This is a genomic window from Desulfomonile tiedjei (assembly GCA_016212925.1).
In the GTDB taxonomy this organism is placed as follows: Bacteria; Desulfobacterota; Desulfomonilia; order Desulfomonilales; family Desulfomonilaceae; genus JACRDF01.
In genome coordinates, this window is sequence record JACRDF010000052.1 from 1 (window position 1) to 57,671 (window position 57,671).

Here is a 57,671-nt window from a genome sequence, read left to right on the forward strand (position 1 = left end):
AGCGTGCCGGACCCGTCCAGCAAATGCTTCTGTGACACCTGCCAGTGCGGAAGCGAGCGGTCCTGAAGAGCCCGGTGCGGGAATACCGCACGCCGGGATCTGTGAGGGGGCTGTCGGGAAACCGGCAGTCCTACCTCGATTCAATCGCCCAAGGGAGATTGCTTTCCCGCGAAACGCCCGGTCAGCTCTTCTCTTCTTGGAAAGGCATGATGCGAGCAAAGAGTGGGTTTACAGCGGTGTACAGATCTCGGTAAAGGCCGTAGAGCCTCTCATAGGTTTCAGCGTTGCCCGGGTCCGGCCTGCGTATTGCTCCAATAGGAATCAGGTTCTCAATGTCGTCAAGGCGAGAGAGGGTTTCCGTGCCCCTCATTGCCCAAAGTGCCGCGCCCAGGCTCGAAGTCTCTCCCCACGCGGGTACGACCAATTCTCTGTTGAGCACGTCGGCCATGGTTTGGAGCCAGAAGGGTGAACGGGTAAACCCGCCCGAGGCCCGTATCTGTCGCAGATCCCCTGCGATCTCCACAAGCACGTCGTATACGCTCCTGAATCGAAAAGATATGCCTTCGATTACCGCGCGTGCCACATGTTCGACGTTGTGATGCAAGGCAAGGCCGAAAAAAGCGGCCCTCGCGTGCAAGTTCCAGTTCGGGCTGCGTTCACCGGCAAAAAAGGGGAGGCAGATTATTCCGCCGGCTCCTATCCCAGCCTGACTCGCGAGGGAGGTAAGGTCTTCAAACGATATTTGCATCTCTCGCGGCAGATTTGGGACAGCGCCCCGCAGGAGATCCAGCAGCCATGAAAGAGCGATGCCGCCGTTGTTGATCGCTCCTCCTACCAGCCAGTGCTTAGGGTCAATTGCGTAACACCAGCTTCGAGAGCCTTCGTCCAACACAGGTTGGGGAGAAAAGATCCTGAGGGCCCCGCTCGTCCCGATCATGCACGTAGCCTGCCACGGCAATACCCCACCGGCGCCAAGGCTGGAATTAACCGCATCAGATGATCCCAGTACCACAGGTGTGTCTACGGGCAGGCCCATCCGGCTTGCCAGTTCCCGGTTGGAAACACGGAAAACCTCACCGGGGTCCCCAAGGGGTGATAGTTGGGACGCGGTAATTCCTGCCAGTTCCAGGCAAGGATCGTTCCACTTCAAGTCATGGATGTTCAGGAATCCCGAGCCCGCTGCCAGGCAATGGTCGACAACGAACTGCCCCGTCAATTGCTGAAACACGTATTCTTTTGCAGAGATAAATCGGGCGGCCTTCCTGAAAATCTCCTCGTGTTCCTGGCGAAGCCACAGCACCTTGTACAAAGGATACATGCCGTGGATCGGGCACCCTGTCTGCCGATACAGGTCTTGGGCCCCGGAAGTGCTACGAATCGCCTCGGCCTGATGAACGGCCCTGCCTGTTGCCCATGTCATGACGCCGGTTAGGGGGTCGCCGCGGCCGTCCAAAGCCATGAGGCTGTGAAGCGCGCCGCCGATGCTTATCCCGGAGAAGTTGGCCGGCGGTTCACCGGCTCGTTGGATTGCGGCTCTCACAGAGCCGACCATGCCGTTCAGCACACTGCGAGGATCTTGTTCCTGCCACTTCTCATGCAAGGTGGAACCGGCATAATCGCTTGACCCAAAACCAAGCACCCGGGCCTTTTCGTTGACTATGACGGTCTTGCAGCTCCCTGTGCCGAGGTCGATGCCTAGGAACCAGGAACGGGTCTTACGATCTGCCATCATCCTCTCCGTGGCAGCCTCGTTCCAATACCTGCGGATTGACGATGTGTAACGGCTGTTTGCCTTCAAGTGCTGCCAGGCAGTTTTTGACGGCTGTCCATCCCATCCGATTCACTGCCTCATCGGTGTGGGCCGCGGTATGAGGAGTGACAATGACTTGCGGAAGCTTTAAAAGAGGGCTCCCCTTGTCCGGCGGCTCCTGGCTGAAGCAATCCAGGGCCGCACCTCGCAGATGCCCGGTTTCCAGAGAACGCACCAGGGCTCTCTCATCAATCAGGTCTCCCCGGGCGGTATTGATCAGGAATGCCCCTTTCTTCATACGTTCAAGAAATTTCTCGTCGATCATGCCTCTAGTCGAGTCCGTAGCCGGCGCGTGAAGGGAAACAAAGTCGGCATTGAGGAGAAGGTCTTCTAGGCTAACGAGTTCAATGCCATACTCCTCAGCGATTTCAGGCCCTATTAGGGGGTCGAAAGCGAGAACACGGCACTCGAAAGCGTTAAGACGTCGGGAGACTTCACGGCCCACCGAACCGAAACCGATGAGCCCTACCGTCTTCCCTCGGATACCAATGCCGCCCAGTACGGGCCATTCCCCGCGTCGGACGGCCTCATTGGCTGCTATGAGATTGCGTGCCAGCGCCAAAATCAAGGCTATGGTAAGTTCGGCAACAGCGGCTGAATTTGCACCCGGCGTGTTGGTGATCATAATGCCGCGGGTTGTCGCTTCCGCAATATCTATCCCGTCAGTGCCGACCCCATAGCGGGCAATGACCTTCAGGCGGTTGGCAACCGCGAGCACCGACGCATCCACCTCGTCCAGACCTGCTATGAAGCCGTCAACATCCCTCACGAGGGGGCGTAGCTCGGGGGCGGTCAAAGGCCTGCCGAAGGGGTTGTAAATCACCTCCTGTACCGCCGCTTCCAGTGTAGAGTTCAGGGATGGGTCACTCCTTCCGAACGTGGTGGACGTGCACAGAACCCTGCATTCATTAAGTGGCCTCGAATCTTTCATCCTACTCTTGTTGTTCCTCCATCCATCTATCGCTCCATAACTAAGGCTCCAAGATCACCTTGGCAGCCTGAAGGTTTTCCAGAAGATGAAACGCCTCCTCCCACTTTTCAAGGGGCAATCTATGAGTAATAAGCTTTTCCGCGGGGAGCAATCCCTTTGAGATAAGGCCGATCGTCGTTTCCCACGCGGTCCAACTGCTCGAGAAGCAGAAATCGTAACGCAGGGCTTTGAATATTCCCCTGTCGTAGGGGATTGGGACTTCCTGCTTGCCCGAAATCCCTATGGCGCAGATCCTTCCCAGCCTCCTGACCATCTCGAAGGCCTGGAAGATGGCCCGAGAGCCCCCCGAGGTCTCGATAATCATGTCCGCGCCCAGACCCTTTGTCATTTCCAACACTTTACCGACAGGGTCCTGCTTATCCACGTTGATCGTAAGATCCACCCCAAGCTCTTTCGCCTTTTCAAACCTTATCCCTTCATCCGAGTCACGACCGGTGATCAAAATGCTTTTCGCTCCGGCAGCCTTTGCAACTGCCAGAGAGATAAGACCGATGGGACCGGGGCCGGTAATGACCACTGACTCTCCAGCCCGAAGGCCACATCTTTCAAGAATCGCGGTCACACAGACGGCTATGGGTTCAATCGTTGCGGCCGCGTCAAACGGTATATTGTCGGGGAGTCGATGGAGCAACTTGGCCGGGCCTGCCACGTATTTCGCGTACGCTCCGTTGATCCCTATTCCGTAGGCCCTTTTTTGTTCACAGACCTGGGGAAAGCCGCTTTGACAGGTGTAGCAGACCTCGCAAGCGCCGGTCCGTGTCTCGCTCACCACCCTGTCCCCGACCTTCCACCCTTTCACGGATTCCCCAACCTTTGCGAGCACGCCGGAGAACTCATGGCCTAGTATAACAGGTGGCCAATATGGGTGGCTGTCATGAAAGATGTGGAGGTCACTCCCGCACACCGCGACAGCCTTCACCTCGATCAGGACTTCATGAGCCGCGATCTTGGGCTCGGGGACCTCCCGCATTTCGATCAACCCTTTTCCTTTGCCGTATTTCACCACCGCTTTCATCTGCTCTCCTTCAAGAAGGCGGTTCGCTATTCATTGCCTGTTTGAACAACGGGGAGTATTTCACTACCTCGCTGCAAAATGGCGACTTTTGCGTCGGGGCCGCACAACGATAGGGCCTTTTCAAGCGCACCTTGAGGGTCATTCGCGCAGAAAAATCCCAGCCTCTCACATTCATCTGCGGATATCCCCCGAGTGACGAGGATCCCTTGCGCCTTTTCTTTTATTACCCGCCCGACGTGAACCAGATGGGCCGCGACCGTCAGCTTCTTTATCATACCGTTTTGGACTAACCGGTCGATCTGCTGGAACTCGTGGTAGCCAGTTTCAAGGACTTCGGGGTGGCTGACGGAAACCCCCGAAAGACAAGGACTTACCAGCACTACCACGCCTCCCTGCTTCACGGCCAATTCAGACGCATATATGCCTTTGGATGCCACCCAAAGGTCAGAGTCGAACGGGTGCGAATCAGCAATGACAATATCAGCTTCGCATGGCATTGAGCAGCGGTAGACCTCGTGCGAACGGGCAGCGCCGACTCGATACGCTTGAACCGGATCGCCCGCGACGGCATGAACCAGTTTCCCGGAACCGTCCTGTATGGCATTGAAGATCCATTTGAGCCCGGTTTTCACCGCGACGCTTTCAATTTCGCTTTTGACCGGGTTCTCTATTTTCCCCAGGATCTCGCGGCCGGTAAACTGAGCTGAAAGCCAGTGGGTCTTGCCGGTCGTTATCTCTCCGCATATTCCCGGTTGCACAATATTGCCGCCGCCGCTGAACCCGGACACCCTATGGGGCACGATCTGGCCGATACCGATGATGAAATCGGCTTCTTCAACCAACCTGTTAACAACAATGGGAGTGCCTTTCTCCGTTTCACCCAAAGAAGAGAGCTGGGACTTGTCCGAGTAAATATGGTTTAGGACGGGATACTGCTCATAGATGTCCCTGCCGAGCTTCTTTGCCAGCTCTTCCACGGTCATGGGCCGGTGTGTGCCAAGGGCAATAAGAATGGTCACGCCCTCTTTTTTGATCCCGCCTGCGGCCAATTCCTCCATCAATGGAGGAAGGACCTTCCGGACAGGTGTGCTGCGAGTATGATCATCAACAACAATGAGGACCTTTCTGCACCTCCGAACTCTTTTTTGCAGCGGGTCCGAGTCGATGGGATGGAGAAAAGCCTCTTCAATCAGCTCTTCTTCGCTCTTGCCGCCCGCGACTGTGGTAGGAGAAAAGATCCCGAGAAGGTTCCTGTTCTGAACCTCCAAGCTTTTCATGTCAGAATAAGGGAAGGTAATCCGCGTCATGATGCCCTTGCCTCCCGGGTTGCCCTCAGAAAAGCGCGAGTTCTTTCAGTGATGATATGAAAAGCCTTCTCTTTGACCGCTTTTTTGTCGACGAGGTTCCCGCCCGCGGCGACCACAGCCGCTCCGGCCCGGATGAGGATGCCGGCGTTTTCTAACGTGACTCCGCCGGAAGCCATGATAAGAACTTGAGGAAGCGGTTCCTTCACAGCCTTGATATAGTCCGGTCCCTGCAATTGACCGACCGGGAAAACCTTTACCAGGTCGGCTCCTGCGGACCACGCTGTGAGAATCTCGGTGGGAGTCATAGCACCTGGAACGACCGCAACGCTGTACCGGTGTGTGAGAGAAATGAGGTCAAAATTGAGCACGGGGCTCACGATGAATTGCGCTCCCGCCAGGATGCATGCCCTTGCGGTTTCAGGGTCCAGGACGGTCCCCGCCCCTATGATGAATTCGTCCTTGTATTTCAGGCTCAGCTCTTTGATCACGTCGATTGCGCCAGGCACAGTCATCGTTATTTCAAGGAAGCTCGCACCGCCATCCTTGATTGCAGCAGCCACGTCAAACGCCTCCGAGGCAGAGGCTGTTCTGATCAGCGGAACTACGCCGTCCGCTGTCATCCGGTCGAGGATCTCTCGCTTGTCCATGTTAACTCCTATGTCTCTCCGCCGACCTCAACCTATGTCAAACCCCTTTTCTTTCAACATCAGGGTCAAGAGGCCCGTCTGCTCCTGCGTTAAGGCATGTTTCGCAGCCAGACTCTCAAGTTCGGCGGCAGAGATGATTCGCTGTGTCGGCTCTGCTGCGAGTTGCTTGAAGATCTCTTCAAAGGTCTTCAGGTGGGCAAATTCCGGGACATCTTTCATTGCCAGTTCGCCACCTCTGCCCGCAAGTCCCCACAGGTAGAGAAGTTCCGAGACAGGCGAGGCGACCACAGGGTGGCACCCTCCCGGAATGGCAAAAGCGCTTTTGTCTCCTATGACATAGGCTTTGTTCAGGCCCTTTCCGTCCATGAGCAACTGAACCCCGTACGCCGCGAATTGATCGTTCATCCCCTGGTTCCAACCGAAGCGGTGGTAGTAGACCTCCTCGTGATCCGATTCCCCGAATGCCGGCTGATCCCTGTCGTGCCTGTGAATGGGGGTGCCGGACCAGAAGCCCGGCGGGTTGTAGGTCTCGCCGACGATGAGGTTGGAACTCGCGTTATTTGGGGAAATCAAGCTTATTACGTCTCTCCGCCAGATCCACTCACCCCGGGAGACCACCGTGACTTCTTCAGGAGACAAATAAAGCGCAGGTAGTTCGCGAAGGGCAGGGGCTTCAAAAAACGCCATTTCTCCTTTGCCCCGAATCCCTAATCTGGTGTTACAGGGGATGTAGAGCGCGGATGCATTGGATTTCCCCGGCCTTGCAGCAAAAGGGCCGCCTGACCGTGCTCCACCGAACCTCTTCCCATTGATCTCTACCTCAAATTCACCTTCCTGGGGTACAAGGACCATTTCTTTTTCAAGGGTTTCTGTTGTCACTAACTCCGGACCCAGCCGATACACGCCGAACCCTAAGACTTCGAGAGGGACCCCCTCCTGCCGCGGATCGAATATAAGTCCGCTTGCATGTCCGTCGTACCAAACATGGGGGTTAACCTCGTTTCGTTCAATCTTGCCAGCATACTTGTTCAACGTGCTTTCCATGACACCCCCGGATGTCCACTTTGCGAATGCGTTCTAGGTCCCGATTTCTATGCGCCTTCCTTCTTCCGCCGATACGTATGCAGCGTAAATCACTTCTACCGTGTCCGTTGCCAGATCCAGGCCCGAAGCCGGTACTCTATCGAGTCGGACGTCATCAATGAAATCGTCCATCTCCTGGGCGTAGCCCCGCATCCAGTTGTCGTCGGGGTTGGGGAAGTTCCAGCCGGCTTTTGTCTCGAGCCGCTCGGCGATGAACTCATCCTCGAAGACCTGAGCATCTGGCGCATAAATTTCTATCGCATTATTCGGATTGATGTTCACATGGACCACCGAGTTGGAGAGATACACGTTTATGGTGTTTCTAACGCCCCCTAAGACGCCGTCAGACGAGAACACGGTGGCATTTGATCCGTCTTCGAACGCTATTACCATGACGCCCCAGTCCTCCACGTCTTCCCAGTTCGAGACAACATATTTCTTCGTCTCCTGCTGAAACGCCTCAATCTTGGAATGAAATCCCACCTCTGCGGTAACCGATTTGGCACGGATCGGCCTGCCGCTCTTCAGCAAGCCTTCGTAATGCTTCAGGTGCAATACCGCGCCGACAGGATGTGCGCCGAGCCGCATGAGAGAGCCGCCACCCGAGGTTTTCCATTGTCTCGAATATGGCGCTTGCGATCCCGAGTGGCTGAGTTCGGACCGCATGTCGAGGATTGTCCCTTGGCTTGCCCGCATAAGGTTCTTGAGCTTGACGAAGGGAGGAGCGTAGACCCAGTTTTCAGCGTACATGAATTTCACCCTGTTGCGTTCCACTTCTTCCGCTACCCGACGGCATCCTTCCATCGTCTCACGCAACATCAAGGACTTGCTCACGGTGAAACCAATCTGTTCTTCCGATTGGTCTTTTCCGAAATATCCTGTGAGGGGTTTCTCGCATATGATGTGCTTTCCCGCCCGCGCTGCCTCGGTGCAGAACTCCTCGTGCAGGTCCGTCGGGATACAGAGGTCCACGACATCGATGTCGTCACGCTCCAGGAGTCGCTTATAATCGTCGTAATGGTCCGGGATCCCATAAGCCGCCGCAAAGTCACGATCCGGATTCCTTGAGGCATAGGCAACCACGTCGGCCTTGAGCCCCCGCAATCCGGCTATGCTGTCCAGATGAAGGCGCGCGGCAAACCCTTTTCCGACCAGTCCGATTCTTACTTTATCCATACGCGGCCAACTCCTTTCTCCGCCTCTAAACCTAATCCTTCTGGAGGAAATCGGGCCTGGCGAATACAACGCCTTCCGCCTCCACGGAAAGTGTTGGATAGATCATCGGTTTTGTGATCATTTCCGTTCCGTTTGAGGTCGCCACTATGGTGTCTTCCGACTTTGTCCCCGTGATCGACGGATTCCATGTGAAGGCCTGAGTTTCCTGCACAATATCGGGTGTGTCAAAGCTCGTCCTGTAGTCCCGGCCCGTATACCCGATGGAGCCGCCCTGGTGGTGGAGCTTCCACTCCTCTCCGTAACCCATCTTCTCGTACGCTTGAATGCCTTTGCGGAGAACGTCCTTGGCGGGCACCCCCGGGCGGGTCGCTGCCATGAAGGCACAGTCAATGAAGACGTTGGCGTGGTACTTGTCTTTAAGGTCTTTGGATGGTTTACCAAAGTGGACGAAGCGGGTGAGCGAGACTATAAGACCCCACTTTCTAGCATTGACAGAGACCATGAGATAACTCTCGACCGTTTTCTCCGTAGGGATAGGGTGGCGAAAACGGGAGACCCGATCATCGGCCGCGGACATCAGCGTGATGGGATCGATGCGATCCTTCCATAATTCTTTGCAGAGCCTTCCCACAACTTCCGATTCCTTCTCTCCCCTCCGGGTCTCCATTAATGTACTCTCGAGGGCCAGAGAAACCTTTTCCCCCAGCCAACGGTATCTTTCATGTTCCTCGGGAGTGAGAGAATAGCGAAGGCGTGCAATCTCCTCGACCTGGACAGAAGCATTTGGAAACGGGACATCGGAACCCAACGGCCCATCTCTGACCAATTCTTTGACTATGGAGATCTCGTGGTCTTCGTGCCACGGAAATGGCTTTGCAGTGAACCCCTGTGCTTCCAACCGCTCTTCTTCCATAATCCTCGGGGCTTCTATGTTATTGCAAATCACGAACTTCGCGTCTCTCGTGATCAGGAGAGAAGCAGCCCCTACCTCAGTCGTAATGCCCACCAGGTTGAGGCCGCCCGCGGTCATCCACGAAAAATTGGCCTGCCGTTTGAGCAGCAGTCCGCCCAGTCCCTTCTGCTCCAAAAAAACACGTACCCTCCGCTCCTTTTCCTTGATCTCCTCAAGCAGGGCCATGATCCATCCTTCCTTGATTGTCTGCTAATACGAATTGAGATTGAGCCTTTGCAATACGGGCTTCAGTCTCATGGTCGTTAAAATAGCAAACCTCTCCGAATTTGTGAGCCCCAGGGGGGCTCAATGATAGTAGCCCGGCAATTCATTGCCGGGTGACCGATGAGCAATAATTCAGTTCTGCGTTCCCGGGGGGCTCCCGAAGGATTAATCCTTCGGGAGCCCCCCGGGAACGCAGAAGATGCGGAAAGTTCTCTTGGCCGTCAATTCCCGGCGATAAATCGCCGGGCTACTATCGGGATGTCCCTCCGGGACAACAGCCTATCTTTACGTCTATGGGCTTGAATTCCTCTGTCCCAACCCTGTCCCGATCAGGGGAGAGGGTCTTAAAACCTCTGCCCTCGACAGGAGGGGGAACGGGGAGGGCGGTTTGGGCCGATTTCAATACGCTTCAATGTCGTTGTTGCATTATTGGGCCAGCACCTCCACCCAGGTCGTCACGGGCCATTCCTTTTTGAAGAGTTCCTCAACCGCGGGTTTTCCTTTGGCTCTGAACGATTCTGCATCCGGAATGACTACCGTCATTCCTTTCCTCTGAAGGTCAACGAGAAGCAGATTTTCCCCTGATTTGATCTTTGAATTGGCCCATTCGGTGGCTTCGTTCGCCGCCTTCACGACCAGGTCCTGCTCAGGTTTCGACAGCTTGTCGAGGAACGGCTTGTTGATTAGTATTCCGCCTGTCTGGACCAGGTGGTTGGTGATGGTGAGATAATTCTGAACCTCATTCAACTTGAACGAAGCGATCTGTGGGAGATCGCCCTCGGAAGCCTCCGCCTTGCCGTCCTTCAGCGAGCTGTACAGTTCGGGCAAGGTGATCGGGACAGGGTCCACCCCTATCTCCTTCCAGACGGCTATCCACGTCTTGACGGTGGGAAGCCTGAGCTTGAGCGCATGGACATCTGCCGGAGTGTAGAGTGGCTTCTTGGAAGTAGTCTGTCGCAGTCCTCTGTAGACGATACCCAGGTATTTTTGACTGCCGTTCTTTTCTACTTGCTCTCGTGCCTTCGATCCCAGCGGGCCATTCCATACCCTCATGAAGTGCTCGAAATCTTTCATCACGTACGGCGCATTAAAGAAGAAGTACTGGGGCGCAGAGATCTCAAGAGGTTGACCGCCCGTAGCCTGCATCTCCACTTTGCCCTGGCCGCACCACACGTTGATCTCCTCTTCAGTGCCCGCTCCAGGCTGGACCTCCACCTTTATTTTGCCCCCGCTTCCCTTTTCGCAGATTTCCTTGAACTTTTCACCGGCATCGACAAGGATGTGGCCGCTTTTGAAGGGGCTCGCAAGCCGTATCGTTTTGTCCGCGGCAATAGCAAACCCTGCTCCAAGGATCATGCCCGCTGCCGCAATACATGCAGCAATAAAGCAGATTCTTGACGATCTCATGGGAGCACTCCTTTCGTTTTTCTATTTCTTGACCTCTTTCACCAGTCCCGCATAAAAATCGTTTTCCGATGCCATCAGCTTTCCGAAGTCCTCCGGACCGAGATAATGTACGTTCACAGCCATGTCCGCCGCGCTCTTCTTGAACGCGGGGTCCTCCATGCCCTTTTTGAAGGCATCGTGAAGCTTCTTGATCACGTCAGGCGGTGTTCCTTTCGGAGCAGCCAGGCCGCGCCACATGCCCATGACGAAGTTGACACCGTCTTCGTTCACTGTGGGCACCTTGGGAAACATTTCCAGCCTCTTGTCCGCAAAGAGGGCCACAATCTTCAGTTTCCCGGCCTGCACCTGGGGAATGCCCTCGGGCGGGGACACGGAGACGGCATTGATGTGGCCCCCCAGTAGGGCGGTCACCGAAGGGCCGCCGCCGGAAAATGGGATATGGTTGAACTTCACACCGGCTGCCTTTTCAAAGGCCACCGCAACGAGATGGACCCCTCCTCCCGCGCCTGAATTTCCCACGGTAATCATGCCCGGGTTTTTCTTGGCATAATCAACGAATTCCTTCAGGTCTTTCCACGGCGCGTCCGGCCTCGCCAGGAACATTGACGGATCGCTCGAGACGTTGATTACCGGATCAAAGCTCTTGCACGTGAAGGCCGTCTTCACCTGATGGGGGAGAATGGTGAGCGGGGTGATTGCCGACACGAGGGTGTAGCCGTCCGGAGGAGCTTGGCTCGCCTCCGTATATCCTACGGCTCCTCCACCGCCGGGACGGTTTACCACGACCACTGCCTTGCCAAGATACTGCCCCGTGGATGCAGCCACTGCCCGGAAGATGAGGTCTGTGGCGCCTCCGGCAGCCCATGGAACTATGATCTGGACCTCCTTGGTGGGAAAATCAGCGGCTGAAAGAGGCAGGGCTCCCCCTAGAACGATTGCTGCTAGCAGAATCACAAAGAATCGGTGTTTCATACGAACCCTCCTTCCTGTTAGAGGTTGCCGAAGGACCCGCACTCGGGCGAATGCCCTTCGTCCTTCACTTTACCCGGTTGCCGACTCACTCCTTAACCCTCTGAAAACGGTTTTCACAAGCGGGATAAGGAGAAAAAGCAGGGTGGCTGCGAGAAACGCCAGGGAGATTGGCCGATTGATGAATACATCGAAGCTCCCGTGAGAAATCATGAGCGACTGTCGGAAAGCCACCTCAAGTTTTGGGCCGAGCACCAACGCCAACAGAAGCGGCGCCGCCTCGTACGCCCATTTTCTCAGCAGGAAGCCGACTGCTCCAAAGAGGATCATCATCCATACATCGAACATCGAGTTATTCACCGTGTACATGCCCGTCACACAGAACAGAGTCACAAGCGGAAGAAGGATCGTCTTGGGAATCCTCAGGATATTGGCAAAGAGCGGAACAAAAGGCAGATTGAGGAGCAGGAGGATAAAGTTGCCGATATACATGCTCGCAATCACGCCCCAGAAGAGCCCCGGATGTTCGCTGATCATCATGGGTCCTGGCGTGATGCCGTGGATCAGGAGTGCGCCCAGAAGAATGGCTGTGGGCGGCGCGAATGGAATCCCGATGGCAAAGAGAGGAATGAAGGCCGACTGGCAGGCTGCATTGTTGGCGGATTCCGGCCCGGCAACGCCCTTAATGGCCCCTTTCCCGAATTCTTCAGGGTGCCTGGAGACCTTTCTCTCCACCATATAGGATGCATAGGTGGCGATTACCGGTGCGGGTCCCGGAACCAGCCCCACGCCGAAACCGATGCCTGCCCCTCTCAGAATGGCAGAAATCGACTCCTTGAGATCGTGCAGGCTCGGGTAGAGTTCCCGCAGACGGGGAACAGTGACTTTCTGCTCGAGCAATTCAGCCGGCCGCGCCACATTCACGAGCACTTCCCCGATGCCGAACAGGCCTATGGCTACGGCCACAAACTCAATTCCGCCCAGCAGAGACGGGGAATCAAAGGCGAACCGGGCGTCCCCTGTAACCGGGTCAAGACCGATCGTGCCTATGATGAGCCCTACGACGGCCATCATGAGGGACTTGAGAAAAGACCCGCCTGTCACGTTGCTGAGGACGATGAAACCGAAGACCATCAATGAGAAGTACTCGGCCGGACCGAAGGCGAGGGCCGCCTCCGCAAGAGGAGGGGCGAGAAAAACGAGCCCGAATATTCCCAGAGTGCCCGCGATGAAAGAGGCTATGGCGCAGATTGCCAGTGCCTTGCCCGCCTCTCCTTTCTGCGCCATCTGGTAGCCGTCTATGCAGGTAATGACCGACGCCGTCTCGCCGGGCACATTGAGAAGGATGGAGGTGGTTGACCCGCCGTACATGGCGCCATAGTAAATACCTGCCAGCATGATAATCGCGGACGTGGGATTGAGGCCGAATGTGGCCGGAATCAAGAGAGCGATCCCCGCGATCGGCCCCAGACCAGGCAGGACGCCGACCATGGTCCCGACTATTGCCCCTGCGAGGCAGTAGAAGAGGTTCTGGAAGCTCATGGCGACTCCAAAACCTGTCGCTAGATGCTGGAGCGATTCGAGCATCAGTTTCCCCTCGCCCTCCTAGATCCCCAGAACACCCCTTGGAAGAGGTATCTTGAGCAGATAAACAAAGAGCATATGGGAAGCGGCCGCGGTCAAAAGAGATAGTGCCAGGTTCAATGGCCATCGTTTGGAGCCGAGTAGCCTCAAAAGCCCCACCATGAGCAGGAATGATACGGCCAGATAACCGAAAGGTTTCAGAAGCAGGGTAGTCCCGGCCATGATCGCGAGAAAAGCGATCACCGGCAACGGCAATCCCGGCTCTTCCGCTGCGTGGGCATCAGTTCCGGCATCCTTCTCTGCGGACAAAAGACCCTTTGCCACGAAGGCCGCTGACAGTGCCATAAGGAGCAGGCCAAGGCAGAGCGGGAACAGGCCCGACCCGGCGGCCCTGAAGGTGCCTATCGGCATCTGCGCGGACAAGACCACGGTGATTGCGCCGAAAAGGAAGATTACGCCGCCCCCGAGTATGTCACTTGGTTTCATGTGCGATCCTCTGCGGGTCGGGGCCTGCATAACCGAGCCTGCGAGAGATCTCCTCAGCAGTTTCGACGATCTCTTGTCTCAACGCGTCCCGAACTACCCTCTTGGTCAGCCGAAAGGCAGGACCGGACACGCTGACAGCGGCCACAGCCCTTCCTGACGCACCAAGAATAGGGGCGCCCACGCAGCGTATGCCATTTTCGTTCTCTTCGTCATCAATGGCGTATCCCTGGGTCCTGATCGTACGCAGTTCTTTCTTCAGGGCCGTTTCGTCGGTGATCGTGTTGGCTGTTCTCGCGGTGAGCCCTTTTTCGGAGATGAAGTCGCGCAGTTCATCCTCAGTCAAATAGGAAAGCAGTATTTTGCCTACTGCACAGCTGTGGGCGGGATTTCTGGAGCCCACCCTCGACGCCATTCTTAATCCTCCTACCATCTCTAAGGGAGGCTCCATCTTTTCGATATAGACCACCTCACCCCGATCCCAGACGACCATATGCACGGTCTCCCTGCTCTTATCCGCAAGCGCGTGAAGCAGTGGCTCCGCTATCTTCCGAAGGTCGAGTTGTGATTTCACGAGCCCCGCGAGGTCGAGAAGTTTTAAGCCCAGAAAGTAGTTCCTCGAAACAGCGTCTTGGCGGATATATCCAAAGTAGGTTAGAGAAGAGAGCAGTCGATGAACAGTGCCCTTTGGCAGGCCGAGTTGAGAAGAGATAGCCCGGATACTCGTCCCCTCGGGATTTTCGCCTACCAGATCAAGAATGGCGGAGATACGCTCAATGGTCTGAACGAGGTTGTTGGGCTTAATCATGGCGCGTCTCGTTCCGCAATACGGTACACAGTTTCGTATAAGAAAATTGTCACATGGGAACACCCCGTTGTCAAGATCCTTTCAACACCAATTAGAATTGGACTATTTCAACAGTAATGTCAGGCACAAGAAGATTATGGCGACGGCCGGGATTCTTGTCCGGTTTGCGGGCGCGGTATTCCCTCCCACCGGTTCGCTCTCAAGCGCTGAAGGCGACTTCGGATCAAAAACAGCACTGACCTGGTTACCAGGTCAGTGGCACCCGACAGCCAATCAATATCGGGCCAGGGATCTCAGGGCTTGGGGTTTGGCAGGTCCTGGCCTGAATCAGGGGATTGTTCATCGTTTGACATCGCATTCCCACGAAGAAACCCTACTTTTGAAAGAGGCGCAGCTTTTACATGGTGCCACGGATGTGCGAAGCTCATCCGTGCACGGACGAACCCCCGATGCGCGGGACACGTGGGTGGCACAATGTTTGGAAAAATCTTCATTATTCGCTGTGGCTCTCGGCATGAGAGTTGGTATCACGCCCTCGTAAGGGCACCACAGTGCGTTGTTCCTTTTTTTTCGATCTGGATTCCCGCGTCCGCGGGAATGACGGAAGGGGCAAACTCGAAACCAACTGCCTCTCAGGCTGGCTATAAAACCGTATTTGTGGTTGGCAGTTGGTACGTTTGCACTATCTATTTGAGAGATCTGCACCTAGTAACGCATCAATGCCACGGCGTTCTTGTTTGTAACCAGATCCATGATGCGGCCGTAAACCTGTTCAAAGGGTTCTCCGCTGTTCACGAAATAGTGGACCGGGCCTTTTATATGCGTGCGAACCAATCCCCCGACCATGTTGAGGAGTTCAAGGTGTACCAGGGCCTCAAGCCCCGCAAGGAAGTTGAATTTTTTCGGGTCCACGTACGTATCGAAGTAATTCTCCGAGGTTGCAACCTCCCACACGCAGCGCGGAGCCCGGCACTCCTCGAACGTGTGCCGCAGGCGGTTGCGATGATGCTCCTTGAGAAAGACGACTCGGGCCTTGAGGTCTGTGATCTCCGCTCCATGCGCGGGCAGCACGAGAGCCACATCGTCGTAATTCTCAAGGGCCTCCAGCGTTTGCAGATAGACCAGCAGGTCATCAGGGTGCGGGGTTATGGGATTGAGGAGCACATCCCCGCAGAGGAGCACTCTTCCCGAGCCGGGCTTACCCACCATTAATCCGATACTCCCCGGGCTGTGCCCGGGCAAATGCCGGACTTCTACGCCTTCAATGCGCGATCCCCTCCTATTTAGAGGGCCTTCGTTCATCACCGGCGAATCCACCTTGATATCAACACCCAGAGATTCCAGATTCACCCCTCGGACCATCGCTTCTCCCGCAAGCTCTTCGGGTCTGCGGGCCGCCGGCATGCCGGTGGCGGCCATCTGATCCTGCCTGGATACCCACATATTCAGCAAACCCCAGGGATTGCAGACCGCAGGAGTGTCGAGGATGTGTGCCGCCACAGCCGCGTCCGTGTCGTTCAGTATGGAACTGGCCATCATGAAATGATCCGGATGGCCGTGCGAGATTGCAAGCAAAGCTATGTCGCTTACCGAGTACCCGGCGAGTTCCAATCCCTGTCGGAGTTCGCGAGCGCTCTGATCGCCGGGCAGGGCCTCTACTTCCGGCGGAATGGGCTGATTGCGCCAATGGTAAAAGAACGCCTTTGCCAGGTGCGTTGGTATGCCGGCATCCAAAAGGGTCACGATGTCGCTTTCGATTACATACACGTTTACAGGGCCGGGACCGACTGTGTCCGGGCAGAAGGTACTGATCTGGGTGATGCTGGTCTTCCCGTCAGGGAGCAGAAAACGCCTCACTCGTCCGCTGCCCAGTTTATCAGCCGACTTGAGTTCCGTTGTTTCAATTGTCATTTGTGGTTTGCCTCATCATCATAATTATTCCGTAGGCTGCCGATTCCAGGAAGGAGAGAACCGGAGGCCGGCCCTTTGGACAGCCCCTCAGACAGGCTCCTAGGCTGGTGGGGAGGACCGAAATCTCCGCATCCCCGTTCCGTAAGAGCTCTTGGAGAAGCCATTGACCATACCGCGGCGATGATTAGCCAGTCAAGCACAACCTCGGGAACGGGCACCCAGTTACTTGTATGCAATTAGTATCAGGCAGGCAATTACCAATACTGACCAGATCGTGATCATCAAGCCTTTGACGCGCCTGGTCATCCGGGAGTTCAGGTAAAGAGCATAAAACCCTAGAGGGAAGAAGACAATCAGCAGAACTATTGCGAGGAAAGAGTTGTCGTGCCAACGGGGGTCGCTTCTGGTACCGTGAACCGGCTTTCGAGGTTTTTCATTGTTATTGTTGACCGGGAGAGCCTTTTTAGGGGTGTTGTCTTTTGCGGGCTGAACCGCTATTGAAGGTTCAGGAGGATCTTTCTTTTCGGCCCGAGAAGTAGCCTGTTCCTGCTCTAAATGCTTTAATATATAAGTGAGATTGAGCATTTCCTCACTGAGGGCCACCGTATGTTGTTCCAGCCCCAAAGCCCTGCGATCCAGGTCGGCCTGCGTTATCAGTCCGACTGTAACGAGCTTGTCCAAGAGGCTCTGTACCCCTCTAGAGGTGACGTGGTATTTTTCCATAAGCGCTTCATCATCCAGTCCTGACCGAACGTCTCTTGCCGCCTCCTGCGCGTTTATCCACAATCCTTTGGACTGCGTGCCCTCTCGTTTAGTCGACGGAACGTCGCCTATACTGACGGTCCCCAAGTAACCCGGCATCCGCCCTTGGATTTCGGCCACATCTATGTAACCGCTGGTTACGAGCTTGTCGAACAAGCTCTGAAGCCCATCGTGGGCGAGACCATATTTGCTCATGAGATTGGAATCATCCATGCCTGACCTAATGTCGGCTACGGCTTCTTTTGCGTTAATCTTTTTCTTTGACATAAGGAGATCCGTCGTTGATTGAGATCTGCTCAACTCCCGAGAGTGAGGGAATTGCCTCACAGAAGCCGTAAAAAGGTCTGCGAGCAATCGAATGAACACCAAGGACCTTTATTTTACCACGGAGAGTGTAGCACAGCCCCACAAATCATTCTTGAAAAAAAAGGAAATTTGACCCTTCCACTGGGAAAAAGATCGGTGGCTCCGACTGTGTAGTATTCCCCGACCTGTGGAATACCAACCCCGCCGGGTAAATCGCCATTGCCGAACGGTCAAGAATTGGGTACCTTGAGAGCGCAATGCCGCTCAATGGATTCTCTTTCGTGATCGCGGCGGGCCCTAAGAATTGAGGAGCAAAAACCGTGGTGGAAATCAACGATTTGTTCGATGCAATATTGAAGCGAGCTGAAGAGGCCAAGGCAAATGGCATAAAACCCAGGCTGTCCCGATCAACAACGGAATATTATATTACGATACCACAAGGGTACAAGACCCGGCTCTACAAAGTAATAATCATAAAAGGGAGTAAGGGCATTACCATTCAGACTTATGACCGTGGCAAAATGCAATTCAGTGAGAAATTGCCGGATGCAACGTTTGAGGATGTTATGAAGAAGCTGCCACTGGACTTTATAATAATCAGCGGAAAGGACGACCCGGAAGCGGAATCGGGTCCGCGACGCGGATCGGATTCCTGAGGGGAAAGAACCGATAGTCGATTATTTCTTGTACGCTCTCCGCCTCTCTGTTTCAGTAAGATACTGTTTGCGGAGCCTGACACTGTCCGGTGTTATTTCCAAGTATTCGTCTTCCGCCATTATTTCCAATCCTTTTTCAATACCAATTTCACATGGAGGAGTGAGTTGTATTGCATCGTCCGATCCGGAGGCACGCATATTCGTCAATTGTTTGCCTTTGATAGGATTGACCGCCATATCGCATCCTTTGGATGCATTGCCGATTATCATCCCTTCGTACACTTCCGTCCCCGGACCTATGTACAAAGCCCCGCGTTCCTGCAAACCATATAGAGAAAATCCCGAAGCCTTACCGGAAATCATGGAAATCATCGAGCCGACAGAATGTCTCTTTATTTCTCCGACGTGAGGTTTGTATCCAACAACTCTGGAGCAAATAACCCCTTCTCCTTTGGTATCGACAATGAATTCGTTTCGGTAGCCTAAAAGGCCGCGGGTGGGAATTTCGAAGGTCATTCTCTTCAACTTCCCGCGACTCTCCATATCAATCAAGATCCCTTTTCGTCTCCCGATTTTCTCAATTACGGTTCCCGAGAATTCTTCCGGCACCTCTGCGGTCATCTCCTCAAAGGGCTCCAGCTTTTTGCCGTTTGCTTCTTTAACTATTACCTGGGGTTGAGAAACTTGGATTTCGTACCCTTCGCGCCTCATATTTTCCAGTAATATTGCGATGTGAAGCTCACCTCTCCCGTAAACCTTGTAGAAATCATTCATAAAGTCGATTTTCAAACCGACGTTGACCTCAAGTTCCTTTTCCAACCTTTCACGAAGCTGTTTGTTGGTGACATATTTTCCTTCGCGTCCCGCAAAGGGAGAAGTGTTAACCAAGAAGTTCAGGCAGATGGTGGGTTCGTCCACGGTTATGGCGGGTAAAGCTTCCTGATCCGCGCCTTCACAAAGGGTTTCTCCGATATCAATATCCGAGAAACCCGACACCATGACAATGTCTCCGGAAAAGGCCTTTTGGACTTCTTCTCTTTCCAAACCCTTGAAAGTAAAAAGTTTTGTCACCCTGCCGGTTTTGGATTCCCCGTTCGACTTCTTGAGAGTGAGCGTGCTCCCGGTGTTAATAGTTCCTTCGTAAATTCTCCCGATAGCGCAACGTCCCAGGAAATTGTCATAGGCCAAACTAAAAGGCTGTAACCGCAACCGAATGTCATTCTCCGCCGACGCCGGACTAACCTCTGAAAGAATTGTGTCCAGAAGAGGGGTTAGGTCTTTTGATTCGTCAACCAAGCGCTCCTTGGCTATTCCTTCCCTTCCTATGGCATAAACGGTTGTAAAATCGAGCTGCTCATCGTCTGCGCCCAGCTCGTAGAACAGCTCAAACACCTTTTCCTGGGTTCCTCCGGGATCAGCCGCGCGCCTGTCAATTTTATTAATAATTACAATCGGCTTGAGTCCAAGTTCCAGTGATTTTTTGAGAACAAACCTCGTCTGCGGCATGGGGCCTTCCTGGGCATCAACAACCAACAGCACGCTGTCAATGGATCGCAGGACGCGTTCCACCTCTGAGCCGAAATCCGCGTGGCCGGGTGTGTCAACCAGGTTGATTTTCGTTCCACGATGAAACACGGAGGCATTTTTGGAATAAATCGTTATTCCGCGTTCTTTCTCCAGCGCATCCGAATCCATGGTGACGTTTTCATCATGCACCATCCCGGTCTGTTTCATAATCGCGTCGGTCAAGGTGGTTTTCCCATGATCTACATGGGCGATAATAGCTACGTTTCTAATTTCCATGATTTTTGATAATTTCCTTGAGTATTGTCAGAGCCGTTTGTCCTCTGAACGGAGTAATGCCTGCCGAAAACGCCATTGACCCGATCCGGCAAATTCGGACAGAGGTCATCCCAGCTCACTCTCCACTCCTGATGATTCGATGAGTATGAGACAGGGGGGGTCGCCAATGTCATGGCGAAGCAATAGCAGCCAAATGTAATATATCAGCCATCCGCGGCTTTGTAAACAAAGGTGCGTATATTTGGAAAAGGTGTACCGCAAACTCCCTCACGACGTGCCATCAGAAAAGGGTACGCCATGAACGAGGCGGAAATGGTGTGGCCGCACTTGCAGCAGACGCGGTAGCGATTTGTCCCTTTCCTCGCGAGCTTGGGAAATCGGTTTGCCGGTCCGGCGATTTCGGGTAGCATTAAATTATTGATGAAACACGGGGTAACGACCATGGGCAAGTCAACCGAGGTTTCAGTTGACAATCAGAGGTGCATCATGATCCCACCCGAAATTCAGGATCGTTTGGGTCTAGTGCCGGGAATGACAATGATGGTTGAAGAACGCCAGGCATGAGCGCTGCCAGCGCTCCGACCCAAGAGGCCGGGACCAAGGAACAAGCGTACGCATCATTGAGTGAGGTTTGCCCGGAAATTCGCAGTATTTCAAAACCTCACCCCGTTCAAGGAGGCTAACCATGTCGACGGACAAGGATAGAATGGTGGAAATCATTCGCGAACAACCTGATGACAGTACCTATGAAGAGATCCTTCGAGAGTTGGCCTTTGGTCGCATGATTGGCCGCGGCCTAGGGGATTCCCGTGCGGGCCGAACAATTTCTAATGCAGATATGGAACGGCGAATCCGCACATGGCAAAAATAAACTGGACCATTGAAGCCGAGAAATGGCTGAAAGACATTCACGATTATATCGCTCAGGACAATCCCGCCGCCGCCGCAAAGGTTTCCACAGAGATATATAAGAAGGTTCAGGCCATAGCGCGGTTTCCTGAGATTGGATAAAGGTATGGCACAGAACCGGAGGGAGACGTCCGTATCCTGCTATACGGCCATTACCGTATAGCCTATTTGGTCAGGGAAGCGGGAAAAGAAATTGACATCCTTGGTGTCTTTCATGGGGCTCTCGATATCGATCAACATCTCCCACGAAGGACTGAAACATCGTCCTCTTTCGGGGTAGACAGAGACCCGATTCCTTTTGGCCCTGGCGGCCGCGTGCAGCGGCCAAAAGATCATATTAATATAATCTCTTGAAGTGGTATGTCAGAGGCGTTTGCTCGCGTCTCGTCTGTGGGGCATTTGGCTGCAATACAATGTCCTGAAGCCCTAAAACACAATGCCTTCCCACGGAATGACCGGTCCGTGTGCGGCAAAATTCCCCGCTTAAAATATTATAATATTTTACTTGACAGCCTGCTCTTCGATCTCCAAGATGTCGCTGCACCTCCCTACAACTAAAACAACCCTGTCTCTGAGGCGTAAACCCTTGGGGAATCTTGCCAAGGAAAAGAATTGACTCCAACCATGTTTGAGGCAGCTGCAAAACCGGAAAAGGTCTCTGAACGCATCGTGGAGCAAATCCGCGACGCAGTGCTGTCCGGCCGTCTCAAGCCCGGCGACCGGGTTGCGTCTGAGAAGGAATTAGTCGTTCAGTTCGGCGTGAGCAAGGCCACCATGCGAGAAGCCCTCCGTGTACTGGAGGCCATGGGCTTGGTGGAAATCCGCAAAGGTATTCAGGGCGGAGTTTTCATTGCTGAAGTCGATATGACGACCACCATCCACTCCATTATGAACTTTCTCCATTTCAAGGCCGTCTCCATCCACGATATCACCATGTTGCGCTTCGTCCTGGAACCTCAGGTAGCCCATATGGCAGCCGCGCGCGTGACCGCGGAAGATATCCCGCGGCTTAAACAGATGATCGAGCAGGGGGAGGATAGCGAGGTCGAGATCAGCAAGGATATAGGATTTCATCGCTATCTGGCCCGGCTTAGCGACAACCCCATCCTGATTCTCATCATGGATTTTATCGACAATCTGCTGCGCGACGTGAAGTCTCGGCTCAACCTTACCACCGGCTTTTACAACGAGATCAAGGAGTGCCATAGCCGTATATTGGATTGCCTGGTTCGTGGCGATGCTGTGGCCGCTCGAAGAGAGATAATCCACGACATTCTGAGCGTCGGGGATTTTATGGCCGATGTTATGGGCACCGTGCGTTTCGACCCGGCAGTGCTGGGCTTCGATCGCAATGGACTGCCGCTCGGCTTTACAGGCGCGTGGGCCGGTTCTCCGGTGGGACCTGGCTTGAACCGCGACGCGACGGATGCGGCTCTGTTGGCTCAAGGAATGCTTTTCCGCCAGGTTGGTTCGGGTGACCTCTACCTCCTGGTTCCTCCAAAGCTGGAAAGAGAACAACGTGACCGAGAAGACTCAGGATCAGAGAAACAGCCGGGTGGTCCGGCGGTTTCCACCGAGTAATCCAGGTCCGCATCCCTATAAGGAGGTCGTGGCAATGTGCAGCAAGCTGTTGGCAGGCCTGTTGGTTCTCTGTTTGGCCTTTTGGGCGGGTGGCGTGGGAGCGCAAGATACTCTAAAGATCGGCGCGCCTCAACCCATGACCGGCCCGGATGCCCCTTTTGGAGACAAGTTCAAAAAGGCCTACAGCCTTGCGGTTGAGGAAATTAACGGGGCTGGAGGTGTGAACGGCAAAAAGATCGAGGTGATAATCGAGGACCATCAGGCCAAGAATCCACTGGCGGCCACGGTCACCGAGAAGCTCATCACACAGAACAAAGTGCTGGTGCTGACCGGCGGCCGCGCTTCGGGGCAGGCGGTCGAGATAGCCTCGGTGGCTCAGCGTCTCAAGACTCCGTACGTTGTGGACCACCCCTCGGCCGACATAATCACGGCCAAAGCCTTTGAATGGGTATTCCGCAACAACCCCACAGGCTCGATTTATCCGCAGGCGTTCAACAAGTTTATCAGTGATGTGAAGGACGCTATGCCGAAGTCCGCGGCGGTGGTCTACGACAACACGGTTTTCGGGAAAACCATTGCCAATTCTGCTATGGCCTTTTTGAAGTCAAAAAATGTGCCGATCGTGAGTGATGAGGCTTATTCGGTCAACACTCTAGATTTCAAGCCCGTCATGACGAAGGTTAAGTCCCAGAATCCTGACTTCCTCCTGATGGTGGCGGTTTCTACCACTGACGCTATTCTGCTCACTCGCCACGCCAAGGAGATGGGAGTGAATCCCCGGGCATTCGTGGGTTTTGGCGGTGGCTTCGGGGTAGCGGATTTCGCCAACGAGCTAGGGCCCTTGGGCGAGAATGTCTTCTCTTCAGCCGCCTGGTCGGGCAATCCCAACGATCCGCCGACGAAAGCCTTCTATGACAAATTCCACTCGAAATACGGGATTTACCCCAAGGAGCACGAAGTAGAGGGCTATGCCGCGATATATATTATTGCCGACGCCCTGCGACGAGCCAAACTGACGGGCAACCTGGAGCAGGACCGGCAGGCCGTAAAAGAAGCCCTCCTCCAGACCGATATGACTACGGTCTTCGGCAAAGTGAAATTCGGGAACTGGGACGGGCCGCTGGGCGACAAGTACACCAATCAGAATATCTATTCGCCGGACCATTCGGTGCTGGCACAATGGAGGGGCGGCAAGCTGCTCAACGTGTATCCCAAGACCAATGCAGAGACTGACTGCATCTTTCCCGACCCGACGTGCAAACGTTAAATCAGGCGGGAGACGGCGCCAAGGGGCCTTCTCCCGCCAGTCAAGCTCGCCATGGAAACTCTCGTTCAAAGCGTTGTAAGTGGTGTGCTCACGGGATCGCTCTATGCCATGATCGGAGTGGGCCTTACCATTGTCTTCGGTGTCATGCGCATTATCAATATGGCGCACGGGGACATGGTGATGCTTGGAATGTATGGGGCCTTCTGGGCACACGTGTCCTGGAAAATAGATCCTTTTGTCTCCATTATCCTGTGGGTGCCGGCCGGTTTCGTAGGTGGTCTGATAATCTTCCGATTCTTGTTAAAGAAGATCGTTCCATCCGGGGAACTCAATACCCTGCTTTACACCGCGGGATTGTCTCTTTTCGTCGCCAACCTGGCTCTCCTCATATGGACCGGCGACTATCGCACAATTAAGCTCCCGTACGCCATGATGCCACTGCGGCCGCTGGGCATCGCTGTTCCCATTCCATTGGCCATCGCGTTCTGCATGGCAATCCTGGTTACGGCAGCACTCTACTGGCTGCTTGTGCATACGGACACAGGGCGTGCTATCCGGGCCACCAGCCAGGAGCCTGAGGCTGCTGCGCTCATGGGAATTAGCGTAGGGCGAATCTCCGCGATCACCTTTGGCCTGGGGACGGCCCTTGCCTGCGCGGCCGGAGTGCTCCTGGCGCCTTCACTGTATCTGTATCCCACGGTCGGCGAGATCCTGGTAGCCAAGTGCTTTGTGATTGTGGTCTTGGGCGGCTTAGGCTCGGTTCCGGGCGCGATTGCCGGGGGGCTTCTACTGGGGTTGGCGGAATCCCTGGGCGCGGTGTACATATCCGTTCCGTACAAGGACGCGATAGGTTTCGTTCTGTTCCTGATGGTGTTGCTGTTCAGACCTGCGGGTTTGTTCGGCGAGGGGAGATCATGAAAGTCATCCTGGCACTGGTGGCCATAGCCTGTTTGGCGGCTGCTCCTTGGATCGTGACTGACCCCTTCTACGTTCACTTGATGATAATGGTTCTCATGTGGACAGTCCTGGGGGCGTCCTGGAATATTCTGGGAGGATTCGCCGGCCAGGTGTCTTTCGGCCACTCCGCGTTTCTTGGGGCCGGCGCCTATTCCACGATGATACTGTATCTTAACCTCGGGATATCCCCTTGGTACGGGATCATCCTGGGCGGGTTGGTGGCTGCTGTTATCGCTCTACCTATCGGCCTGATCTGTTTCCGGCTACGCGGCCCTTATTTTGCGCTCTCAACGCTGGCGGTGGCTGAGATCATCAGACTGGTAGCCCTCAACTGGGAGTCTTTGACCAATGGGCCGGTGGGGCTTTTGATTACCACCCTGCCGGCCGTGAGCGTCGGCGGGACAGCCATCGACTGGGAAAGCAAGACCCCGTTTTACTACATTGCAGCGGTGATTGCGGCCGGCGCGCTTGCCATTACTTGGCTGCTGAGCCGCAGCCGGTTGGGCGCATACCTGCTGGCTGTCCGGGACGATATTGACAGCGCCGAGGCTATCGGCATTAACACCGTGCAAGCCAGGGTGTCGGCTCTGGCTCTATCAGCCTTTTTAGCGGGGGTAGCCGGCGGCTTCTACGCGATGTATCTGCGCTATGTAGACCCCGACGCGGTATTCAGCATCGCGCTTTCGGTGGAAATGGTGTTTATAGCGGTGGTAGGAGGACTGACCACCGTAATCGGCCCCCTCATCGGTGCGATATTTCTGGTCTCACTGGGCGAGACCTTCCGGTCGCACTTCCTGGTAGGACACCTGGTGTTTTACGGGCTGTTCATGATGGTGGCTATCCGATACATGCCTGACGGGATTTGGGGCCGCCTGCGCCTGATGATTGGGAACCGGGGGGTAGGAAATGGCTGAGGCCATGCTCGAAGTGAAAGGTCTCACCAAGTCTTTCGGTGGCTTGGTCGCTGTGACCAATCTTTCATTCGAAGTGGAGAAAGGAGCTATCGTAGGCCTCATTGGTCCCAATGGAGCCGGAAAGACAACGGTTTTCAACCTAGTGGCGGGTTTCCTGCCACCCAGTGCGGGTCAGATACTTCTCGAAGGCGACAATCTGGTAGGTCTCAAGCCCTATGCAGTAACGCGAAGGGGTGTGGCTCGGACCTTCCAAACGGTCAAGCCATTCCGACAGCTAAGCGTTCTGGAAAACGTTACCTTGGCCGCGTTTCTGCATGCTCCACTGCGGCGACAAGCTGAAGCCCAGGCCGCGCGGATAATCGAGAAAGTCGGATTGAAGGGCAAGATCAAAATGTTGGCAAGCGATCTGACTCTGGGTGATCAAAAGAGACTGGAGATAGCCCGCGCTCTTGCCACCGGCCCCAGGTTGCTGCTTTTGGACGAGCCGATGGGAGGTCTCAATCCCACGGAGGTGGATCAGGCTGCCGGCTTGATCAACGAAATCTGCCTGGATGGCGTGACGATCGTCTGGGTGGAACACGTGCTCAGAGCCATAATGAACACCTGTCATCGGGTGGTGGTGATAAGTTACGGAGCGAAGATAGCGGACGGCACCCCTCAAGAAGTGGTGGAAAACCCGGACGTTATCACGGCGTACCTTGGTAAGCGAGCCAAACCACATGCTGCACGTTGAAAATCTCCAGGTGGCTTACGGAAAAGTCCAGGCGCTATGGGGCGTTTCCCTCGGTATTGAGGCGGGGCAAATTGTCGCCCTGGTGGGGGCCAACGGCGCGGGCAAGACCTCTCTTCTTAAGACAATTTCCGGACTTCTCAGGCCTGTAGGCGGGTCCATCACCTTCGAAGGCACTCCGCTGGAACAAGCTACTCCCACGCAGATCGTCCATCACGGGCTGATTCATGTACCGGAGGGACGCAAGCTTTTCCCGGAGATGACGGTCCTGGAGAATCTGCTGTTGGGCGCCTATTGTACGCCGGTCAATCAGAGGGGGGAAAGGCTGGAACAGGTCTTTGCGGTTTTCCCTGTTCTCAAGTCGCGCAAAAGCCAGATGGCAGCGACTCTCTCCGGCGGCGAGCAACAAATGGTCGCGATCGGAAGAGGCCTGATGTCGGCTCCCAAACTTCTTATGCTGGATGAACCTTCTCTGGGCCTGTCCCCTCTGCTGGTGGAAGACATGTTCAGAGTGGTTGAAGAAGTGAATCAGTTGGGCGTGACAGTGTTGTTGGTGGAACAGAACACCCAACACGCCCTATCTATAGCTCACAAGGGCTTTGTCATGGAGTCGGGTAGAATTGCATTATCCGGCTCGGGAGAGGAACTTCTGGCCGACCCGGCCGTGCGCAAGGCCTATTTGGGACTTTGAGACCCGCGCCGGAGGGCATCCGAACTGCGGACGATAACATAAAGGAGGACGAAAGATGGGGCTCCCCATTCTAAAGAACTACATCAACGGAGAGTGGCAGGCTTCCGAATCGCAGCATCTGGGGGACGTATGGTGTCCCGCCACAGGAGAGAAAATTGCTCAGGTCCCATTCTCCACGGCTGAAGAACTGGATCGGGCTGTACAGGCCGGGAAGGCTGCGTTTCCGGAATGGCGCAACACACCGCCTTTGACCCGGGCCAGGTACCTTTTCAGGCTGAAGGAGGCTTTTGAGGAGGCCTTCGATGACATAGCCAGGACTCTGGTCCGCGAGGAAGGAAAGACCATCGATGAATCACGTGGCGAAGTCAGGCGCATGATCGAAAATGTTGAGCACGCTACCGGCGTTACCACTATGATGACCGGGTACTGCCTTGAAGATATAGCCCAGGACATCGATTGCACCGCCGAGCGTCAGCCTCTGGGGGTGTTCGGTTGTATAGCGCCGTTCAATTTCCCCGCGATGGTTCCATGGTGGTTCCTTCCCTATGCAATGGTGACGGGCAACACGTATCTGGTCAAGCCTTCGGAACAGGTCCCAATGACTCAGACGAAGATCTTCGAGGCAATCGACGAGGTGGGACTGCCTCCGGGCGTTCTCAACATGGTGCACGGATCCAAGGAGGTTGTGAATGCAATGCTGCACCACCCGGATCTGGCCGGGATGTCGTTTGTAGGACAGACCAGCACGGCACGGTACATTTACCAGGAGTGCGGTAAGACCGGGAAACGTGTCCAGGCCTTGGGTGGAGCCAAGAACGCAGTGGTGGTGATGCCCGATGCAGACCTTCAGAAAGGGCTGCCTTCGCTGATTACTTCGTTCTACGGTTGCGCGGGAGAGCGATGCCTTTCCGGTTCCATCCTTGTGTCAGTGGGCGATGTGCACGATCGCTTGAGGGAATCGTTCCTGGAAGCCGCAAAAGCGATCCGAGTCGGCGACGGCCTTGATCCGGGCACGTCTATGGGGCCGGTAATCAGCCGGCCGCACAAGGAACGTGTTCTGGGTTACATCGAGAAAGGCATTGCCGAAGGAGCGAGACTGATTCTAGACGGCAGGAATGTGCAGGTCGAAGGATATCCCAACGGTTTTTTTATCGGCCCGACGATTTTCGACAACGTCACTCCGGACATGACTATTGCCAAGGAAGAGATCTTTGGCCCGGTGGTCGCAATAGTCAGCGTGAAAAACCTTGATGAAGCCATTGAACTCATCAATACTCGGGGCTTTGCCAACGCTGCCTGTTTGTACACGAACAGCGGAAAAGCCGTTCGCGAATTCAAGTACAGAATCAAACCCAGCATGATCGGGGTAAACATAGGAATTGCCGCACCGATGGCGTTCTTTCCGTTCGGGGGCGCGGGTGAGTCTCTGTTTGGAGACTTAAAAGGCCATGGCCGTGAGGTCTTCCAATTCTTCACGGACACAAAAGTGGTCATCTCTCGATGGTTCTAGGCCGATTCTCGAAAGTGATAGCCGTTTGAATACTGGGTGCCACTGCTGGCTTGTCCAGCAGTGTGATTCCATGCAGAACAGACTTCCGAGAATCACCATATTTTAAGATCGCTCATTTCCGTCATTCCGGCGTTCCCCAAGTTCACCCCGGTGAAAACCGGGGCCGGAATCCAGGAGGAGCTGGGTCCCGGCTTTCGCCAGGACGACGGAAGTCTGCCATTCCGACAGAACTTTGGAGAGATGCTATAGGAGAACCGGGATGCCATTAAGAAATTTCGGGGCTATTCTAGACTTTGCCGCTGAACTCGAACTTGCCGATCAGGACTTTTACAGAAAAGCCGCGTCAAACCCTGCCGGAGCTGAAAACAAGGCCCTCCTGGACGATCTTGGCGCGGAAAAAGCGAAAAACGAAAAGCTGATGCGTCGCACATGCAGGGAAAGTGTGTGCGAGATGATATTGGAACCTATCGTGGAGTTTACCAGGGCTCCCTTCCTGAGCGATCGTGAAGGTGCCGACACAATGAGTTGGGAGCAATTGCTGAAAACGGCTTTGCACCTCGAAAGCAAGGCCGAAGAGTTCTACACGGAGGCTGCCGAAAAGATTCGAGCCCTACCCGAAGTGGCTCGGGCTCTAACGCGGACAGGGACTCGTCGTGCCGCGGACAAGCGCCGCCTGGAAGAACTGCCGCATCCCTGAAAGACGGCTCAGGAAAACACTTCCGGATTCAGACAGTTGGGTGGCTTTTGGCTTGCTATGAGAACGGATATAAGGTTTTCGGCCGCGACCAGCCCCATCTTGGTCCTGGTTTCAATGGACCCGCTGGCGATATGGGGAAGGATTACCACGTTGTCCATTGTAGTCAGCTCTTTTTCTATGGCCGGTTCGAACTCGAAAACATCCAGCCCCGCGCCTGCTATCCGGCCCTGTTGAAGGGCCCGGACAAGGGCCTTCTCATCCACGACCTCACCTCGCGAAGTGTTGATCAGATAAGCGGAGCTTTTCATGGCGGCAAGTTCAGGACCGCTTATGAGGTGGTGAGTTTCCGGGAGCAGCGGCACGTGAACAGACACGAAATCCGACTGGGCCAGAAGAGTAGCCTTGTCTACGAACCTGGCGCGGACCTGCTGCTCCAACTCGGGAACGGCCCCTGCGGAGTCGTGATAAATGATGTCCATGTCGAAGCCGGCCGCCCTCTTGGCCAACGCGAAGCCTATGCGCCCGAATCCCATTATCCCCAAGGTTTTGTGGTGTACGTCGGTGCCTAGAAAAAGCAGCGGCGCCCACCCTTGGTACTTTCCAGCCCTGGCGTAGGCGTCGGCCGGGACCAACCTGCGAGCCACCGCCAAAAGCAGGGCCATCGCCAGGTCCGCGGTTGTGTCGGTCAGCACCCCTGGCGTGTTGGTGGCCGGTATTTTGCGCCTGGTGCATGCGGGGACGTCAATGTTGTTGTAGCCCACCGCATAGTTGGCCACTATTTTGAGTTGAGGGCCGGCAGCGTCCAACAGTTCGTCGTCAATGCGGTCCGTCAACAAGGGCAGGATGCCGTCTTTGCCGTTTACCCCTGCCAGCAGTTCCTCGCGGGTTAGGACCCGGTTATGGGGGTTGCACTCAACCTCGAAATTCTCGTCGAGAAGCTTCATAGCTCCTTCGGGCAAGCGCCTGGTCACGAAGATCCTGGGCCTCATTGCTGTCATCCTTTCCCTAAGCGTTCGCTTACCTACACCTGTGCCCAGGCCTGCTCCATGACCCGCTTCGCGTTGGCAATCACCAGAAACGGGTCTTGGCCTTCCATAGGCTTGACCTCGAAACTTACCAGGGGTCTTTTCTGCCCGTCCAAGAATCCAATTTCGACCAGCGTGCGCAGGAAATCCACCATCTCCGGAACGTCGTTGGCGCTGCCGGGCGTCCCAAAGATTGGATGGTAGTCCCCATAACAAGGTAGACCCTTTTTTAGCACGGCGTTTCCCAGATGGGCGGCCGCCAGGAACTCCTTGACGGGTCCAAGCGCTTGTCGAGGAGTTTCCCGCAAAAGTGGTATATGACCGAGGTCCACCAATAATCCGAAGTTATCATGATCCCGACAAACTGCCTCTGCCACCTCTCGTGCAAGTGGCGCTGGTCCCATCAGGCAGCACTTATCCACATCACAGTCAAAAACCTCGGCGACTATCTTCGGGCCCTTTTGGTCACGGGAGTAGGCGCATAGTTCCCCCAGAGACTTCACCAGGGCCTGGACAGCGTCAGCGCGCTTATCTGAGCCGGAGTCTTTGCCGGAAAGAACCACAAAACTCTGAGCACCCATGAAACGGGCTTCGTCCAGTAGCTCTTTCAGTTTGCTCACAGCGTGGTTGCGCAGACCCTCATCAAGAGAATTCAGATCCAACCCTTGGCTCAGGATGGCCGGCTGGGCCCCGAAGCCTATGTCCAGGTTGGCCAGCCGACATAATTCGCGGACCTTCCGGCGCTGTTCCTCATCCGCGATATGCGTGATCTCAATGGCCGAGAAGAAAGGGTCCTTCGCGATATGCTTGACGGTCTCTTCCCAAGGTCCCTGGCCCCCGGCCAACTCTGGAAAGGCCATGAAATGCACGATCCCCATTCTAAGGTACGAATGTTGACTCTTGTCCATAGGTGATACAACTCCCTGTTCAGGCCTCGATCGGCCGAAATACCAGTACAGCGGCCATAACCACGTAGACCATGGCGTCGGCAGCAGAAGAAGCAATATAGGCCGCGGTCAACGAATGCACTAAACCCAGTGAATAGGCTGCCACCGCGGTTCCCGTGAGATTTCCCATGCCGCCCACGATCACCACAGCGAAACACAGGATCAGGATCTCAAAGCCCATATAAGGGTTCAAAGTACTCAGCGGAGCGTACAGCACGCCTCCCAGAGCGGCCAAGGCGCTCCCGAGCACAAAGACTATGGCAAAATGCCTTTCGACCCTGATACCCAGGCTGCGTACCGCCTCCCGATCCTGTAGGCCGGCTACCACGATCTTGCCGACGAGGGTTTTCTTGAAGAATAGGGACAGGCCAAAGAAGATCAGCACGGACAGTCCGATGATGACCAGCCGGAACACCGGCATTGCAAGCGAGCCGAAGGTCCACAGCCGTCCTATGGGATCTATGATCGGCAGAGGGCTGGCTCCATAGATCCACTTGAGCGAGTCGGCTCCAATCAGCAGGATCGCGTAGGTTGCGATAATGGCATAGTCTATGGACTGGCCGTACAGCTTACGGATAACAAAGCGCTCTATGGCGTAACTCAACGGAATCGACACCGCCAGGGCGGCCAAAGCGCCGGCAATGAATCCTGCCCCCAATAACGTTGCCACCGTGTACACTGCGTAGGCGCCGACTGCGTAAATCAGTCCATGCGCGAAATTGACGATGCCCATGGCGCCGAAAGTCAAGGATAGGCCAATTGATATAATGTAAAGGATTCCACCGATGGTCAGGCCGAACAGAATTGATTGCACGAAATTGGTCATCGGCTCAACGGCTCCCTGTTTTGTTTGCCTTGCTCCCTAAACCTTGCGCACATAGCCCCAGATTCCTTTGCGGATCCAAAATACGAAAATCAAGAGTGCGAAGCCCAAGAACATCTCCCAGCGAATCAGATAAACCGCCAGGTAGTTGCTTATGGTCATGAAGGCCGTACCTCCCAGCACCGCGCCTATGAGGCTGCCCGCACCTCCCATCAGTGCCGCGAAAATCACTTCCACGTTGCGCGTGGGCGCGATGAGGCTGGTATTGCAGTAGGAGAGGTTGATGCTAGTGAGGGCCCCGGCCAAAGCTGCTATCGTTCCCGAGATTATGAAAGTTATGTACTTGTACAGATAGGTATTGTAACCCAGAAACTCGACTCGGACCTCGTTCTCCTTGATGGCCCTCAGGAGGTTTCCGTACGGTGAGCGCACCAGACGCAGGACCAGATAGACCACCAGCAACAGCGAACCCAGGCAGAAATAAAAACGAAAGGCGCTGTCCTTGAAGTTGATGAAACCGTAGCTACTGAAAAAAAGCGACAATCCGTCCTCGCCTCCTGTCCATTTGTGCCAGGGGCTCAATACCAGATAGGCCCCCACCTCATTCAAGGCCAAGTTCAGGAGAGCGAAGGCCGCCTGGGAAGTTTTTACCACCACGAGGCCCAGCAGCGCCGCAAGAAGCGCTCCCACCACCAGGCCGGCCAGAATGGACAAAAACGGGTCAGGATGAATATGATAGGCAAACATGCTGCACCCGTAGGCGCCTGCACCCAGGTACAGCATGTGGCCGAAGGAAAGCTGCCCCATGTGGCCGTACAACAGATCGAACGCGACCACGAAGATGCAAAAAATCATGAAGTCGGTGATCTTAGGCAATGAAGTGGCGTAACCGTAGACCAGGAAGATAGCTGCCACGAAGACCAGGGTCAGGGCCGGATATTTTTCCACCTTGCCGAACATGCAGTGCCCCAAAGACTAAAGTCCGTAAGCGTTTGCCGGGACGGCCCGACACCCCCTGAATCACGATGGGGGAGGCTTGGAGGGGGAGATGGTCTCTCCCTCCAAGCCTCACCGGGCGCACCCCGCAGAGGCGTGGAAGCCCGGTGAACCAATTCTAAAGTTCGTCCTCATAGGAGGATGGGTTTTCGATTGTCTTTCTGTCGGAGATTTCGTGCGACAAAGACCCCTCCTTCATTACATATAAGCGGTCTGCCAGGCGCCCTACTGTGGCAAGGTTCTGCTCCACCACCAGCATGGTGACCTTCGTTTTCATGCCAAGCAAAATGTCTATGATTTCCCCAATAATGATAGCTGCCAGGCCCTCGGTTGGTTCGTCGACGAGCAGAAGCTGTGGGTCCCCGATGAGCGCTCGGCCTATAAGGAGGATCTGCCGCTCCCCGCCTGAGAGACCCTTTGCCTTCGAATCCAGAAGGCTCTTCATTTTTGGGTGTATGGCTACTACCTTTGCGATGGCCTCATCCAGGCTCTGTCCTGTCGGATACGCTGCCAATTCGATGTTTTCCCGCACGGTCAACTCGCCGAAGACCCTTTTGTCCTGATAGACGTATCTTATGCCCATCAGAGCCACGTTTTCCAGAGGCAGACCATCTATCCTGTTTCCCCTGAATGTGATGGCTCCCCCGGCGGGCGGCATGAACCCCCCGATGCTTCTGAGCAATGTGGTCTTGCCGGCCCCGTTGCGGCCCACCACGCACACCAGCTCCCCTTCTTTCAAATGCAATGATATACCGTGCAGCACTTGGGCGGGCCCATAGCGGACGTCAAGGTTCTCGACATTTAGTAGCATCCCAGTTCTTCCTTGCCCCAATAACACTCTCGGACCTGGGGATCGCAAATGACCTGGGCAGGATCACCCTTGCAGATCATTCTGCCCTCGTTGATTACGCACAGGCTGTCCACCAGATCCATCAACTTGGAAATCTTGTGCTCTATGATAACGATGGTGAATTGACCCTTAATCTTGTTTATGACCCGGCTGATGTGCGCTATGTCCACCAGGCTGAGTCCGGCGAACGGCTCGTCCAGAAGAAGGACGCGCGGCTTCAGCGAAAGAGCAAGAGCTATCTCCAACTCCCGCTTCTCTCCGTAGGACATATCCGAGGTTTTGACCTCCGATTTGTCGGCAATCCCCAGCACATCCAGAGCGTGCAGGCACTCCTCCTCCAACCCGCGGTAGTGGAGGTTCTTGAAGAAAAAACGAAGCTTCGAACTGTAGTCCGGGCCATTGCGCACCCGGGCCAGCATCATGTTTTCCATCACCGTCATGGTGTCGAAAACCGATACAAGCTGAAATGTGCGGGCAATGCCCAAGATCACTCGTTCATGCGGACTAGTGCGGGTGATGTCTTTGCCACGGTAGAATACTCGGCCCTCCTGTGGCCGGTAATAGCCTGTAAGCAGATTGAAGAACGTCGACTTGCCGGCCCCGTTGGGGCCCATAATACCAGCGGTTTCGCCCTCGAACACCTCATACGTGACGTTGTTGACCGCTACCAAGCCGTCAAAATTCTTGATTACTCCTGCGGTGGACAAGATCGGTTGAGCCATGGTCGAGCACCATCATTGTTGTGGAGGAGAGGCGGCCAGTGCCGTCTCTCCATCGGCTGACAGGTTAGTAGCCTTCGCTCTTCAGGGAGGGCAGGTAGTCGTCTCCGGTGTAGGCGCCTATCACTTTGACCAGGTCCCATTTTCCCTTGCGCTCTTTGGGTCCTTTGCCGACCACCACAAAGGCGCCGTACTTGAAAACAGGCTGATGGTCCTCGCGCCACTTGCCAGGGCCCTTCATTGATGGAAACTCGGGACTCTTCATGATAGCTTCAGCCACCTTCTTGGGGTCGGTGGACTGGGCCAGTTCTATGCCTCTGATAAGTTCCCTGCATCCCACGTAGGTCATACCGGCATAAGGGTCCGGAGGCTCGCCGTAGACCTTTTCGTATTTTTCCACAAAGGCTTTGCCCTCCTTGACCACCTCTGCATCCTGAAAGCCCTCCAGGTTCCAGTACCAGGACATCAAAGAGTAAACGCCTTCCAGGGCCTCGGCGGGTACGCCGCTGCCGAATACATTGGTCATCCAGTTGAACCAAATTTTGGTTTTGTTCTTCAATCCCAACTCGTGAGCCTGCTTGAGCACCGCGATGGCGCCGGTGCCCCACTGGGCCATCATGCAGACGTCAGGTTTGGCATCCGCGATCTTCTGGATGTACGGGGTATAGTCCGCGGTCTGGACAGGGGCCTCGTCGTAGATGACTTCTACTTTGTGTTTCGCGAAGGCTGCTTTGGCTCCCTCGTATTGGTCACGGCCAAACGCGTAGGCCGGCGCCAGAAAGTAAACCTTCTTGGGTTTCAGGTTGGTGGCAATGTAAGCAGCGCCGGAATATCCGATAGCGTAAGCGCTACCGTGGATACCAAACGTGGTGGGGGCTAATTCCTTTTTTGCGAACATTTCCATGGGGGCTACGCATGTAGAAATATACAGCAGCGGCTCACTGGAAACCTGGTTGTTCAGTGCCTTGGAAATAGCCGCAAAAGTCGAGCCCACCAGGCCCGCAACCTTTTCCTCGTTGCGCAACTCCTTGAAGCGACGCACAGCCACGTCTCCCTTGGTCTCGTCATCCCTGATCACGGCCTCGACCGGAATCTTCTTGTCTCCCAGCTTCACGCCACCCGCTGCGTTGATTTCTTTGATGGCCATCTCCGCGCCCTTCATCTGCACAGGGCCGATGGGCGACGCTGGGCCGGTCAGGCCGAACATCAGGCCGATTTTGATCTTGTCGGCCGCCTCCGCCGGCCCTGGGCCTGCAATCCCCAGTGCCAAGGTCACCAATGTCAGACAGACAAATAAGATGGTCGCTCGCTGTTCCATGATTGTCCCTCCTTGTGATTAATCACCTCTGGCCGGGTTATGAGCCCTTTGGCCTAACGCAGGTTCACATTCAGAGAATGTTGTGCCGGCACCGACAGACGTAATCCGGACCTATACTGATGCGTATTGAAAATGGTCACTCATCGAACGGTTTCCGGCTCGTGTAGGGGCACGGCATGCCGTGCCCCTACCGGGCTATTTCCGCAACGTGTTCGGCTCAATTTCAATGCGCCATCCTATGGCTCCAAGATCGCGCATCGGCCTACGGTTCGGCACTCTTGCCGGGTGCATTTCCTTTGGGAGAGGAGAGCGGCGAGGGGCCGCTCCTCACACGTTAACAGCTTAATAACCCTCACTCTTCAGGGAGGGCAGGTAGTCGTCGCCGGTATAGGCTCCAATGACCTTGACCAGGTCCCATTTGCCTTTGCGGTCTTTGGGCCCTTTACCCTGGACCACGAACGCGCCATATTTGAAGATCGGCTGATGGTCTTCGCGCCATTTGCCCGGTCCCTTCATAGAAAGGAATTCGGGACTCTTTCCAATCGCCTCGGCGATTTTGCCGGGGTCGGTGGACTGAGCCAATTCGATGCCTCGGATAAGCTCCCTGCATCCCACGTAGGCCATTCCCGCGTAAGGATCGGGCGGCTCGCCGTACTGATTCTGGTATTTCTCCACGAAGGCTTTGCCCGCCTTGACCACCTCTGCATCCTCGAAACCTTCCAGATCCCAATACCAGGACATCAAGGAATAGACACCGTCGAGGGCCTCAGGCGGTACGCCGCTGCCGAAGACGTTGGTCATCCAGTTGAACCAAACCTTGGTCTTGTTCTTCAGACCCATCTCATTGGCCTGCTTCAGCACCGCAATGGCGCCTGTACCCCATTGGCCCAGCATGCAAATGTCCGGCTGCGCGTCGGCAATCTTCTTGAGGTAGGGGGTGTAGTCGGCCGTATCGACGGGAGCCTCATCGTAGGTTACTTCCACGCCGTATTTGGCAAAGGCCGCTTTTGCTCCCGCGTATTGGTCGCGACCGAAGGCGTAGGCCGGCGCGAAGAAGTAGACTTTCTTGTGCTTCAGCTTGGTGGCAATGTACGCAGCGCCTGAATATCCGATCGCGTAGGCGGTGCCATGGATGCCAAAGGTGGTTGGCGCCAATTCGGTCTTTGCGAACATGTCTATCGGGGCCACGCATGCCGATATATACAGAACAGGCTGAGTACGAATCTCAGTGTTCAGGTCCTTGGAAATACCTGCAAAGGTAGAGCCCACGAGACCCACCATTTTGAACTGCTCTCGCATCTCCTTGAAGCGGCGCACAGCCACATCACCCTTGGTCTCGTCATCCCTGACCACGGCCCGGATGAGAAACCGCTGGCCTCCCACCTTAACCCCTCCGGCCGCGTTAATTTCATCAATGGCCATTTTGGCGCCCTGCATCTGCACGGGGCCGATGGGCGATGCCGGGCCGGTGAGGCCGAACATCAGCCCGATATTAATCCTTTCAGGCGTCTGAGCCAGTCCCGGGCCAACAATTCCCAGGATTAGAGTTGCAACAATCAAACAGACAAACAAAACCGTCCTGCTATTCTTCAAAGCTGTCCCTCCTCGAAAGTAATACAACCTGCGGGCAGGTAGTAAGCCCCCTTAGTCCAGGGTTCACCCCCCACTTGTTACGTTGTCTCCTCTCTCTGCAAGGACGCCACATGGTCGTCGAGAGATAGGTTTAGTTTTTCGGTGGTCCACCGGCCTCTTTGATAGCCAGAAAGACCTTTTCGGGATCGGCCGGCAATGACCGCACTCTTCCTCCACACGCGTTGCTGATGGCATTCAAAATTGCCGGCGTTGCGGGTATGTTGGGCATTTCTCCAATACCTTTAGCCCCATAGGGACCCAACTCGTTGGCCATCTCCAGAATTACCGGTTGGATGTCAGGAACGTCCAGGGCAGTCGGTATGAGATAGTCTTGCAGGTTGGTGTTTTGTATGACGCCATCCTGCACGACCACCTCCTCCATGAGAGCGTATCCCAAGCCCATGGCCACACCACCTTCAATCTGGCCTTCCAGGGCGCGAGGGTTGATGGCCTTGCCCACGTCAAACGCTGCCACGTAATACTCGATCTCCACCTCCCCGGTTTCGACATCAACCACCACCTGGGCCATGTGGGTGGAATAGGTGTAAACGAAATAAGGATTGCCCTGACCGGTCTCGGGATCCAGGCTCGGGGCAGGTGGGGCCCACCAGCCCTGGCCGATAAGCCTCCTGCCCGTAGCCATGCATCGGGTAGCCACTTGCTTGAATTCAACGGATGTACCGGGATTATCGCGGTCGTACACCTTGCGGTCCCTGAACTCGAGCCTCTCGGAAGGGATGTTAAGCATCTCGGAGGCTGCCTCGACCAGCGATGCTTTCACCTGGCGCGCGGCCATTATGATGGCATTGCCCATGAGGGTGGTAGAACGGCTGCCCACGGTGGGCCCTGATTCGGGCACCAAGTCTGTATCGGGCTGGACGAGGCGAACATCCTCCGGGCGTACTCCCAGCTCTTCTGCACAGATTTGAGGCAGCACGGTGAAAGACCCTTGCCCCATTTCGGTGATGCCGGTGTACAGAAGCACCGATCCGTCTTCGTGCAGGTGCACGTTAGCCCCGCAAGCGTCTCCCATCGTGCCTACGCTTGTGCGGTACCACCCCATGCCGATGCCCACTCCACGACGTTTGGTCCGCTCCTCGTCAATGTAGCCCGTCTCTTTGAAGCGTCGATCCCATTCGAACGCGTCAGCGCAAGCATCGAGAGTCTCCTTCAGCCCAACGCTTTGATCCAAAACCTGACCGGTAGCCGTGTCCGAACCTAGCTCGAAGGCGTTCTTTTGCCGAATCTCCATGGGACTGACGCCCAGGTCCAGTGCCAGTTCGTCCATAATTTGCTCATGCGCGATGTGCACCTGGGGGGCCCCAAAGCCACGCATGGCCCCTCCGTAAGGATGATTGGTATAGCAGAGGTAAGCGTCCACCTTTACGTTGGGGATCACATAGGGCCCGGGCATCATGACCATTGCATGCACATGAGAACCACCGGCAGGAGGAATTCTCGGCCCCAGGGAAGCGTAAGCTCCCTGCTCGTCATAAATCACCCCCTCGAACGCGACCAGGGCGCCGTCTTTTTTGGCTCCGATCTTGACTTCCATGATCATGGGATGGCGTTTGGCCGTCTGGAGAGTTACCTCCTCTCGCTCCAGGGCCATGACCACCGGCTGCCCTGTGTGGTAGGCCAGCAGCGCTGCACGGCAGCCCAAGTCGATCGGCGAGTCCTCCTTGCCTCCGAAGCCTCCGCCCATGTGAATTTGGCGGCACCGGACCATATTTATGGGCAAACCCAACACAGGAGCTACGTTACGACGGACCGTAAACGGTGCCTGCATGGGGCCTTCCACCAGCATTGTCCCGTTGGGCTGAGGCACGGCCATTACCATGTCAGGTTCCATATAGGCATGTTCCAGGAAGGGGACCTGATAGGTCCGCTCCAAGATTACGTCAGCTTCTGCAAAACCTTTTTCCACATCTCCTTTGCGGAGCTTGTCGTAGGAGAGCAGGTTGCCCTTGTCGTGGACTTTGGGAGCGTCGTCCTTTAAAGCATCGCGCGGGTCGAACACAGCGGGCAAGGCCTCGTATTGCACCTGTATGAGGGCAAGAGCCTCCTGGGCTATCCTTTCGGTTTCAGCCGCCACCAGGGCCACGCCGTCGCCCACAAAGCGCACCTTGTCGCCGCAGATCACCGGCTGGTCGGGGATGATGGCTCCGAAGCCATTGCGTCCCGGCACGTCCTTGGCTGTGAGCACAGCCACCACTCCCTCAAGTTTCTCGGCTTCCGTGGTGTCAATGGATCTGATTAGAGCATGAGGATAGGGACTGCGCAAGATCTTCCCATGCAGGAAACCCTCTTGCAGGTAATCGGCCCCAAACTTGAGCTTGCCGGTCACCTTGAGAGGGTCATCCGTCCTGGTCACCGACTGCCCGGCCACTGCCAATTCGGCTTCCCTGAACCTGATCAACGGCAAGAAATCGGTCCTCTCTTTGGTTAGGACCTTAACCTTTTTCTTCTCATCGCTATTCTTAGACATGGCACCTTCCTTGTGCGGAAAGGCTTACCCTTGCAAAGCAGGGTCTAGGACCGGCCGTTGGAGGCCACATTCTTGACTGCCTGGACGATCTTGCGGTAACCGGTGCAGCGGCAAAGGACGCCGGATAGGGCTTTCCTGATTTCCTTATCGTCCGGGTTCGGATTTCTGCTCAAAAGGGCCTTCGCGTTCATGATCATCCCGGGCGTGCAGAAACCGCATTGCGCCGCACCCACGTCCATAAACGCCTCCTGGAGGGGATCCAACGATCCGTCGGCATTCTGCAATCCTTCTATAGTGGTAACCTCTCGGCCTTGCACCTTGAGCGCAGGGATCAAGCAGGAATTGTAAGCTTCTCCATCGACCAGTACCGTGCAAGCGCCGCATTCTCCTTGGCGACACCCCGCCTTGGTTCCGGTCAGACCGAAATTCTCTCTGAGGAGGTCAACCAGCAGGGTGCCGGGGCTAACCGCCACCTCGACGGTCCGTCCGTTCAATTTGAATGAAAACTGGATACCGCTCATTACCAAATCTCCTATTACAGAGTGCAGCCCGCCTGCTCCAGAGCCTTTCGCAAGCCTCTCTTCACGAGAACTTTTACCATTTCCTGCCGGTACTCGCTCGAACCTCTCAGGAGGCTGCCTCGGGGGGAGCAGTGGACACAAGTGTTTTCAGAAGCTTCTTGCAGGGTTTGGAGAGTGGCCGGCTTGCCCTTAATCAAGTCTTCAATGTGCTTGTCACGAAACGGTACCGGAGCCACCGGACCCAAAGCGATAGCTGATTCGGTTATGGCCTGCTTAGCCGGGTCTGTCGTCACCACCACCGCACATACCAGCATTGGCAGGGCCAGGGCTTTTCGCTTGCTCAGGCGCTGGAAGCTGCATCCTTGGTTGGGCCCCAGCGGCTTGAATTCGATTCGAGTCAGGATTTCGCGACTGGGATCCACCGCGGTCTTTCCCAAATCCAAGAAGAACTCCTGGAGCTTTACCACTCGGTCTCCGTTGGTAGAGGCGATAGTCACTCGAGCGTCCAAGGCCAATAAAGGGATGCTGGAATCAGCAGCGGGCCGGCCGCTGACTAGATTTCCGGCCACGGTGGCTATCCCGCGGATTTGGGGGGAGCCCACGGCGGCGCACGCGGAAGCCAAAAGTCCCGCTTTTTCCTTTATGAGAGGGGAAGCCGCGACCTGGGCGTGGGTAGCCAGAGCGCCAATAATTATATCGTCTCCTTGGAGGTCAATTCCGCCCATCCCCGGAATCCTGCTGATGTCAACCAGGGCATCCACCTCGTAGTCGCGTTTGCGAAGCTCCACTATGACATCCGTGCCTCCAGCTATTGTCCTGGCCCGACCTTTGCGCTCTCCCAGCATCCGGAGGGCCTCAGATAGGGTCTCCGGGACCAGGTATTCTTTCAGGGGAATGTCCCTGCGCCAATGCAAATCCTTAAAGGCTTGCGCCATCTTCTGACCTCCTCCCGAGATCTGTGAGGAAACCCATTGCACGGGGCTATCGGTGCATCCAACAATTTCTGTTTGATAGTTTACTTTAGGAATCTGAGGCCGCGTCCGGCGAAGAGTTGATACCTCCGCCACGCTCGCTTGCCAAAAAACATTCGGCCACGCCCGCCGGTGAACGATTTCTCATTCGAGGCTATGGGATCTCTTCAATGTTGAGATGATTTGCGGCACTCGCAGTAGCGCCCACAGCACTTAGCTTTCTCATTTTCAGGTCCTCGTCCCTCTGCCTTTGGAGTTCTCCCAGAGAGCGCTCAACCTGACACACGTGATCGTACATCTCCGCCGCCGCGCGTTCAGGGTCGCGAGCCCGAATTGCCTCGAAAATGCGGTCGTGGGCCCTGAATACTTCTTCGCTGGAACTCAGCCCCGGCCTGAGATGTCGCTTGCTGTCCTCCAGCACACTATTGACGAAATCCTGAATGAGTATGAAGACAGGGTTTCCGCTTGCCCTGGCAATTATGCGGTGAAAAGCTATCTCATGCGCATATATAGGGGCGCCACTCGTGATGGCTTGCAAACAGGCCTGATGTGTAGCCGCCAGATCATCCAAATCCTTCTCGCTCAAATGTTCGGCTGCCAGCCGGGCCAAATGAGGCTCAAAGATCTTCCGGACCTCTGACAGGTCCTGTACGGAAACGTTCTTGAAATAGAGAAAATTGGAGATGGACTCCCTGGTGATCTTCATGTCCACTTCCAGCACCACCGCCCCGCCGACCGCGCCCTTGCGCACTTCGAGAAAACCCATCGCCTCCAAGGCCCGGATGGCTTCCCGAAGGGAATGCTTGCTCACCCCGAAATTGCTCACCAACTCTTTCTCAGGTGGCAGTCTGTCACCCGGATTGAGCGTTCCACTGAGTATAGCTTCTCGGATCTGAGAGATGATGTTCAAGGAGACCTTGTTTTGTCGGACCTCGTGAAACAAGGCAAGAGTCCTCTATTGGAGCTTCAAAGGGATAGGATTTCCTTTGACCTCTATGCCATACGCTGGGTACGCTGTCAAGAAAAACAGTCAAATATTTGGCTTATTCCTAATAGCTGGCTTATTGTGGTAGTAAGTAACAGCGAACGTCACGAGAAGGCTTAGTTTGCCCAAGACACCATCAACATGACCAAACTTGAGGACCGCGATAAATGAAAAATGGAGCCAAGCAATGGATTTGAAGCATACCCGATACGAGGTAAACAGAGGCGTTGCCACGGTAACACTTTACCGCCCTGAGCAGATGAACGCGTTCACGCCGGATATGGCCGGGGACCTGCTGGAGATTTTCGTCAACGCGGATCAAGACGACTCGGTCCGAGCCGTCGTTGTCACCGGAGCGGGCCAGGCTTTTTGTGCAGGAGCAGACCTGTCGCACGGCTCTTCCACCTTCGACTTCTCCGAGAACGAAGGCAAGAAGGTCTCGATAAGCGAACACCGAGATCGAGGAGGCAAAGTCGCCCTGGCAATTTTCAACTGCCGTAAGCCGGTTATCGCAGCAATAAACGGCCATGCCGTGGGAATAGGGATTACGATGACCCTGCCTATGGATATCCGAATTGTTGCAGCGGATGCCAAAATCGGCTTCGTTTTTGCGCGCCGCGGGGTAGTGCCGGAAGCCTGCTCGTCTTGGTTTCTGCCTCGCATTGTGGGTGTTTCCAGGGCTGCGGAAATCTTACTCACCGGACGAATCTTTCCAGCCGAAGAAAACGCGGCCCCTGGATTGTTCAATTACGTGCTTCCGCGTGAGGCCGTATTGCCCAAGGCGTTGGAAATTGCAAGCGAAATTGCGGAACGCACGTCAGCGGTTTCGGTTGCCCTCAGCAAGGCTCTTCTCTGGCACGGTCTCGCGGAAAAGGACCCGCAGTCCACGCATCTTGTTGACTCCAAGTGTATGTATTGGTGCGGTCGAGAGAAAGACGCGGCCGAAGGGGTCCGGAGCTTCCTGGACAAGCGACCTCCGAAGTTCACGATGAGTCCCACAAACGATATGCCTGACTTTTATCCGTGGTGGAAAGAGCCCAAGGTATAGTCTTGTACGGATCGGGTTTGATTCCAATGTCCTCTTGTATTAATAGCGTCGAGCAATTGGTTCATGTTCGGCCCCAGGCACATATCCTTCCCTACGAATGCCACGCTTGCGGACCGGCTGGCCTTACTCGGGAGATATCGGGCGCTCCTGAATTCATGAGACGCAACTGACGAGGTTGACTTGGAACACTTCTCGTATGACGTTTTGGTGCTTGGTAGTGGGGCCGCGGGCCTCAGGGCGGCTATAGCGGCGCGTGAGGCAGGGCTTGGAGTCTGCGTGGTTTCAAAGGGAAGCCCCGGCAAATCCACTTGCACCGGTGTCAGTGCCGGGGTAATGGCGGGCTCTGTGGATGCAGGCGCAACTCATGCGCACCTTGAGCGCACCCTCCAGTCCGGCCGCGGGATAAACCAACGAGAACTTGCTGAGGTACTGGTTTCAGAGGCCCCTCTGCGGTTGGATGAATTGCGCAGGTGGGGTATCTCCGGTGAATTTCGGAACGGGTACCTTTTTTCCGGGGGACGCGCGCCGGTGCAAGGGGAGGCGCTCGTCCATTGTCTTCTCAAAAAGGCTCAGGAATTGGGTGCCCAGTTCATGGGCAATCTTTTGGCCACCGATCTGGTCATGGAAGGCGGATCTGCCGGAATAACCGCATATTCGCAGGCATCGGGGACATGGATTGCCATCACGGCCAAAGCAGCGGTCTTGGCCACCGGCGGAGCGGCCGCGCTGTATCTGCGAAATGACAATCCGAAGCGCATGCTGGGCGAAGGATATCGACTAGCTCTTGGAGCAGGTGCGGTACTTCAGGACCTGGAATTTGTGCAGTTCTACCCGTTGTGTCTGGCCGAAGCGGGATTGGCACCACTGGTAATTCCTCCGAGACTTGCCGACTGCGGGCGACTGATGAACGAGCTAGGCGAAGACCTTCTCGAAAAGCATGGCATTCAAGAGCGCCCTGCAGGGGAACGGGCGCGGGATCGCCTGTCCCAGGGACTCTTCACGGAGATGTATCGAAACGGCCACGAGGCCTTGCTCGACCTGAGTAACCTGACCGACGAGCAGTGGCGTATTGACCCTTTCTCCGCGTCCATGAGCCACTTGCTGGGAGAGAATTGTGGAGCGATGTCCCGCCCGGTGAGGGTTGCCCCTGCTGCTCATCACACTATGGGAGGAGTCAGTATCAACCGCGCCGGGGAAACATCGGTTCAGGGTCTGTTTGCTGCAGGGGAAGTCACAGGTGGGCTCCACGGCGCGAACCGGATGGGTGGAAATGCTTTGAGCGAAACCCTTGTTTTCGGGGCAAGGGCCGGAAGCTCCGCGGCTGATTGGGCCAAACACGGAAGCGACAAGCATTGGCGATCGATTTTGACGCGTTTGACCGACCGCCGTGAGAGCAAGGAAACCGCCAAACCCACTGTGGCCGAACTTCGAAAAAGGCTCAGAGAGATCATGTGGCAGGATGGCGGAATCATACGCAACCGAGAGGGGCTCATTCGAGCATCAGAAGCTGTGCAAGAAATACGCGAAGAGGTCGGGGAAGCTGCCGCTGGGCAAGAGGGCTCAGACCTGGCCAGTACCCTCGAATTGAGTTCCGCTACAAGAGTGGCCGGTCTCATCCTCGATGGGGCGCTGAGAAGGCAAGAGAGTCGTGGCGCACACTGTCGCGAAGATTTCCCTGAACAAGACGACGATAAGTGGCGGGGACATCTTCAGGTCCATATCAACGCCAACGGAGAGGATGTCTGGAAATTTGAGCCAAACTTGCCTTCATGATAGCAAACACGGCGGGAACAGAGCCCCGCGACTCCCCGTATTGGGTAGCGGCCGGCGTCCCTGCCGGCCCTCGATAATCCCGCCTGTTTGATCGTGAATTGGAATGAACGCTGTAGAGGAACAGCACGGAGAACAATGTGTTTGAAAAGGGGCTCGAAATCCGCAAGGCCGTCCTGCCGTGGCTTGACAAACACGCCATATCAGCCTATAACGAGCAGTAGGCACAGAAATTGGGCCGCAGTTTGGCGGACATTCGGAAAGCGAACAAAGCCTTGAGAAAAAGACCGATGCATGCGTGTGTGCTGCTCCTCTGTTACGGCCTGATGCTGTGGGTCGCGGCATTTCACACCCATGAATGCCGTCATGAGAAGGACCAGGCGCAGACCGGGACAACAGAGGCTTTGCAACCCAACATTCCGGCTCAATTGGTGTCTCTCGCGAAAGCCTATCTGTGCAGCGGTTCGAGTCCGTCAGAAGCCTTTAGTGAGCATTGCTGTATTGATTCGGGGCTCAGAGACTGCGATCAGACACAGTTCGTGCCCAGGAGCCGCCGGGCAATAGAAAAAAGCTCTTTGGATGGCTTGCCTCTGGGGCTCTTGGTGGGCGGCGAGCCGGAATCGGGTTTTGGGCTTGATTTAGGCCCCTGGAAACCCCGCCCCTTTTCCTTCCTTTCTCCCCTTGCGTCCATTCGTTCTGTCCGTCTTTTGATCTGACCAAATCTTTTTCTTAGCAACCCAAGTTCCGAAAAGACTTTTTGTGGCTGTGGCGTGAAACGTCACGGGCTTTGCCAAGCTCTAACCTGATCGATGTAACCCGCGGCAAGACGGGTCGTCGATTTGCGTCGCGCAGCATCGGGTTATTGGGGCTACTTGGGTAACTCGATCGGACCGGCCAAAAATCGGTGGGGCAGGCAGGGAGCTTGTCCACCTCTGGAGGAGGCATCGAAATGGGAAGACTCATTGCTACACTGGCGATAGCCCTGACTGTTGCGGTGTGGTTCGACTCGGCCCTGGCCGCGGGGAATCACAGGTTTGAACTCGACCGCAAGGCAAAACAGGTGCAGACCTGGCAAGAAGCCCAGGATAAGCGTTTCAAGGCCCTTGAAGCAGAATCGACTAAGTTTCTGAAAAAGATAGAATCGGAAAATCAACTTAGAGAGCCTGTCCGGTGAAGTGTCAGTCGATGAGCGGCGGCGATGCCGTTGCCGCTTGAAAACGACCTTTCGCCCTCTAGCATCTTCTCGTGAAAGGGCAAGGCCTACCGTGCCCTGAGGAGGCAAGGGAAATGCTCCATTCAGGCCTCCACATCATTGAGGATTTAACGACACCAGCGGTCCTCTGAAAGGTACCACTGGGGAGTACAACATGAATAGGAAAGAACTGATCGGTATCCTGGCAGTAGTTTTCGCAGGTCTGCTGATGGCGGTCGCACTGAGTTTCTCTGCAAAGAAAGCCTCCAGGAGCGGCCACGATCACGGTGATGGTCATGATCACGGCGCACACGGCAGCGAACATGCGGGCCACGCACACGAAGGTCCGAACGGCGGCAAAATACTCAAAGAGGGAAATCTTCAGCTCGAAGTATTGGTCCACGAGAAAGGGACCGCTCCGCACTTTCGGGTCTTTTGTACGAACGACCAGAAGCGGCTCGATCCCAAGGAGGTGAAAGTCTCCATCGAGTTGAGACGCCTCGGTGACAGGGTGAGCGTTTTTGAGCTTGTGCCGGACAAGGACTTCCTCTTTAGCCGGGAAGAGGTGGAGGAACCGCATTCTTTCGAAGTTAAGGTCTTTGCGGAACGAGCGGGCGAGAAGTTCGAATGGGAATACTGGAAAATAGAGGACCGGCTGGAACTGACCCCTCAACTGGCCACCAAGGTGGGACTTGAAACAGACACCGCCGGCCCCGGGAAAATTAGATCAGTTAAGGAAATGCCGGGAGAGATCGTCTTCAATGCGGACCGGATAACTCACATCGTGCCCCGCGTGCCGGGCGTAGTCCACCAGGTGCTCAAGAACTTGGGCGACACGGTTCACCCGGGCGAGGTCATAGCAGTCATTGACAGTCGAGAACTGGGCGAGGCCAAGAGCAAGTATCTCGTGGCATTGGAGCGACAAAAACTGGCCCGCTACAACTTTGAAAGGGCGCAGCGCCTTTGGGACAAGGAGACTATCCCGGAAAAGGAATTCCTGACTGCGCAAAAAAACTATCTAGAAGAGAAAATCGAACAGAATGCGGCAGCGCGCAAGCTCATGACAATGGGCCTGTCCGACAGTGAAGTTGAATCGCTATCGTCAAGCTCTCTGAAAGACCTAACGCACTTCACCCTCCGAGCACCGTTAGAGGGCGTTGTCGTGAGAAAGCATCTGTCACCGGGCGAGTGGGTAAAAGAAGACGCGGAGATATACATGATCGCTGATCTCTCGACAGTGTGGGTTGAAATAACCGTATATGCAAAGGATTTGGACACAGTTCGGTTAGGGCAGCGCGCAACGGTCAAGTACGATTCCTCCGGACTCGAAGCCTCCGGCACTGTCTCCTACCTCGGCCCTGTCGTAGGTGAAGAGACGCGTACCGCCAAGGGCCGGGTTGTGGTCCCCAATCCGGACCAGAAATGGCGTCCCGGTATGTTCGTGAAGGTCGCAGTGGAGAGCGAAGAGGTCTCGGCACCCGTAGTGGTCCTTACCGATGCAATTCAGAGCCACCGAAACCTGTCCGGCGTCTTCGTCAAATATGAAGATGAGTATGAGTTTCGTCCTTTGGTACTCGGGCGGAGCGACAATCGATTCACCGAGGTGATCAAAGGGTTGTCGCCTGGAGAGGCCTACGTGTCCCGCAACGGTTTCATCCTGAAGGCCGAGCTGGGCAAAGCCGGCATGTCCCATCAGCACTAGGAGTCGTGGAATGATAGGCCGAATCCTTGAGTTTTCCATCGAGCACCGGTGGATTATGGTCGGTATAACCCTCATCATGGCCGGAGTAGGCATCTATAATTTGGGACGAATCAATATTGATGCCGTGCCCGATATAACCAACGTTCAGGTCCAGGTGACGGCTCAGGCATCCGGCCTTTCACCCCTTGAAGTTGAACAGCGGATCACGTTTCCTGTGGAAACCGGGCTCGCGGGGCTTCCAGGGCTCGTAAAGACGAGATCGCTCTCGCAGTATGGCATTGCCCTGGTCACCGCAATATTTGAAGACAACATCGACATTTATTTCGCCAGGCGACTGGTAAGCGAGAGGATACAGGAAATTAAGGGAAAGCTTCCGGCCGGAATAGAGCCCATGATGGGTCCAATTTCAACCGGTCTGGGAGAAATCTTTATGTGGACCGTCGAGGCGCTGCCCGGCGCGACAAAACCCGACGGCACGGCCTATACCTTGACCGACTTGCGAACGATTCAGGATTGGATCATCAGGCCGCAACTGCGCAACACGCCCGGGGTAACCGAGATAAACACCATCGGCGGATTCGACAAGCAATTCCATGTTACACCGGACCCGTACAAGCTCATTTCATTAGAGCTGACATTCAAAGACGTGCTCACCGCGCTTGAAGCCAACAACGCCAATGTCGGAGCAGGGTACGTGGAACGGAGCAGCGGCCAGTATCTCGTACGGGCACCCGGCCAGGTCGCTGGCGTTGAGGACATCGCGAACATCATTGTCAAAAGCTTCCATGGAACTCCGGTATTCATAAAAGACATTGCAAAGGTCCATTTGGGCAAGGAACTCCGGACGGGCGCTGCAACCAAGGATGGGGAAGAAACGGTCCTCGGCACGGTTTTCATGCTCATAGGGGAAAACAGCCGGATCGTGTCGGAAAGGGCAGCAAAAAAACTGGAGGAAATAAATAGGTCCTTGCCGAAAGGGGTGGTTGCCAAACCAGTCTATAACCGTACTGCGTTGGTGGACAAGACCATTGACACGGTGCGAAAGAGCCTCACTGAAGGGGCCGTGCTCGTAATCATCGTTTTGCTGCTTTTCTTGGGAAATATCAGAGCTGCCTTTGTAACTGCTTTAGTTATACCTCTGTCCATGTTGTTTACGGCAACAGGAATGGCTACGAGCAAGCTGAGCGCGAATCTGATGAGTCTGGGCGCCATCGACTTCGGGATTATCGTGGACGGTGCCGTGGTAATCGTCGAGAACTGCGCGCGCAAAGTCGCCGAGGCCCAGGCGGTCCTTGGGCGGCCGCCCGATCGCAGTGAACGAGTAGGGATTATCTGGGAGGCGTCGCAGGAAGTCAGAAAGCCCATGCTCTTTGGCGAGCTAATCATCATGATAGTGTACTTGCCGATTCTGACTCTGACAGGCGTTGAAGGGAAAATGTTCACGCCTATGGCATTGACCGTGCTCTTGGCTTTGACGGGCGCCACTATCCTATCTTTCACTTTCGTGCCCGCTGCGGTCACCCTTTTTCTGTCCTCAGGTATGTCCCATAAGGACAATCGTGTGACCGGTTGGGCCAAGGAACTTTATACACCGATTCTGGGGATGGCTCTTCGCTATCGCTATTTTGTGGTTGTAACGGCTGTGGTGCTTGTGGCCGTGAGTTTCCTCGCTGCCACACGCATGGGCCGAGAATTCGTGCCGACTCTCGACGAAGGCGATATCGCGGTTCATACGCTGAGAGTTCCCGACACCAGTTTGTCGCAGGCCATTGAGTCCCAATCTCTGGTGGAAAAGACCATACTGGCTGCTTTTCCTCAGGTGGAGACCATTTTTGGCCGCCTGGGCACATCCGAGGTGGCTACCGAACCTCATCCGCCGAGCATCGGAGACAAAACAATGATGCTCAAGCCGCGAAACGACTGGCCTGATCCTTCGTTGGACAAAGACGATCTTGTCAAGCAAATCGAGGCTGAGGCGAACAAGCTGCCGGGTGCGAACTTCGAATTTAGCCAGCCGATTCGGATGCGTTTCAACCATTTGCTGGCGGGGGTCCTCAGCGACGTCGCGGTCAAAGTCTTTGGAGATGACATGGATGTCATGCTCGACAAGGCTGAGGAGGTTGCCGCCCGTGTGAAGAAGATACCGGGAGCGAGCCACGTAAAGGTCGAACAGGTGGTGGGGCTTCCGATTCTTACCGTCAAGATCAAGCGTGACGAAATGGTCAGATATGGACTTAACATGTCCGACGTACAGGAAGTGGTTGAAATCGCGGTGGGCGGAAAATCCGCAGGACAGGTTTTTGAAGGTGACCGCAGATTTGATATAGTCGTCCGCCTTCAAGAGGACCTGCGCACCGATCTGGAGGCCATGAAGCGGCTCCCGGTGCCCATGCCGAAACAGGAATTGGCGGGCAAAGGGCTGGTTTCTACGGCCGGAATGACCGAAGATCGAAAGCAACGCTCCTTTGTAACGCTGGGGTCCATCGCCGATCTCGTCGTGGTGAACGGGCCCAACCAAATAAGCAGGGAAGACGGCAAACGTCGAGTCGTGGTAACCACCAATGTGCGAGACCGTGACCTGGGATCGTTCGTCGAAGAAGCGCAGGGTGTAATAAGAAATTCCATCAATCTCCCCGCGGGATACTGGATCACCTGGGGAGGCGAGTTTGAGCAACTTATTTCTGCGGCAAAGAGGCTCCAGATTGTCGTGCCTCTGGCGCTCTTTTTGATTTTGGCTCTGTTGTTCGTTGCGTTTGGCTCCTTAAAGTACTCCTTGCTGGTGTTCACCGGCGTACCGCTTGCTCTTACAGGAGGAGTTGCTGCGCTCTGGATCAGGGACATCCCCATTTCCATATCAGCCGCGGTGGGATTCATAGCCCTGTCGGGAGTGGCGGTGCTAAATGGTCTGGTCATGGTCACGTTCATCAACAAATTGCGGGACGAAGGCAAGTCCGTGTATGACGCAATCACGCAGGGTGCGCTAACGAGGCTCCGCCCGGTGCTGATGACCGCTCTTGTCGCGTCGCTGGGATTTGTCCCCATGGCGATTGCTACGGGAACAGGCGCAGAAGTCCAGAAGCCGCTCGCTACGGTCGTGATCGGAGGTTTAATTTCCAGCACGGTTTTGACTTTGCTGGTTTTGCCCGCGCTTTATGCCCTGCTTGAAAACGGGTCCAACGGCAGGGAGGAGCAGCCGACAAATAGTTTGTGAGAGAAATACCAATCTGCAATCAGACGCAGAATACTTCAATGAAGGATCACGGACCTACTTGCGCAGGTCCGTGGCACCCAAAGCCGTGGAACATCGACGTTGTTGGGTGCCACTGACCTGGGAACCAGGTCAGTGCCGATTGTGTCTTGAACTGATCTTCGCCGTTTGAAAGCGATTTGATATGGACTCTATTCGATGGCTTTGAACCAATTCAAATGCCGAAAAGCGGTTTGGACACTAAAAAACAAGCTATTCAAGGAGGAAATCATGAGGAAACTTTTTGTATTGGTCGCGTTTCTATCAATTGCACTTCTTGCCGTTTCGTGGGCTGTGGCGCATCAAGCGTCCTCTGATCCGAAGGCCGCAAAAGAGCCCAAGGTATATTGCTGTCATGGAAAAGGCGACTGCGACAAAATACATACGAAAGCCGAGTGCGAGAAAGAGGGAGGAAAGGTCGTCAACCACTGCAAAGAATGCAAGTAAGTCAGATCTCCAGTTAATACCGATTCGCCGTAAAGAATACAACATTGCCGACAATTGTCATTGCGAGGGCGTCAAGCCCGAAGCAATCTCTCACTACTGAGATTGCTTCGTCGTTTCACTCCTCGCAACGACAGATCACATCACATATGTTACGAAAATAATATCGAACTGGTATAAGCCTATCCAGCGGTCAGTGCCTGGTCCAAATCGGCTATAATATCGTCAGGATGTTCGATCCCAACGGACAGCCTCATGAGACTGTCCTTAATCCCGATGCGTTGCCTCTCCGCGGCGGAGATTTTGACGTGAGAGGTGACTGCGGGGCAGCAAATGGTGGTTTCAACGCCGCCGAGGCTCAATGCAGGTTTGATAATGCGCAGCCGCCTCAAGAAAGCCGACGGGTCGCCCTGTCCATCACGGACCTCGAAGGAAAGCATTCCGCCGTACGCCTTCATCTGCGCTTTGGCAAGATCATGCCCCGGGAGATCGGGCAGGCCGGGGTAGAATACCCGCGCTACGGCCGGATGCCCTTGTAAAGCCAGCGCAATTCGCAGAGCATTCTCGGACTGCCGCTCGACCCTCAAAGCCAGGGTCTTTAAACTCCGTTCGAGCAGATAACATGCCATCGCGTCAAGGCTACCGCCCAGGTGCCGTGCCAGTGCACGCACCCGCGTCGCCCGTTCTGCGCTCGTCACCGAAACGCCGCAGCATAGATCACTATGCCCGCCCAGATACTTTGTGCCGCTGTGGACCACGATGTCTATTCCGAGTTCGAGAGGATTCTGGTTCACCGGAGTAGCGAAGGTGTTGTCCATGACGGTGATGATGCCGCGCTCTCTCGCGAACCGCCCCACTTTTCGGATGTCGATGATGCCAAGGAGCGGATTGGTCGGCGATTCGATGACGATGACCTTGGTGCGTTCGGTTGCCGCGCTGCAAATGGATTCCGCGTCGGTGGTCGCGAAAGTGTAGGAAATGTCCAGCCTGTCAAACTCGTCCGTTGCGAACGCGTGGGTCCCTCCGTACAGCTCGTCCATCATGACAACATGATCGCCCGAGCCTGCGAACGCGAGAATCGAAGTGCTAATGGCAGCCATACCCGAACTGAAAAGGACCCCGTTTTCCGCACCTTCCAATGCGCACACCTTTTCCACCACAGCATCCAGGTTGGGGGTGTTGAAATACCGCGGATAGGGGCAATCCTCTCTATCCAAGTACTCGTACGCCGAGGACGTGAAGATCGGAGTATTGATTCCGCGGGTCACGCCATCGCGAAAGCCCCCGCTGTGCACACACTGGGTCTCTTTTTTCATGAATGAGGCCTTTCTCTCTGAATTGAGCCACTGTCCTGCCGTTTCGGAAATCCACGTCACCTCATAGAGGCAAAACCGCTGTCACGTTGCTGACAAAGCCCGTTGAGGCCGGGGTCTGAGCGTACCTCTCTGCACGCTCTCCGGTCAAGCACGATCTCGCATGTGAATTGAGGGTGGCTTTTCCCGACGATCTTCGTGCAACCCCGGGGCGATGGCATCATCACATAGGCTTGCTCCTTGGGGGGTCGGCAGGCCTATCGGTTCGCCCAAAGGGCTCAGGTTTTCAAACCGTGGCTTCATTAGGAAGGAAAGCATTTCGCGAAGGCCTTCATTAGCTTGGGCGATCCTTTTATCCGGATCTTTCGGGAAATCAGCGCCCAGGGCAACCCGGTCTCCTTTGCCAAAAACTTGATCCAGGTCCGACTGTCCGCAGTGACGTGGAGGTCTGCCGTTCCCAAGAGGCCATCCTGGACCGTCACAGTCTGGTCCCGAATTGTTACAGTGCCGTTGCAGCTCTCAGCGCCGGTAAATGAAAAATGATAGGTGGCGTTGAGCCCCTTAGCCTGGCCCCGCTGAAACGCAATCGGAAGACTCTTCAGGAACATTGCGGCAGAATTGGGGCGTATGCCGTTTGAAACACGCTTGATCGTCTTGTGCGGAAAATGCTCTCTCACGTAAGCCTCCGCATCAGACCCCGAGACTACATAGACGGTTTCCACCTTCTTACGCTTTTGGGTTACCGACTCATCAATGTATCCCTTTCGATCTTCCAAATACTCCCCTATGACTTCTTCCCCCGCAGGGCAGACCCCCATGCATCTGTCGCATCTGGTCTGGCCACCCATGGAAAGATTCTGCCACATGGAGACGGTCTCGGAAGCGCTCACCTTCTTGCGATAGTCTTTGACACTGCGGCTGGCCACTATTCTTTCAACCCAGTCTACAAAGCCACCGATCCGCTCTCTGTAATTATGCGTGTAGCACGACGGAAAATTGAAGTGTCCCTCGGCGCCAATAGCGCCTACAGGACAGACTGACACACACAACTTGCATTCTATGCAGGGATTGAGATCCAATGGCGTATTGTACGACGTGAGTTCAGCGTCGGTAAGCACCGTCCCCAAAACCACGCTGGAGCCGAACTTAGGGTGCAACAACAGTCGGTTCCAACCCATCCGGCCGAGGCCGGCCTCCACCGCGTTAATCTTATCCACCGTAAGCCACGGCCTTTCCGGCCAGCGATCCATCTCCATTGGGAATCCTACGGGAACGTTGAGCGCCCTGAACCCAAGCTTCTGCAAGTGGAGCGCAGTAGTGCGGGCCTTCTCGTTTGCGGTCTTCCAGGCTTGTTGGAACTCCAAATTGGTTATGGAATGAGCGGGGGTCCGCAGATGCTCTCGGTTGAGACGGTAGATAGCGCATACCAGCGTCTTGGTCCCCGGTAACGCGTCGAGAAGGTCTTCCCTCTGATCCGCGATCGCGGGGCGGTCGATATCCACGAATCCGGCATCATCAGCCCCGGCCTCCATACACAGATTTCTGAGCTTTTGGGGCTCAAGTTTCAGTGAGCCGTCACTCGCTTCTCTCGTTTGTCCCTTTTCTCGGTACCATTTCACGGTGGGATGATCGTCAAGTTTCATTTGTTTCTCCTGAGTTTCGGCCCCGTGCTTGGAGTTTCGAGCAACCGGCAGTGTGCCGGTGCCACGGGAAAGCTCTCGTAAGCTTCGGGTACCTGAATGAACGGCATGATGGGTCACCGAACTACTGAACACGTGAACCAAGCAACAGGCCGAAAATCATCTTGTCGAAGACTACCAGGGGGTTGATGCTCTTTTCGGTTTTCATCCTAGTCAGAGCGCCTTCCCAACTATTCAAAATGAAATTGGCAGCCTCCTTCGGGTCAATGCCGCTCGGAAGTTCATTACGATCCCGAGCAGCTTGAAGGGAGGCGCCCAGCTTGGCTTCCATTGCATCAAGTGCTTGCTTCAACTTCTCCCGAAAGGTATTGCTCAGGTCCGCAAGCTCCTGAGCCAGGTTGCCGATGGGACATCCGCGAGCGCAGCCCTCATGGCGGAAGTACTCCATCATCTCGTCGAAGAAACTCTTTAGCCGCTGAACATGAGGCAAAGACTCATTACCGAGATGCATATCCATTCTGTCGCCTATGAACTCCGAGAAGTGGTCCACAATTGCCATCCCGAATTCCTCTTTGCTCTGGAAATAGAAGTAGAACGAGCCCTTCGGCACTTCACATGCCCGGAGAATCTCCTGGACCCCTGTATGATTAAACCCTTTTTCATGAACCAGTCTTGCGCCCGCTTCGATAAGGCGTGTTCTGGTGTTGTCTTTCCCCATTTATCCGTCCTTTCCGCAATAACCGGCAGCATCACAATAGACCGGTCTATTAGTAGAGTCAAGTCCTTTTTGCCGAGCAGAATGAGGTTTCACCGCGGAGAACGCAGAGAGCGCTGAGGTCGCGACAAAGAATTTGGGGGGTTTTTCTGGCAAAGCCTCTCGAGTATTCGGGAATGTTACAAGTGCTCGCAAAGCTGTCTGGCATGGAGTCGACATCGGGGTTGCTTACACCACACCATTGTCGCCGCAGCGGCAATGGTGCAAAATAATGAGAGTTTTTGGGGAGGGGTCCGGGGAGGCCCTTTTTGCAAAAAGGGCCTCCCCGGAAACTCTTCCCGGAAAGTCGCAGCTCTTGAAACCATTTCTTACCAAACGCCTGCAAATTCCGTTTCACACTTCCTCTCGCGACGTGGTAGATTGGAATCATTAATTTTGATCACTGCATCCGCGAACATTTGTCAAAAACCGTGAGAAGCCGGCGGCATTCCCCTTGGAAGGGCGGGGAGAAGGGAGGAGACCGTGGCAATCAAAGTGTTGACCGAAAGAAAGTTCAAAGAAGGCACCGCAGAAGCGGCTCACCAATTGATTAAGGAACTCAGGGCAGTGGGCACGCTTCGTCGGGGTTTCGTCTCAGGACAAACACTCATTTCTGCCGAGGATCCCCACAGATTCCTGGTCATCAGCACCTGGACAGATGCAAACGGATGGGAGGCGTGGCGGGCCAGCGAAAAGAGAAACCAAATTGCAGTGAAAATTGGGGAACTGCTCGAAGAGCCGGAACGTGTCGAAGTCTATTACGTGGAGCGCAAAGAGGTCGAAGGCGCTGACATGGCGTAGAAATCTTCGGACCTTCCTGACTGGGTTGAAATGACATGTGTTTACGGGCAGAGCCCCGAAGGTAAGGGTTCCCTTGCGAACCCTGGCAACGAGCATCGTAGGCCTTTTGCCATACCGGTCCGTTCGAAGCAGATCTAAGCTAACAATGCATTGTGTAATAAGCATCCTCATCTCGCGGCTCACCTTCATCCAGCTCCTTTTCTACCATCATGGCCGTTTACAACCTTGTGGGATTATCTCTGGACTAATTTGACAGGGTCACGCCGTTTGGATCTCTCCTGAGCCTCTTTTCATCAGGTTCTACGAACATTTTGCCAACGACCCGCGCGAGTCTTACATTAACCATTAGAATGTAAAAATGAGGTTGTACCTATGATGACAATATTCATGAAGGCATTGCTTATAGGCTTTTGTTTGATCGCGTTCCTGGCGGTGACCGTGAACGCGCGGGCAGAATATGAGAAAGCGACCTTTGCAGGCGGATGTTTCTGGTGCATGGAACCGCCATTCGAAAAACTGAACGGTGTTGTGCAAGTAGTATCAGGCTATGCAGGCGGTACGGGGGACAAGCCGACCTATGAGGATTACGCGCAAAAGGGCCATGTGGAAGTCATAGAGATCACCTACGATCCGTCGGTAACAGATTATTCGAAGCTTCTGGATGTGTTCTGGAGACAGATAGATCCGACCGACCAGAACGGCCAGTTCGTTGACAGAGGGCCACAGTACCGATCCGCGATCTTCTATCATAACGACGACCAAAAACGGCTGGCTGAGAAATCCAAAGAGGAATTGGGAAAATCGGGGAAATACGCCAAACCCATAGTGACCGAGATCCTCAAAGCCTCGCCATTTTACAAAGCGGAAGAGTATCACCAGGACTACTATAAGAAGAACCCGCTGCGATACAAATTCTACAGGGCCAATTCCGGCCGCGACAAATACTTGGAAAAAGTGTGGGGAGGGGACATGGGACAGAAAGACAAGGCTGAAAACCCTCAAAAGCCGGGGAAGTTGAGCAAAGAAGAACTGAAGAAAAAGCTAACCCCTTTGCAATATCAAGTGACGCAGGAGGAGGGTACCGAACCGGCCTACAAAAACGAGTATTGGAACAATCACGAGCCGGGAATTTATGTGGACATTGTTTCCGGTGAACCCCTTTTTAGCTCTCTGGACAAGTTCGAGTCCGGGACAGGATGGCCGAGCTTCACCAAGCCGCTGGAACCGGGTAACGTAGCCGAAAAAGAGGACAGAAGCTTTTTCACTACCCGCACCGAGGTACGGAGCAAGCAAGGCGATTCCCACCTCGGGCACGTTTTCAATGACGGGCCAAA

The 57,671-nt window shown here is 55.0% G+C and carries 49 protein-coding genes and 1 pseudogene (1 of these 50 running past the window's edge); 19 read left to right on the forward strand and 31 right to left on the reverse strand.

Annotated elements, in window-relative coordinates; genetic code table 11:
• Positions 1-181: 181 nt before the first annotated feature.
• From HY913_23360 to HY913_23430, 15 genes are all read right to left on the reverse strand, one after another.
• Complete coding sequence (locus HY913_23360; GenBank protein MBI4966237.1) at positions 182-1,729, reverse strand: gluconokinase; 1,548 nt, start codon at positions 1,727-1,729, stop codon at positions 182-184.
• Entirely contained in the window at positions 1,716-2,741 is a 1,026-nt protein-coding gene (locus HY913_23365; protein MBI4966238.1) for a phosphoglycerate dehydrogenase, read from the reverse strand. Before HY913_23365 ends, HY913_23360 begins: the two co-directional genes overlap by 14 nt.
• A 40-nt stretch (positions 2,742-2,781) precedes the next feature.
• Complete coding sequence (locus HY913_23370) at positions 2,782-3,816, reverse strand: zinc-binding dehydrogenase (GenBank protein ID MBI4966239.1); 1,035 nt, start codon at positions 3,814-3,816, stop codon at positions 2,782-2,784.
• A gap of 26 nt (positions 3,817-3,842) precedes the next feature.
• On the reverse strand, positions 3,843-5,123 hold the full coding sequence (gene larA, locus HY913_23375) for a nickel-dependent lactate racemase (protein ID MBI4966240.1): 1,281 nt from the start codon (positions 5,121-5,123) through the stop codon (positions 3,843-3,845).
• Complete coding sequence (gene eda / locus HY913_23380; GenBank protein MBI4966241.1) at positions 5,120-5,770, reverse strand: bifunctional 4-hydroxy-2-oxoglutarate aldolase/2-dehydro-3-deoxy-phosphogluconate aldolase; 651 nt, start codon at positions 5,768-5,770, stop codon at positions 5,120-5,122. The genes larA and eda overlap by 4 nt, the downstream gene beginning before the upstream one ends.
• 27 nt (positions 5,771-5,797) lie before the next feature.
• The gene (locus HY913_23385) at positions 5,798-6,814 is read right to left on the reverse strand and encodes a 5-deoxy-glucuronate isomerase (protein ID MBI4966242.1); all 1,017 of its coding nucleotides are present in this window, start codon (positions 6,812-6,814) and stop codon (positions 5,798-5,800) included.
• Between the two features lie 33 nt (positions 6,815-6,847).
• Positions 6,848-8,029, reverse strand: a complete 1,182-nt coding sequence (locus HY913_23390; GenBank protein ID MBI4966243.1) for a Gfo/Idh/MocA family oxidoreductase — start codon at positions 8,027-8,029, stop codon at positions 6,848-6,850.
• A 31-nt stretch (positions 8,030-8,060) separates the two neighbouring features.
• Complete coding sequence (locus tag HY913_23395) at positions 8,061-9,167, reverse strand: M24 family metallopeptidase (GenBank protein MBI4966244.1); 1,107 nt, start codon at positions 9,165-9,167, stop codon at positions 8,061-8,063.
• 465 nt (positions 9,168-9,632) lie between these two features.
• On the reverse strand, positions 9,633-10,562 hold the full coding sequence (locus HY913_23400; protein MBI4966245.1) for a TRAP transporter substrate-binding protein: 930 nt from the start codon (positions 10,560-10,562) through the stop codon (positions 9,633-9,635).
• 72 nt (positions 10,563-10,634) lie between these two features.
• Positions 10,635-11,585, reverse strand: a complete 951-nt coding sequence (locus tag HY913_23405; protein ID MBI4966246.1) for a tripartite tricarboxylate transporter substrate binding protein — start codon at positions 11,583-11,585, stop codon at positions 10,635-10,637.
• Between the two features lie 69 nt (positions 11,586-11,654).
• On the reverse strand, positions 11,655-13,169 hold the full coding sequence (locus HY913_23410; protein MBI4966247.1) for a tripartite tricarboxylate transporter permease: 1,515 nt from the start codon (positions 13,167-13,169) through the stop codon (positions 11,655-11,657).
• 18 nt (positions 13,170-13,187) lie between these two features.
• Positions 13,188-13,652 carry a tripartite tricarboxylate transporter TctB family protein gene (locus HY913_23415; GenBank protein ID MBI4966248.1) on the reverse strand — a complete coding sequence of 155 codons (465 nt, stop codon included), beginning with the start codon at positions 13,650-13,652 and terminating at the stop codon, positions 13,188-13,190.
• Positions 13,639-14,457 (reverse strand): IclR family transcriptional regulator, encoded by an 819-nt coding sequence (locus HY913_23420; GenBank protein MBI4966249.1) that lies wholly within the window; start codon positions 14,455-14,457, stop codon positions 13,639-13,641. Before HY913_23420 ends, HY913_23415 begins: the two co-directional genes overlap by 14 nt.
• Positions 14,458-15,162: 705 nt before the next feature.
• Complete coding sequence (locus tag HY913_23425) at positions 15,163-16,368, reverse strand: MBL fold metallo-hydrolase (protein ID MBI4966250.1); 1,206 nt, start codon at positions 16,366-16,368, stop codon at positions 15,163-15,165.
• 222 nt (positions 16,369-16,590) lie between these two features.
• Entirely contained in the window at positions 16,591-17,397 is an 807-nt protein-coding gene (locus HY913_23430) for a hypothetical protein (GenBank protein ID MBI4966251.1), read from the reverse strand.
• Positions 17,398-17,756: 359 nt separating this feature from the next.
• Here HY913_23430 and HY913_23435 point away from each other — a divergent pair, with 359 nt between their 5' ends.
• Positions 17,757-18,092: a hypothetical protein gene (locus tag HY913_23435; protein ID MBI4966252.1), complete on the forward strand. Its 336-nt coding sequence runs from the start codon at positions 17,757-17,759 to the stop codon at positions 18,090-18,092.
• 21 nt (positions 18,093-18,113) lie between these two features.
• Here HY913_23435 and typA read toward each other — a convergent pair whose 3' ends face one another.
• Positions 18,114-19,895 carry a translational GTPase TypA gene (typA, locus tag HY913_23440; protein ID MBI4966253.1) on the reverse strand — a complete coding sequence of 594 codons (1,782 nt, stop codon included), beginning with the start codon at positions 19,893-19,895 and terminating at the stop codon, positions 18,114-18,116.
• Between the two features lie 685 nt (positions 19,896-20,580).
• On the opposite strand from typA, the gene HY913_23445 reads away from it, so the two are divergent.
• From HY913_23445 to HY913_23490, 10 genes and pseudogenes are all read left to right on the forward strand, one after another.
• The gene (locus HY913_23445) at positions 20,581-20,766 is read left to right on the forward strand and encodes a hypothetical protein (GenBank protein ID MBI4966254.1); all 186 of its coding nucleotides are present in this window, start codon (positions 20,581-20,583) and stop codon (positions 20,764-20,766) included.
• Positions 20,754-21,158: pseudogene (locus HY913_23450) on the forward strand (type II toxin-antitoxin system RelE/ParE family toxin). Before HY913_23445 ends, HY913_23450 begins: the two are co-directional and overlap by 13 nt.
• 258 nt (positions 21,159-21,416) lie before the next feature.
• Positions 21,417-22,385 carry a FadR family transcriptional regulator gene (locus HY913_23455; protein MBI4966255.1) on the forward strand — a complete coding sequence of 323 codons (969 nt, stop codon included), beginning with the start codon at positions 21,417-21,419 and terminating at the stop codon, positions 22,383-22,385.
• A 34-nt stretch (positions 22,386-22,419) separates the two neighbouring features.
• Positions 22,420-23,652: an ABC transporter substrate-binding protein gene (locus HY913_23460; protein ID MBI4966256.1), complete on the forward strand. Its 1,233-nt coding sequence runs from the start codon at positions 22,420-22,422 to the stop codon at positions 23,650-23,652.
• 51 nt (positions 23,653-23,703) lie between these two features.
• Complete coding sequence (locus HY913_23465) at positions 23,704-24,570, forward strand: branched-chain amino acid ABC transporter permease (protein ID MBI4966257.1); 867 nt, start codon at positions 23,704-23,706, stop codon at positions 24,568-24,570.
• Positions 24,567-25,523, forward strand: a complete 957-nt coding sequence (locus HY913_23470) for a branched-chain amino acid ABC transporter permease (GenBank protein MBI4966258.1) — start codon at positions 24,567-24,569, stop codon at positions 25,521-25,523. Before HY913_23465 ends, HY913_23470 begins: the two co-directional genes overlap by 4 nt.
• A gap of 4 nt (positions 25,524-25,527) precedes the next feature.
• On the forward strand, positions 25,528-26,256 hold the full coding sequence (locus HY913_23475) for an ABC transporter ATP-binding protein (GenBank protein ID MBI4966259.1): 729 nt from the start codon (positions 25,528-25,530) through the stop codon (positions 26,254-26,256).
• The gene (locus HY913_23480; GenBank protein ID MBI4966260.1) at positions 26,243-26,944 is read left to right on the forward strand and encodes an ABC transporter ATP-binding protein; all 702 of its coding nucleotides are present in this window, start codon (positions 26,243-26,245) and stop codon (positions 26,942-26,944) included. The genes HY913_23475 and HY913_23480 overlap by 14 nt, the downstream gene beginning before the upstream one ends.
• Positions 26,945-26,999: 55 nt before the next feature.
• Positions 27,000-28,454 (forward strand): CoA-acylating methylmalonate-semialdehyde dehydrogenase, encoded by a 1,455-nt coding sequence (locus HY913_23485; protein ID MBI4966261.1) that lies wholly within the window; start codon positions 27,000-27,002, stop codon positions 28,452-28,454.
• Positions 28,455-28,713: 259 nt separating this feature from the next.
• Complete coding sequence (locus HY913_23490) at positions 28,714-29,151, forward strand: hypothetical protein (protein ID MBI4966262.1); 438 nt, start codon at positions 28,714-28,716, stop codon at positions 29,149-29,151.
• Between the two features lie 8 nt (positions 29,152-29,159).
• Here HY913_23490 and HY913_23495 read toward each other — a convergent pair whose 3' ends face one another.
• From HY913_23495 to HY913_23550, 12 genes are all read right to left on the reverse strand, one after another.
• Positions 29,160-30,140 carry a D-glycerate dehydrogenase gene (locus tag HY913_23495; GenBank protein ID MBI4966263.1) on the reverse strand — a complete coding sequence of 327 codons (981 nt, stop codon included), beginning with the start codon at positions 30,138-30,140 and terminating at the stop codon, positions 29,160-29,162.
• Between the two features lie 32 nt (positions 30,141-30,172).
• The gene (locus HY913_23500) at positions 30,173-31,084 is read right to left on the reverse strand and encodes a sugar phosphate isomerase/epimerase (GenBank protein MBI4966264.1); all 912 of its coding nucleotides are present in this window, start codon (positions 31,082-31,084) and stop codon (positions 30,173-30,175) included.
• 19 nt (positions 31,085-31,103) lie between these two features.
• Complete coding sequence (locus HY913_23505) at positions 31,104-31,949, reverse strand: branched-chain amino acid ABC transporter permease (protein ID MBI4966265.1); 846 nt, start codon at positions 31,947-31,949, stop codon at positions 31,104-31,106.
• A gap of 36 nt (positions 31,950-31,985) precedes the next feature.
• The gene (locus HY913_23510; GenBank protein MBI4966266.1) at positions 31,986-32,906 is read right to left on the reverse strand and encodes a branched-chain amino acid ABC transporter permease; all 921 of its coding nucleotides are present in this window, start codon (positions 32,904-32,906) and stop codon (positions 31,986-31,988) included.
• A 154-nt stretch (positions 32,907-33,060) separates the two neighbouring features.
• Positions 33,061-33,753 carry an ATP-binding cassette domain-containing protein gene (locus tag HY913_23515; GenBank protein MBI4966267.1) on the reverse strand — a complete coding sequence of 231 codons (693 nt, stop codon included), beginning with the start codon at positions 33,751-33,753 and terminating at the stop codon, positions 33,061-33,063.
• Positions 33,744-34,514, reverse strand: coding sequence for an ABC transporter ATP-binding protein (locus HY913_23520; GenBank protein ID MBI4966268.1), 771 nt, complete (start codon positions 34,512-34,514; stop codon positions 33,744-33,746). Before HY913_23520 ends, HY913_23515 begins: the two co-directional genes overlap by 10 nt.
• Before the next feature lie 64 nt (positions 34,515-34,578).
• Positions 34,579-35,829: an ABC transporter substrate-binding protein gene (locus tag HY913_23525; protein ID MBI4966269.1), complete on the reverse strand. Its 1,251-nt coding sequence runs from the start codon at positions 35,827-35,829 to the stop codon at positions 34,579-34,581.
• Between the two features lie 342 nt (positions 35,830-36,171).
• Positions 36,172-37,422, reverse strand: coding sequence for an ABC transporter substrate-binding protein (locus tag HY913_23530; GenBank protein ID MBI4966270.1), 1,251 nt, complete (start codon positions 37,420-37,422; stop codon positions 36,172-36,174).
• Between the two features lie 130 nt (positions 37,423-37,552).
• The gene (locus tag HY913_23535; protein MBI4966271.1) at positions 37,553-39,949 is read right to left on the reverse strand and encodes a xanthine dehydrogenase family protein; all 2,397 of its coding nucleotides are present in this window, start codon (positions 39,947-39,949) and stop codon (positions 37,553-37,555) included.
• A 44-nt stretch (positions 39,950-39,993) separates the two neighbouring features.
• Positions 39,994-40,470, reverse strand: a complete 477-nt coding sequence (locus tag HY913_23540; GenBank protein MBI4966272.1) for a (2Fe-2S)-binding protein — start codon at positions 40,468-40,470, stop codon at positions 39,994-39,996.
• A gap of 14 nt (positions 40,471-40,484) precedes the next feature.
• Positions 40,485-41,405, reverse strand: coding sequence for an FAD binding domain-containing protein (locus HY913_23545; protein MBI4966273.1), 921 nt, complete (start codon positions 41,403-41,405; stop codon positions 40,485-40,487).
• A 190-nt stretch (positions 41,406-41,595) separates the two neighbouring features.
• Positions 41,596-42,384 (reverse strand): FadR family transcriptional regulator, encoded by a 789-nt coding sequence (locus HY913_23550; GenBank protein ID MBI4966274.1) that lies wholly within the window; start codon positions 42,382-42,384, stop codon positions 41,596-41,598.
• Between the two features lie 229 nt (positions 42,385-42,613).
• Between HY913_23550 and HY913_23555 the strand changes: the two genes are divergently transcribed.
• The 6 genes from HY913_23555 to HY913_23580 all read left to right on the forward strand — a co-directional run bounded on the left by HY913_23555 (position 42,614) and on the right by HY913_23580 (position 51,832).
• A complete protein-coding gene (locus HY913_23555) occupies positions 42,614-43,474 on the forward strand; it encodes an enoyl-CoA hydratase/isomerase family protein (GenBank protein MBI4966275.1) in 861 nt (286 codons plus the stop codon).
• A 180-nt stretch (positions 43,475-43,654) separates the two neighbouring features.
• Entirely contained in the window at positions 43,655-45,247 is a 1,593-nt protein-coding gene (locus HY913_23560) for an FAD-dependent oxidoreductase (protein MBI4966276.1), read from the forward strand.
• A gap of 946 nt (positions 45,248-46,193) precedes the next feature.
• Positions 46,194-46,418, forward strand: a complete 225-nt coding sequence (locus HY913_23565) for a hypothetical protein (GenBank protein MBI4966277.1) — start codon at positions 46,194-46,196, stop codon at positions 46,416-46,418.
• 193 nt (positions 46,419-46,611) lie between these two features.
• Positions 46,612-48,138 carry an efflux RND transporter periplasmic adaptor subunit gene (locus HY913_23570; protein MBI4966278.1) on the forward strand — a complete coding sequence of 509 codons (1,527 nt, stop codon included), beginning with the start codon at positions 46,612-46,614 and terminating at the stop codon, positions 48,136-48,138.
• Between the two features lie 10 nt (positions 48,139-48,148).
• Entirely contained in the window at positions 48,149-51,349 is a 3,201-nt protein-coding gene (locus tag HY913_23575) for a CusA/CzcA family heavy metal efflux RND transporter (protein ID MBI4966279.1), read from the forward strand.
• A 267-nt stretch (positions 51,350-51,616) separates the two neighbouring features.
• Entirely contained in the window at positions 51,617-51,832 is a 216-nt protein-coding gene (locus tag HY913_23580; protein MBI4966280.1) for a hypothetical protein, read from the forward strand.
• A 179-nt stretch (positions 51,833-52,011) separates the two neighbouring features.
• Here the strand turns inward: HY913_23580 and HY913_23585 are convergent, their stop codons facing one another.
• The 3 genes from HY913_23585 to HY913_23595 all read right to left on the reverse strand — a co-directional run bounded on the left by HY913_23585 (position 52,012) and on the right by HY913_23595 (position 55,500).
• Positions 52,012-53,145 carry a PLP-dependent transferase gene (locus tag HY913_23585; GenBank protein MBI4966281.1) on the reverse strand — a complete coding sequence of 378 codons (1,134 nt, stop codon included), beginning with the start codon at positions 53,143-53,145 and terminating at the stop codon, positions 52,012-52,014.
• A 299-nt stretch (positions 53,146-53,444) separates the two neighbouring features.
• Complete coding sequence (locus HY913_23590) at positions 53,445-54,785, reverse strand: SCP2 sterol-binding domain-containing protein (GenBank protein MBI4966282.1); 1,341 nt, start codon at positions 54,783-54,785, stop codon at positions 53,445-53,447.
• A 121-nt stretch (positions 54,786-54,906) separates the two neighbouring features.
• Positions 54,907-55,500: a TetR family transcriptional regulator C-terminal domain-containing protein gene (locus HY913_23595; protein MBI4966283.1), complete on the reverse strand. Its 594-nt coding sequence runs from the start codon at positions 55,498-55,500 to the stop codon at positions 54,907-54,909.
• A gap of 519 nt (positions 55,501-56,019) precedes the next feature.
• On the opposite strand from HY913_23595, the gene HY913_23600 reads away from it, so the two are divergent.
• Together HY913_23600 and msrB are read left to right on the forward strand one after the other, a co-directional pair.
• Complete coding sequence (locus tag HY913_23600) at positions 56,020-56,337, forward strand: antibiotic biosynthesis monooxygenase (protein MBI4966284.1); 318 nt, start codon at positions 56,020-56,022, stop codon at positions 56,335-56,337.
• A 387-nt stretch (positions 56,338-56,724) separates the two neighbouring features.
• Positions 56,725-57,671, forward strand: partial view of a peptide-methionine (R)-S-oxide reductase MsrB gene (gene msrB, locus HY913_23605; protein MBI4966285.1) — the 5' portion only. Its footprint extends 109 nt past the window's final position; the window shows 947 of its 1,056 coding nt (coding positions 1-947); its start codon is at positions 56,725-56,727; its stop codon lies off the right edge, out of view.

Excerpts from the sequence above, each read along its gene's own strand:
- HY913_23360 (MBI4966237.1), bottom strand. The coding sequence starts at position 1,729 with ATGGCAGATCGTAAGACCCGTTCCTGGTTCCTAGGCATCGACCTCGGC.
- HY913_23365 (MBI4966238.1), bottom strand. The coding sequence starts at position 2,741 with ATGAAAGATTCGAGGCCACTTAATGAATGCAGGGTTCTGTGCACGTCC.
- HY913_23370 (MBI4966239.1), bottom strand. The coding sequence starts at position 3,816 with ATGAAAGCGGTGGTGAAATACGGCAAAGGAAAAGGGTTGATCGAAATG.
- larA (MBI4966240.1), bottom strand. The coding sequence starts at position 5,123 with ATGACGCGGATTACCTTCCCTTATTCTGACATGAAAAGCTTGGAGGTT.
- eda (MBI4966241.1), bottom strand. The coding sequence starts at position 5,770 with ATGGACAAGCGAGAGATCCTCGACCGGATGACAGCGGACGGCGTAGTT.
- HY913_23385 (MBI4966242.1), bottom strand. The coding sequence starts at position 6,814 with ATGGAAAGCACGTTGAACAAGTATGCTGGCAAGATTGAACGAAACGAG.
- HY913_23390 (MBI4966243.1), bottom strand. The coding sequence starts at position 8,029 with ATGGATAAAGTAAGAATCGGACTGGTCGGAAAAGGGTTTGCCGCGCGC.
- HY913_23395 (MBI4966244.1), bottom strand. The coding sequence starts at position 9,167 with ATGGCCCTGCTTGAGGAGATCAAGGAAAAGGAGCGGAGGGTACGTGTT.
- HY913_23400 (MBI4966245.1), bottom strand. The coding sequence starts at position 10,562 with ATGATCCTTGGAGCAGGGTTTGCTATTGCCGCGGACAAAACGATACGG.
- HY913_23405 (MBI4966246.1), bottom strand. The coding sequence starts at position 11,585 with ATGAAACACCGATTCTTTGTGATTCTGCTAGCAGCAATCGTTCTAGGG.
- HY913_23410 (MBI4966247.1), bottom strand. The coding sequence starts at position 13,169 with ATGCTCGAATCGCTCCAGCATCTAGCGACAGGTTTTGGAGTCGCCATG.
- HY913_23415 (MBI4966248.1), bottom strand. The coding sequence starts at position 13,652 with ATGAAACCAAGTGACATACTCGGGGGCGGCGTAATCTTCCTTTTCGGC.
- HY913_23420 (MBI4966249.1), bottom strand. The coding sequence starts at position 14,457 with ATGATTAAGCCCAACAACCTCGTTCAGACCATTGAGCGTATCTCCGCC.
- HY913_23425 (MBI4966250.1), bottom strand. The coding sequence starts at position 16,368 with ATGACAATTGAAACAACGGAACTCAAGTCGGCTGATAAACTGGGCAGC.
- HY913_23430 (MBI4966251.1), bottom strand. The coding sequence starts at position 17,397 with ATGTCAAAGAAAAAGATTAACGCAAAAGAAGCCGTAGCCGACATTAGG.
- typA (MBI4966253.1), bottom strand. The coding sequence starts at position 19,895 with ATGGAAATTAGAAACGTAGCTATTATCGCCCATGTAGATCATGGGAAA.
- HY913_23445 (MBI4966254.1), top strand. The coding sequence starts at position 20,581 with ATGTCGACGGACAAGGATAGAATGGTGGAAATCATTCGCGAACAACCT.
- HY913_23460 (MBI4966256.1), top strand. The coding sequence starts at position 22,420 with ATGTGCAGCAAGCTGTTGGCAGGCCTGTTGGTTCTCTGTTTGGCCTTT.
- HY913_23465 (MBI4966257.1), top strand. The coding sequence starts at position 23,704 with ATGGAAACTCTCGTTCAAAGCGTTGTAAGTGGTGTGCTCACGGGATCG.
- HY913_23470 (MBI4966258.1), top strand. The coding sequence starts at position 24,567 with ATGAAAGTCATCCTGGCACTGGTGGCCATAGCCTGTTTGGCGGCTGCT.
- HY913_23475 (MBI4966259.1), top strand. The coding sequence starts at position 25,528 with ATGCTCGAAGTGAAAGGTCTCACCAAGTCTTTCGGTGGCTTGGTCGCT.
- HY913_23480 (MBI4966260.1), top strand. The coding sequence starts at position 26,243 with ATGCTGCACGTTGAAAATCTCCAGGTGGCTTACGGAAAAGTCCAGGCG.
- HY913_23485 (MBI4966261.1), top strand. The coding sequence starts at position 27,000 with ATGGGGCTCCCCATTCTAAAGAACTACATCAACGGAGAGTGGCAGGCT.
- HY913_23490 (MBI4966262.1), top strand. The coding sequence starts at position 28,714 with ATGCCATTAAGAAATTTCGGGGCTATTCTAGACTTTGCCGCTGAACTC.
- HY913_23495 (MBI4966263.1), bottom strand. The coding sequence starts at position 30,140 with ATGAGGCCCAGGATCTTCGTGACCAGGCGCTTGCCCGAAGGAGCTATG.
- HY913_23500 (MBI4966264.1), bottom strand. The coding sequence starts at position 31,084 with ATGGACAAGAGTCAACATTCGTACCTTAGAATGGGGATCGTGCATTTC.
- HY913_23505 (MBI4966265.1), bottom strand. The coding sequence starts at position 31,949 with ATGACCAATTTCGTGCAATCAATTCTGTTCGGCCTGACCATCGGTGGA.
- HY913_23510 (MBI4966266.1), bottom strand. The coding sequence starts at position 32,906 with ATGTTCGGCAAGGTGGAAAAATATCCGGCCCTGACCCTGGTCTTCGTG.
- HY913_23515 (MBI4966267.1), bottom strand. The coding sequence starts at position 33,753 with ATGCTACTAAATGTCGAGAACCTTGACGTCCGCTATGGGCCCGCCCAA.
- HY913_23520 (MBI4966268.1), bottom strand. The coding sequence starts at position 34,514 with ATGGCTCAACCGATCTTGTCCACCGCAGGAGTAATCAAGAATTTTGAC.
- HY913_23525 (MBI4966269.1), bottom strand. The coding sequence starts at position 35,829 with ATGGAACAGCGAGCGACCATCTTATTTGTCTGTCTGACATTGGTGACC.
- HY913_23535 (MBI4966271.1), bottom strand. The coding sequence starts at position 39,949 with ATGTCTAAGAATAGCGATGAGAAGAAAAAGGTTAAGGTCCTAACCAAA.
- HY913_23540 (MBI4966272.1), bottom strand. The coding sequence starts at position 40,470 with ATGAGCGGTATCCAGTTTTCATTCAAATTGAACGGACGGACCGTCGAG.
- HY913_23545 (MBI4966273.1), bottom strand. The coding sequence starts at position 41,405 with ATGGCGCAAGCCTTTAAGGATTTGCATTGGCGCAGGGACATTCCCCTG.
- HY913_23555 (MBI4966275.1), top strand. The coding sequence starts at position 42,614 with ATGGATTTGAAGCATACCCGATACGAGGTAAACAGAGGCGTTGCCACG.
- HY913_23565 (MBI4966277.1), top strand. The coding sequence starts at position 46,194 with ATGGGAAGACTCATTGCTACACTGGCGATAGCCCTGACTGTTGCGGTG.
- HY913_23570 (MBI4966278.1), top strand. The coding sequence starts at position 46,612 with ATGAATAGGAAAGAACTGATCGGTATCCTGGCAGTAGTTTTCGCAGGT.
- HY913_23575 (MBI4966279.1), top strand. The coding sequence starts at position 48,149 with ATGATAGGCCGAATCCTTGAGTTTTCCATCGAGCACCGGTGGATTATG.
- HY913_23580 (MBI4966280.1), top strand. The coding sequence starts at position 51,617 with ATGAGGAAACTTTTTGTATTGGTCGCGTTTCTATCAATTGCACTTCTT.
- HY913_23585 (MBI4966281.1), bottom strand. The coding sequence starts at position 53,145 with ATGAAAAAAGAGACCCAGTGTGTGCACAGCGGGGGCTTTCGCGATGGC.
- HY913_23590 (MBI4966282.1), bottom strand. The coding sequence starts at position 54,785 with ATGAAACTTGACGATCATCCCACCGTGAAATGGTACCGAGAAAAGGGA.
- HY913_23595 (MBI4966283.1), bottom strand. The coding sequence starts at position 55,500 with ATGGGGAAAGACAACACCAGAACACGCCTTATCGAAGCGGGCGCAAGA.